This is a genomic window from Nocardioides dilutus, from assembly GCF_054779555.1.
The window spans coordinates 225,870-281,945 of record NZ_BAAGYA010000004.1 but is presented as its reverse complement, the minus strand read 5'-3'; the positions used below and the strand labels follow the sequence as shown (position 1 = coordinate 281,945).

Here is a 56,076-nt window from a genome sequence, read left to right as displayed (position 1 = left end):
TCGCGCTCGGCGCCTGGGGCGCGGTCGGCGGCTTCGGCGCCGTGGCCGGCGTGCTCCTTGGCGGGATCCTGACCGATGCGCTCAGCTGGGAGTGGATCTTCTTCGTCAACGTCCCGGTGGGCGTGGCGGCGTTCCTGATCGCACCTTTCCTCCTCGACGAGAGCCGCGACGCGGAGGTCACGAGCTTCGACCTGCCGGGCGCGGTGCTGGTGACCGGAGGCCTCTCGACGCTCGTTTACGCCGTCACGCAGGCCGGCCAGGAGGGCTGGCTGGCGGGGGAGACCCTCGTCTCGTTCGGGGTCGCCGCCGCGTTGCTGGCCGGTTTCGTCGGCTGGGAGGCGCGCCACCCCGACCCCCTGATGCGCTTCGGGATCCTGCGCATCAGCACCGTCAGTGGCGCCAACGTGGCCGGCTTCATCATGGGCACCGCGATGTTCTCCATGTTCTTGATGCTCACCCTCTACATGCAGCAGGTGCTCGGCTACTCGGCGATGCGCTCGGGTGTGGCATACCTGGCCGTCGCCGGCACGGCGATCGTCTGGTCGGCGGTGGCCGCCCAGCTGGTCACCAGGATCGGGGTGAAGCCGGTCTTGGTGGTCGGGATGACGACACTCACGGGGGGCCTCGTCTACTTCACCCAGGTGTCCGCCGGGGGCTCCTACGCGGCCGACCTGCTCCCGGGGTTCCTGCTCATCGGGGTCGGGATCGGGTTCTCCTTCGTGCCGATCTCGATCGCCGCGCTGGCCGGGGTCCAGCCGGCGGAGGCCGGACTCGCCTCGGGGCTGATCAACACCTCGCAGCAGATCGGCGGGGCCATCGGCATCGCCGCCCTGTCCACGATTGCGACCTCCCGCACCGAGGATGCGCTCGGCTCCGGGGTGGCGCTCTCCACGGCCCTCGTCGACGGCTTCTCCGGAGCGTTCCTCGTCGGTGCCGTCATCGCTGCGGTCGGCATCCTCTCCGCCCTGGTGCTCATCCGTCGTGACCAGCTCGTGGACGCAGACGTGTTCGCGCTGGAGGGCGAGCCCGCCTTCGAAGCGGCCTGACCCACCTAGGTCACCGTCGAAGACCAGCCCGCTCCGCGGCAGGCTGGTCTTCGACGTTCAGCCCTGGAACTGGGCGCCCGATGGGTCACAGGCGTCAGGGGCGCACCCCCGCCGCGGCTCGCGCTTCGGAGAACGCCTGGACGCACGTCGCGATGTCGTCCGCCGAGTGCCCCGCGGAGATCTGCACCCGGATGCGGGCCTTGCCCATGGGGACGACGGGGTAGGAGAACGCGATCACGTAGACGCCGCGCTCCAGGAGCGCGTCGGCGATCGCGACCGCGTCGTGCGCGTCGGGGAACATCACGGGGACGATGGCGTGCTCGCCCGGCAACAGGTCGAAGCCGGCGGCCTCCATCCGCTCGCGGAAGTCCCGGGAGTTGCGCCAGAGCGTGTCGCGCTGTTCCGCGCCGTCGACGACGAGGTCGAGGGCGACGAGCGATCCGGCCACGACGGCCGGCGCGACGGCGTTGGAGAACAGGTAGGGGCGCGCCCGCTGCCGCAGCAGCTCGACGATCTCCGAGTGGGCGCTGATGTAGCCGCCGGAGGCACCGCCCAGCGCCTTGCCGAGCGTGCCGGAGAGGATGTCGACGCGGTCGCGAACGCCGAAGAGGTCCGGCGTTCCCGCGCCGGAGGGGCCGACGAAGCCGACCGCGTGCGAGTCGTCGACCATCACCAGGGCGTCGTAGCGCTCGGCCAGGGTGCAGATCTCGTCGAGCGGTGCGTAGTAGCCGTCCATCGAGAAGACGCCGTCGGTGACGACCAGCCGGCGTCTGGCCCCGCTCGCGTCCCGCAGCTGCTGCTCGAGGTCGGCCATGTCCCGGTTGCGGTAGCGCAGACGTCGCGCCTTGCACAGCCGGATGCCGTCGATGATCGAGGCGTGGTTGAGCTCGTCGGAGATGACGGCGTCCTCCTCGCCGAGCAGCACCTCGAACACGCCGCCGTTGGCGTCGAAGCACGAGGGGAACAGGATCGTGGCCTCGGTCCCGAGGAACGCCGAGAGCCGGTCCTCCAGCTCGACATGCTGGGTCTGGGTGCCGCAGATGAACCGCACGCTGGCCATCCCGAAGCCCCAGGTGTCGAGGGCTGCTCCTGCCGCGGCGACGAGGCGGGGATCGTTGGCCAGCCCCAGGTAGTTGTTGGCGCAGAAGTTCAGGACGTCCTGGCCCCCCGAACGCACGTGGGCTCCCTGCGGCGAGGCCAGCCGGCGCTCGGACTTGTAGAGGCCGGCGGACCTGATCTCGGACAAGGTCGCCGCGAGCTCGCCGCGCACGTTGGTGTAGATGGTGGCTCCTCCTTCTGCGCTAGCTCCAGTCGATGATGACCTTGCCCCGGTCGCCGCTGCGCGCCGCCGCGAACGCGTCGGCCCACTGGGCGGCGGGGAAGCGGTCGGTGATGATCGGGGAGATGTCGAGGCCGGTGCTGACCATCGCGTTCATGGCATACCAGGTCTCGAACATCTCGCGGCCGTAGATGCCCTTGATCGTGATCATGTGGGTCACGACCTTCACCCAGTCGACGACGATCGGCTGGGTGGGCAGGCCGAGCAACGCGACGCGCGCACCATGGGTGAGGTTGTCGAGCATCTCGGGCAGGGCGTCGGGCGCCCCGCTCATCTCGAGACCGATGTCGAAGCCCTCCTTCATGCCGAGGCGCTGCTGGGCGGAGGCGATGCGCTCGGTGGTGACGTTGATCGCGGCGTCGACCCCCAGCTTCCTGGCGAGCTCCAGGCGCGACTCGTCGACGTCGGTGACGACGACGTAGCGGGCGCCGACGTGCCTGGCGACCGCCGCCGCCATCAGGCCGATCGGCCCGGCGCCCGTGATCAGCACGTCCTCGCCGACCAGCGGGAACGAGAGAGCGGTGTGGACGGCGTTGCCCAGCGGGTCGAACACCGCGGCGAGGTCAGGGTCCATGCCGTCTGGGTGCACCCACACGTTGGTCTCGGGGATCACGACGTACTCCGCGAAGGCACCGTCCCGGTTGACCCCGACGCTCGAGGTGTGGATGCACAGGTGCCGTCGGCCGGCGCGGCAGTTGCGGCAGTGGCCGCAGACCACGTGCCCCTCGCCGGAGACCATCGCACCGACCGCGACCGTGCTCACGGCCGCGCCCACCTCGACGACGTGACCGGAGAACTCGTGTCCCGGCACCATCGGCGCCTGGATGGTGCTCGCCGCCCAGCTGTCCCACGACTCGATGTGCAGGTCGGTGCCGCAGATGCCGGTCCGGGCGACCCGGATCTTCACCTCGTCGGGCCCCGGTGCCGGCTCCGGACGCTCGGTCAGCGTGAGACCCGGCCCCGCTGTGCCTTTGTAGAGAGCTTTCACCGCCGTCTCCTCCTAGCGGAGTCTTGCACGGCCGCGGCGCGCCAGGCGGCCTGCCACGGCCGTGTCTCGGCTGTGGCCTATTCAACAGCAAGGACTGTTGAAAACAGCATATGCTGATGGATATGGTGTGAGCATGGCTCGTGAAACCCAGACTTCTCCCGCCGTGCGCGCGCGCGAGATCGCGCCGGTGCTCAAGGCCCTGTCCGACGAGAACCGGCTGACGATCCTGCTCGCGGTGGCCGACCGCGAGTCCTCCGTGACCGAGCTGGTGGCCACCACCGGTCTCGGGCAGACCCTGGTCAGCCATCACCTGAAGACGCTGCGCGACAACGGCCTCGTGGTGGCCACGCCGGTCGGGCGTTCCAACGTCTACTCGCTGTGCTGCGACGCCATCGCCGAGCCGATCGCCCTGCTGTCGGCGCTCGCAAGCGTCGACGCCTGCGCCACCCCGTGAGGAGAACACCATGACCACCCACGACGCCGCCCAGATCCGGACCGCCGTCCAGGAGCACTACGCACAGGCCGCCCGCGACGCGTCGTGCTGCGGGTCCTCGTGCGGCCCGACGCCGGTGCTGGAGATCGACCCGTTCGGGAGCTCGCAGTACGGCGACGCCGACCGGGCGGCACTGCCCGAGGAGGCGCTCGTCGCGTCGCTGGGGTGCGGCAACCCGACCATGCTGGCCGACTTGAGGCCCGGTGACGTGGTGCTGGACCTCGGCTCGGGCGGTGGCATCGACGTCCTGCTGTCGGCGCGCCGGGTGGCGCCGCACGGGAAGGCCTACGGGCTCGACATGACGCCGGAGATGCTCGACCTCGCCAATGCCAACAAGGCCAGGGCGGGTGTGGACAACGTGGAGTTCCTGCTCGGCAGCATCGAGGACATCCCGCTCCCGGACGACTCCGTCGACGTGATCATCTCCAACTGCGTCGTCAACCTGTCCGCCGACAAGGACCGGGTGTTCTCCGAGGCGCTGCGAGTCCTTCGCCCGGGCGGGCGTCTCGCCATCTCCGACATCGTCCTCGCCCGTCCCTTGGACGCGAACCTCACCGCGATCATGGCCCTGTGGACCGGCTGCATCGCCGGCGCGCTCACCCAGGACGACTGCGCGGACCGGATGCGGGCCGCGGGCTTCGAGGGCGTCGACATCGAGCCGACCAGCGTCTTCGAGCGGGGGGAGCTCGAGAACCTCGCCAGTGGCCTGGCCCCCGGCGACCTCCCGGCGGGCCTGGACCTCGCGGCCGCGATCGACGGTCTCGACGGCGTGATCCGCAGCGCGTTCATCCGGGCCGTCAAGCCGGGCGGCGGAGCCGCCTAGTCCCCACTGGTCCGGCCAGGACCAGGAGCAGCTCGAACCGGGCGGTGGGGTCGTCGAGGTCCGCTCCCAGCAGCTCACGCAGGCGTCTCATCCGGTAGCTCACGGTCTGCGGGTGGATGAACAGTTCGTCGGCGACCTCGGCGCGCGACCCCCAGTGGCGAAGCCAGCTGTGCAGCGTCGCGAGGAGCCGGTCGCGGACGCCGTCGCCCAGGCCCTCGAACGGCGCGAGCCGTCGCGCCGACAGGACCTCCAGGGCGCCGGCCTCGCCCTGCAGCGCGAGCTGCGCCAGGTGGTCGTCGGCGAAGACCGGCGCGCCCGCATGGCCTGGGTTCTCGCCCACGAGCTTGGCGGTGAGCTCGGCGAGCCGTACCCCCTCCGGAACGCGGCGCCAGTCCAACTGCGGACCCACGACCGCAGACCGGCCGTGCAATGCCTCGCTCAGCTGGGTGCGGCCGGACCGCCGGCCCTCCTGGACCAGGAGGACCGAGTCGCGCTCGCGGTCGACGACGATGCCGTCCCCGCCATACCTGAAGCGCGCGTCGCGTGCATGCTCCGAGGGCAGCAGCACCGGAACGACCGTCCCGAGCCGAGCCCAGCCGACGTCGGCGGCCGCGCCGGCCACGACCGCCTCGGCAGCGGTGCCCCGGAGCAGCAGCTCGCCGAGGACCCTCCGTCTCCGGTCGGTCTCGCCCGCCTGTTCGCGCAGCTGCAGGGCGTAGCCGTCGGTGCTCGCGGCCACGAGCTCGTCGACGTACGCCGTCACGGCGTCGGCCAGGTCGAGCAGCTCCTCCGGCCTGGGCGCCCGCACCCCGGTGAGCGCCAGGGAGGCGGCCCGCAGCAGGCCGCGGCTCGCGGTCCGCAGCGCCGCGAGCAGCACATCGGGCGCGCGGTCCTCGCGTGCCTCCGCCGCCCCCAGTGCCACGAAGGCCTCGCGGACCTTCGCTGGCAGCGCGGGCTGGTCGGTGCCGATCAGCTCGATGAAGCGTTCCACAGCCACCTGGACGGCGGCGTGCACGTCACGCTGGAACTTGGGGTCCTCGATGGCGGCGAAGGCAGGCACCGCCTCGCTGACGTTGCGGGCGACCGCGTCGACGGTCGGCCCCAGCCTGGCGCCCAGCGCGCCGACCAGGTCGGCGGGAAGGAGCTGCCAAGGTGTCGACAGCGCACCGGTCGCGGACACGGGTCCATCTTGTCACGCGGTGATAGTTCTGGGTCGGATTCCCCATGAGAAGGGGACGGAGACGCGCGCGCAGCGAGAGGGGACCATGGCTCAATGGAGCACCGCATCTCTCGCCAGCACGTTGTCGACATGTGTCGCACGATGCTCGAACGCGGCTATCTGAAGGCCACCGAGGGCAACGTGTCCGTGCGGATCCCCGGGCACCGCCTCTACGCCGTCACGCCGAGCAACTACGACTACGACCAGATGCGCGCCGAGGACATCTGCATCGTCGACTTCGACGGCAAGCACGTGCCCGACCCGGGTGGCTCCGGGCTGCCCCCGTCGATCGAGTGCGGGATGCACGCCAACGTCTACCGCGAGCGCCCCGACGTCAACGCCATCGTGCACACCCACCAGCCCTACGCCTCCGCGCTGGCCTACCTGCGCAAGGAGATCCCCGCGCTCACCGACGAGCAGGTGCGCTTCCTCGGCAAGCGGGTGGCGATCATCGACTACGCGCCGGCCGGCACCGGGTTCCTGGCCAAGAACGTGCAGAAGAAGGTGGCCGGCGGGGACAACGCCTTCATCATCGCCAACCACGGCGTCGTCGCACTGGGCACCGACCCCGACCGGGCGGTGTTCAACATGGCCCTGCTGGAGAAGGTGTCGATCGCCTACCTGCTGGCGCTCACCACCGAGACGGGCAAGGTCTACACGATCCCGGCCGCGATCAGGGAGATCGCCTTCACCAAGCTGCGCGCGGACGAGAAGCGGATCGCCGCCCAGATCACCGAGTCCGTCCCGCCCGTCCGGGTGGACGAGCACGAGGCGCTGCCCAGCGCGGACGCGAAGGCCGCCGAGCTCGCGGCGGCCGGTGCTCCGGAGCCGGTGACCCGGGTGGTGGAGACGCCGGGCAGCGAGTCCGCGGCGCTCGGCTACGCGATCAGCGAATACCCCGACGTGGAGGACACGATGCGCCGGCTCAAGGCGCTGGTCGCCCAGCCGGTGCGCGAGCTCCGCCACGAGGCACTGCTCCGGGTCCTGGACTACTTCGACACCAAGTGCGCGGCCAGCAAGGAGATCACCGACCGCGCCAAGACCCGCATCCCCGGCGGCGTCCAGCACAACCTCGCCTTCAACTACCCGTTCCCGCTGGCGATCGAGAAGGCCGAGGGTGCCCACCTCGTCGACCGGGACGGCAACTCCTACATCGACTTCCTGCAGGCCGGCGGGCCGACGATCCTCGGCAGCAACTACGCCCCGGTCAACGAGCGGGTCGCGGAGGTGGTCCGCGAGTCCGGTCCGGTGACCGGCCTGTTCCACGAGTACGAGCTGAAGCTCGCCGAGTCGATCAACCGCTACATGCCGCACATCGAGATGTACCGCGCGCTGGGCTCCGGCACCGAGGCCGTGATGGCCGCCGTGCGTGGAGCGCGCGCCTTCACCGGCAACAAGATGGTGGTCAAGCTGGGCGGCGCCTACCACGGCTGGTCCGACTCGCTCGTCTACGGCCTGCGCGTCCCCGGCACCTTCCGGATGAACGCCAAGGGGATCCCGTTCGGCGCCACCAGCCACACCCGCGAGTCGTTCCCGCACGACCTGGGGCAGCTCAGGCGCAAGCTGATCGAGAACAGGGCCCGTGGCGGCACCGCCGCCGTGCTCGTCGAGCCGCTGGGCCCGGAGTCCGGCACCCGCCCGGCCCCGCGGGACTTCAACGCGAAGGTCCGCGACCTCTGCGACGAGTTCGGCGCACTGCTGGTCTTTGACGAGGTGGTCACCGGCTTCCGCGTCGGCATGGGCGGTGCCGCAGGCTACTTCGGGGTCACCCCCGACCTGACCGTCCTGGGCAAGGCGGTCTCGGGCGGCTACCCGATGGCGGGTGGCGTCGGTGGCCGGGCTGACGTGATGGCCACGTTCGGCTCGGGGCTCGACGGCAAGTCCGGCGCGCACATCCAGGTCGGCGGGACGCTGTCGGCGAACCCGCTGTCCAGTGCGGCCGGCTACTTCGCGATCGAGGAGATGGCCCGCACCAACGCCCCGGTGATCGCCGGGCGCGCCGGGGACCGGCTGACCCGCGGCCTGCAGCGGCTCATCGACAAGTACGGCCTGCCCTACGTCGCCTACAACCAGGGCTCGATCGTGCACCTGGAGTGCAGCGGCGTGATGCTGCTCGACATGCACAACCCCCTCAAGCTGCTCAAGGAGAACAAGGCGCGCAAGACCCTGATGGAGCACATGGGCGCGGCGTACGCCGCCCACGGCGTGATCACGCTGGCCGGGTCGAGGATGTATACCTCCATGGCCGACACCGACGAGGTCATCGACGACGCGCTGGCCCGGTTCGACCAGGTCTTCGCCCAGGTCGAAGGGGTCTGACCCGTTGGCCGGTCGTAGCCGTTGGGTGGTCCTGGCGGCGTTCGCGTCGCTGGTGGCCTCCACCCAGGTCCTCTGGCTGTCGTTCGCGCCGGTGACCCCGCAGGCCAGCGATGCCCTCGGGGTGTCGGAGGGCGCGATCGGCACCCTCGCGGTCATCAACCCGTTGACGTACGTCCTGGTGGCGATCCCGGCCGGCCGGTGGATGGACCGGCGGTTCGGCTCGGCCCTGGCGGCCGGGGCACTGCTCACCGCCTCGGGAGCGCTGCTGCGCCTCGTCGACTCGTCGTCGTACGCCTGGCTGCTCGTCGGACAGGTGGTGCTGTCCATCGGTCAGCCGCTGGTCCTCAACGCCAGCACCAAGGTGGCGTCCCGCCACTTCCCGCCCGGGGAGCGCACCGCGGCCATCTCGGTGGCGAGCGTCGGCCAGTTCGTCGGCATCCTGGTGGCCGCGCTCAGCGGCGGCCTCCTGTTCGACGAGGGCGGTCTGCGCCTGGTGCTGGTCACCCACGCGGTCATCGCGGTGGCCGCCGCCACGGCCGTGCTGGTCGCTCTCCGCGTCCCCCCGGCGTACGCCGCCGACACAGCCCGGCTGGGCTCGCTGAGCTGGCTCAATCACGACCCGCTGCTCTGGCGCCTCGCGGCGCTGCTGTTCGTCGGGGTCGGCGTGTTCAACGCCGTGGCCACCTGGCTCGAGACCATCCTCGACGACCTCGACCACCCCGGGGTAGCCGGAGCACTGATCGCCGTCATGACGGTGTCCGGGATCGCCGGTGCCGCCGTGCTGCCCGGTTGGGCCGCCCGCCGCAACCGGCGCCGCGAGCTGTTGCTGGTCACCACCTCGACCACGGTGGCGGCGTTCGTCGCGATCGCCCTCGTGGACAGCGTGGTGCTCATCGGGGTCGTCCTGGCCATCGAGGGGTTCGTCCTGCTCGCCGGGCTGCCGATCGCGCTGGACTGGTCCGAGCTCGAGGCAGGACCCGAACGGGCCGCCACCTCGACCGCGTTCCTGCTCCTGGCCGGCAACCTCGGGGGAGTCGTGCTGGTGCTCGCCGTGCAGGGACTCATCGGCAACCCCTACCTTGCTCTCGTGGCGATGTCTGCTCTGGCGGTGCCGGGAGTGCTGGTGGCCGCCCGCCTGCCCACCGGGCCCGCCGTGCGGCCGCGCCAGGACCTCGACGCGCCGCGACCGGACGGCACCCGCGCGTGAGCCGACGCCCGCGGTGCGTGGTCGGCGTCGACCTCGGCACCGGCGGACCCAAGGTCGCGCTCGCGACGACCGACGGCGTGCTGCTCGGCCACGAGGCCGAGCACGTCGAGCTGATCCTGCTCCCGGGCGGGGGAGCGGAGCAGGACCCCGACGCGTGGTGGCACGCCATCGTCACCGCCACCCGAAGGCTCCTGGCGCGGGACCTGGCGCCGGTCGGAGACGTCGCCGCGATCTGCATGAGCACCCAGTGGGGCGGCACGGTGCCGGTCGACGAGCAGGGCCACCACCTGCACAACGCGTTGATCTGGATGGACGGTCGCGGCGCCGACTACGCCCGGGCGCTGACCTCGGGCGGCGTCACGGTGCCCGGTGCCGGCTACAACGCCCGAGGCCTGCGCGAGTGGCTCACCAAGACCGGCGGCGTCCCGTCGCGCAGCGGCAAGGACCCCGTCGGTCAGGCGCAGTGGCTGCGGCACGAGCGCCCCGACGTCTACGCAGCCGCGGCTCACCTGCTCGACGTCCCGGAATACCTCACGATGCGGCTCACGGGCCGCGCCGTCGCCGGGTTCGACACCGCGGCCCTGCGCTGGTGCAGCGACAACCGCGACCCGTCCGCCGTCCGGTGGGACCCGGACCTGGTCCGGCGCTGTGGCCTGGACGTGGCCAAGCTGCCCGAGCTGGTGCCCCCGGCCAGCGTGGTCGGCACCCTGCTCCCCGACGTCGCCGCCGAGCTCGGCCTTCCCACCGACGTGCGGGTGGTCACCGGCACCGGCGACACCACGGCCGCGGCGGTGGGCGCCGGGGCGGTCGAGGACTACGCCGGGCACCTCTACATCGGCACCTCCGCCTGGCTCAGCGCGCACGTGCCGTTCAAGCGCACCGACGTGCGACGCAACATCGCCTCGCTGCCCGCCGTGGTGCCCGACCGCTATTGGGTCGCCACCGTGCAGGACGTCGCCGGCAAGGCCATCGACTGGCTCATCAGCCAGGTCGTCTATCCCGACGACGGGATGCTCGAGGCCCGACCGGCCCCCGACGACGCCCTTGAAAGACTCAACGCGCTCGCGATGACGGCGCCGCCGGGGAGCAACGGCGTGGTCTTCACGCCGTGGCTCAACGGTGAGCGCACGCCGGTCGACGACCCGTTCGTCCGAGGTGGCTGGTTCAACGTCTCACTGGCCACCACGCGGGCCGACCTCGCCCGCAGCGTGTTCGAGGGGATCGCGCTCAACGCGCGCTGGATGAAGGAAGCGGTCGAGCGGTTCCTGCGCAAGGAGCGACCGGACGGCTTCCAGGAGCTCACGTTCATCGGAGGGGGCGCCCGGTCCGACCTGTGGTGCCAGACCCTCGCCGACGTGCTCGGCTGCACCATCCTCCAGGCCGAGGACCCCGTGCTCGCCAACGCCCGCGGTGCCGGGCTGATCGCCGCGGTCGGCATCGGCGAGCTGACCTGGGCCGACATCCCCAGCCGGACGCACATCGCGGCGTCCTACCGCCCCGACCCCGAGCGTTGCGCGATCTACGACCGGCAGTACCGCACCTTCACTGCGCTCTACCGGCGCAACAAGGGCATCTACGCCCGGCACAACCGGCCGCGCTGACCGCAGGTCCGCCGTCCGGTCCTGGGCGGGTCAGGCTTCCGGCGTCCCGGGAGCGGTGAGCGGTGGAAAGACGGACCTGGCGTGGGGCGGGAAACACACGCCAGGTCCGCCGGCTCTGGGGGTGAAGTGGGCAGGGAGGACGATCGCCGACGCGCCCTGGTCGTGCCTGGCGAGGATCAGCTGCTCGACGACGGTCAGGTGCCGCAGGTCAGGGATGACGAGCCCGAACGCGGCCTTGTCGCGGGTCAGCTCGGTCAACAGCGAGTGGAGCACTCCGGGCGGGTCGCCCTGCTCGACGTAGACCGTCCCGAGGCTGAGCTCCTCGCGCTCGACGAACGAGCGGAGCTCGGCCTCCGCCTGGGCGATGTCCGAGCCGTTCGTCAGCACGTCCGCACGGATGTAGCCGAGCAGCATCGGCCGGGGGAGCTCGGTCATCGGCCGACGCCGTTCCGCCACCACCCGGGGACGTCGCGCGACCGACCACAAGGGTGGGGGAACGCGATCGGTCTGGCGGACACTCGGGGAATCCTCGGGTGGTGGGGAACAGCGTGTGTGAACGCTCACACGCCGGCCCACCTCCGGACATCGGGACAGATACGGAGATGACTACGTAGATGTCTGCGTCTACGTGGCCGGCGCTGCGTTCAACGAGTCTTCTGGTCGGCGACCCAGGTGAATCGCCGCGCCAAGCCGGTCCACGTGCGTCACGACGGACCGTGCTGATCACGTCGAGGGCATCGTCCAGGTCACACAGATGCCGCCGGGCTGTGGCCGGCAGCTCGTGATGGTCCCGCCGCCTGTGCGGACCGTCTCCACGAGCCCCGCGAGATCCTCGGGGTCGACCACGAGGGTGTGCCACGTCATGTCGCCCTCCCGATCAGCTGCACCAGTCGTCCGTTGGCGAGCTTGCCGCTGAGGGGGTGGTCCTCCCGGCCCCGGGTCACGCTGAACCACCCGTCCCAGTACGCCGAGTCGGGGCCCCGCCGGGTGCCGAACTCGAGCCGGACGTAGCCGACCTCGTGGTCGGCGTCGAGGACGCACGAACCGTCGCGCAGCGGAGAGCCGAACATGTCGCGCAGGTACTTCTCGTTGAACGGATGGACCCGGTCCAAGGTCTGCGTCATCGGTCCGTCCTCCGCGGATCGCGGAACGGTGGAAAGGCGGACCTGGCGCGAGTGGGGGACCCCACGCCAGGCCCGCCGGCGCGGGGGGTGAGACTGGCCGCGAGGACGGCCATCGAGGCGCCCTCCTCGTGCCGGGAGAGGATCAGCTGCTCGACGACGGTCAGGTGCCGAAGGTCGGGAACGACGAGCCCGAAGGCGGTCTCGTCGCGGGTCACCTCGGCCAGCAAGGCGTCGAAGGCCCCAGGTGCGTCGCCCCGCTTGACGTAGACGGTCCCGAGGCTGAAGTCCTCGCGCTCGGCGAAGGCCTCGAGCTGGGCCTGGGCCTGGGGGACCCCGGTGCCGTTGCCCAGCACGTCCGCGCGGATGTAGCCGAGCAGCACGGGCCGGGCGTGGTTCATCGGCCGACCTCCAACAGGAACCACCCGGCGCTGTCCGGCGGCAGCTTCTCGCCTACCTCGGAGTCGCTGCCGAGCAGGAGCTGTGACCCGGGGGGTGCGCAGACCGGTCGAGGGGAGCAGTTGACGATGCAGGCGAAGCCGTCGCCGCGCGAGAAGGCGAGCACTTCGGGATCGGTCGGCAACCAGCGGAACTCGCCTCCGGACAGGGCCGGGACGCGGCGGCGAAGGGCGATCGCGTCGCGGTAGAGCTGGAGCATGGACTCGCCGGACTCGCGCTGCCGGTCGACGGCGTGGTGGCCGAACCACTCGGGTTGCGGCAGCCACGTCGGGGTGTGGCTGCCGGCGGGGGAGAAGCCGAAGGCGTCCGGGGCCGCCGCCCAGGGCAGCGGGACCCGGCAGCCGTCGCGGCCGCGCCGGGCGCCGCCGGTGCGGTGGAACATCGGGTCCGTGAGGACGTGCTCGGGCAGGTCGGTGACCTCGGGCAGCCCCAGCTCCTCGCCCTGGAAGACGTACACCGACCCCGGCAGCGCGAACATCAGCATCGCGGCCGCGCGCGCGCGGGTGAGACCGAGGTCGATGTCCCCGGTGGCGATGCCGGGGGCTCCTCCGCCGTAGCGGGTCACCGCGCGGGGCATGTCGTGGTTGTTCAGCACCCACGCCACGGGGGAGTCGAAGGCGGCGACCGTGTCGAGGCCGCGATCGATCACCTGGGAGAGCGAGTCGGCCTCCCAGGGTGCGCGCAGGAACTCGAAGAAGAAGCTCTGGTGCAGCTCGTCGGGGCGCTGGTAGGCGGCCAGCTCGCCCGCGTCGAGCACGCCGACCTCGCCGACCAGCACCCGCTCCTGCCCGGTCCGGCCGGTGTAGTCCTCGGCGATCGCGCGCCACCGTCGCCACACCTCGTGGACCTCAGGCTGGTTCCAGGCGTGCGGGTTGACCGGATCGCCGGTGAGCTCGTCCTCGATGGCGAGCTCGTGGTCCGGAAGCCCGTCCAGCTTGTGCAGGCCGTGTGCCACGTCGACGCGCAGGCCGTCCACGCCGCGGTCGAGCCAGAACCTGAGGACCTCGTCGAAGTGCTCGACCACGTCCGGGTGCCGCCAGTTGAAGTCGGCCTGCTCGGGGGCGAAGGTGTGGAGGTACCACTGCCCGGGCGTGCCGTCGGGCTCGCTGACCCGCTGCCAGGCCGGACCGCCGAAGACCGAGCGCCAGTTGTTCGGCGGCAGCTCGCCGTTCAGTCCGCGGCCGTCGGCGAAGTGGAAGCGCTGCCGCTGGGGACTGCCCGGGCCGGCGGCCACGGCGGCGATGAACCACGGGTGCTCGATCGAGCCGTGGTTGGGGACGACGTCGACCATGACCTTGAGGTCCAGCCGATGGGCATCCCTGACCAGCCGGTCGAAGGCGGCCAGGTCGCCGTATTCGTGGTGCACGTTCAGGTGGTCCGAGACGTCGTAGCCGTGGTCGTGCTGGGGGGAGGCGTAGAACGGGTTGAGCCAGATCCCGTCGACCCCGAGGCTGCGCAGGTAGGGCAGCCGGGCGCGGACGCCGCCGAGGTCGCCGATCCCGTCGCCGTCGGAGTCCTGGAAGCTGCGGACATAGACCTGGTAGATGACGCCGTTCCGCCACCACCCGAGCGAGTCGCGCGACCGCGTACGGGGCGGGGAGGCAGCGGCTTCGGCGGTCAAGGTGGACATCGGGGGCCTCGGGGTGGTGGAAGAACGGCGTGTGTGAACGCTCACACGCACGGTGGTCCCCGGGCATCGGGACAGTTACGGAGATGACTACGTAGATGTCCGCGCCTGTCTAGGACGGTGCTGAGCAATCCGTCCTGCTGCGCGCCGCGCTGGACGCACGCTGGCTGCGTTGTCGTCGCTCGACAGGCGTCCAGCCTGGCTTCGCTCCGACGCCTTGCCATCGCACGCCCATCGCGACGCTCGCGACGCTCGCATTGTTCAGCACCGTCCTAGGCGGCGCTGCGTTCAGCGAGGCTGCTGGTCGGCGACCCAGCCGGCGACCTGGGCGCGGGAGGTCATGCCGAGCTTGGCGAAGACGTGGTCGACGTGGGACTCGACGGTGCGCTGGGAGATGACGAGCCGCGCCGCGATCTCCTTGTTGGTCAACCCCTCGGCGAGGAGCCCCGCGATCTCCGACTCACGCGCGGTCAGCCCACCTGGCCTGGGCGCCGTTCCTCGCCGGGTCGACCTCGACGTGTCCACGCTGGGTCCCTCAGTCGCGGCGTCCTCGCCGAGGGCGAGGGACACCGCCTGCTCGAAGGAGTACTCCGCGCCCTCGGCGAACGCCGCGTCGTACGCCGCGGAGCCCAGCGCCGCGCGCACCTGGTCGGCCGACCGCTGGTCGAAGCCGCTGTAGGCGTTGGTCTCGTCGACCTTGGCCCCGCTCGTCCTCCACACCGCCTGCGCGGCGCCGAGGAGGCGGCCCGCCCGCTCGTCGGGAGCGGTGAAGGCGGCGCTCCAGGACAGCGCCTGGACGCCGAAGCTGATGCCGGTCAGGTCGTGCATCGACAGGAACAGCCGCACGCACTCCCTCAGGCTCCGCGTCGCCTCGGCGTGGGCACCGGCCCGCCACTGGGTGATGCCGACGCTCCACAGCCCGTAGGCCTTGGAAGACATGGCCTGGTGCCTCTCCGCGAGGGCCAGCGCCTGCCGGGCGAACTCGTCAGCACGGGGGTCGTCGAGGAAGAACGTGGCGGCGGTCAGCAGGATCAGCGTGTCGAACTCGCCGAGGGGGTCGCCAACGCGCTCGAACTCCTGGCGGGCCTCCTCCAGCAGCCCTATCGCGGCCGGCAGGTCTCCCTGGTAGAGCGCGGCGTGCCCACGACACTCCTTGATGCGCGCGTCCAGCCGGTCGTCGTCCAGCCCCGCGGCGATCTCGGAGCACTCCGCCAGCAACGCAGCGTTGCGGTCGAACTCCGTGGCGAACATCGCCAGGTAGCTGGCGGCCCACAACGCGTAGGCCCTGCTCCTGGTGGGCTCCGGCGCGAGGTCCAGCGCCTGCAGGAGGTAGCGGTAGCCCTCCCTCAGGAACCCCGCGAACCAGAAGTTCCAGATGGGCGCGGCGATGTCGAACGCCGCCGCCGCCTCCGACCGGTCGGCGAGGCAGAACTCCAGGGCGGCCCGCACGTTGCCCTGCTCCCGGCGGAGCCGGAGGAACCAGTCGGCCTGGTGGGGACCGAAGCTCTCGTCGTCGTACTGCCGCGCCAGGGACCGGTAGTGGTCCCGGTGGCGGACCCGCAGGTTCCTCAGCTCGTCCGCTTCGAGCCGGGCCGCGCCGTACTGCCGGACGGTCTCGAGCATGTGGTACCAGGCCGTCGTGTGTTCCGTGGCCTGGATGCGGACCACGATCGACTTGTTGACCAGGCTCGCCACCAGGTTGAGGACCTCGTCGGGCGGGATCTCGTCGTCGCTGCAGACGCTCTCCGCCGCCTCGAGGTCGAAGCCGCCGGCGAAGACCGAGAGCCGGGCCCACAGCACCTGCTCCGCGGGGGAGCAGAGCTCATAGCTCCAGCCGACGGTCGCGTCCAGGGCCTGTTGCCTGGCCGGCCCCGCGCGTCTCCCGGTCGTGAGCAGCCGGAAGCGGTCCTCGAGCCGGTCGAGGATCTGCACCGGTGAGAGCGTGCGCAGCCAGACCGCGGCGAGCTCGATCGCTAACGGGATCCCGTCCAGCCGCCGGCAGATCTCCACCACGGCGTCGCGGTTGCCGTCCGCGAGCTCGAAGTCGGGCGCCACCGCCGCGGCCCGGTCGAGGAACAGCGTCACCGACTCGTAGTGCGCGGCATCGCCGGCCCTGACCTCCGCGTCCGGCGTCGAGAGGGGTGGGACGACCAGGATCTGCTCACCCTCGACGCCGAGCACGTGGCGGCTGGTGGCCAGGATCCGCAGGCCGGGCGCCGCGGCGAGAAGCTTGCTGGCCAGCACGGCGCAGGCGTCGGTGAGGTGCTCGCAGTTGTCGAGGACCACCAGGAGCCTCTTGTGCTCGAGGTAGGCCGCGAGGTCGGCGGCCGGGTCCGTGGACGCCTGGCGCAGCTCGAGGGTGTTGGCCACCGTGTGGGGCAGCAGCTCGGGGTCGTGGAGGGCGGCGAGCTCGACGAACCAGACGCCGTGCGGGAAGGTACGCCGGACCTCGGTGGCCATGCGCAGCGCCAACCGGGTCTTGCCCACGCCGCCGACTCCGGTCAAGGTGAGCATCCGGCTGCCGGCCAGGAGTCGCCGGGTCTCGCTCAGCTCGCGGCGTCGTCCCACGAAGCTGGTCAGCTCGGCGGGCAGGCTGCCTCGAGCCGATCCCGCCGGTTTCGTGGCTGCCATCTCCCGCACCGCCCCTGCTGTCTTCCCCCGAACAGCCATCGGTCCGCTGGGCGCTCTCCGTCCGGACGTACCGACTCGCACCCCCTTGCGGGGCCCTCAGTGTACGTCCGTCGGGCAGAATCCACCCCATGGCAGGAGTCGGCGAGGCGATGCGCCGCCCGCCGACGATGGCCGACGTGGCACAGGTAGCCGGCGTCTCCCACCAGACCGTCTCCCGGGTCCTCAACGGCCTGCCCGGCGTGCGGCCGGCGACCGCGGAGCGCGTCCAGCAGGCCATCCGGGAGCTGGGCTACCGGCGCAACCTCTCCGCGCGGCTGCTCGCCTCCTCGAGGTCGAGGATGATCGGCGTCGTCACCTACGGCACCAACCAGTTCGGCCCCCAGAGCATCATGCTCGGCCTGGAGTCCGCGGCTCGGCTCACCGGCTACCGGCTGGCGTCGCAGACCGTTGAGGAGCTCTCGCGCGCCGGGGTGCGGGCAGCCGTCGAGTCCCTGATGGAGCTCAGCGTCGAGGCGATCGTGTTCGTCGTGCCCCAGGAGACCGTGGTGCGTGACGCCGTCGACGCCGAGCTGGGCGTGCCCGCAGTGGTGGTCGAGGGCGAGCTCACGCGGATGCCGCTGACGGCCGGCGTCGACAACGTGCGCGGCGCCCAGCTGGCCACCGGTCACCTGCTCGACCTCGGGCATCCCACCGTCGTCCACGTCGCCGGACCACAGGGATGGAACGAGGCCGTCGCGCGCATCGACGGCTGGCGCCGGGAGCTCATCGCTCGTCAACGGCCCGTGCCCCCACTCAGCTGGGTTGGTGACTGGAGCGCCCGCAGTGGGTTCGAGGCCGGGGTCTCACTGGCTCGGGACCCGGATGTGACCGCGGTCTTCGTGGCCAACGACCAGATGGCGCTGGGTCTCGTCGCCGCGCTCCGGGCCGGCGGCCGCCGAGTCCCCGGGGATGTCAGCGTCGTCGGTTTCGACGACCTGCCGGAGGCTGCCTACTTCGCTCCTCCGCTGACCACCGTCAGACAGGACTTCGCCGAGCTCGGCCGCCGGGCACTGGCCCTGGTCGAGCGTGTGCTCGACGGTGAGGAGGAGGCCGTCGCCGAGCTCGTGGCCCCGGAGCTGGTGGTCCGGGAGTCGACGGCCCCACCGCGCCGCGGGCAGTAGACCTGTGTCGCGAAGTTAACTCCCAGGAAATCGGGCGCGCCTCTTGACGGCACCCTGTGTTAGCGCTCACACTCCCGCATGTGAGCGTTAACATGCCTGTCGCCGGGGAACCCTGCGTGGTCGGGATCGACTTCGGGACCCTCTCCGGCCGGGCCGTCGTCGTGCGCGTCTCCGACGGTGAGGAGCTGGGCGCAGCGACCCACGACTACCCCCACGCGGTGCTCGACCAGGCACTGCCGAGCGGACGCCGGCTCGGGCCGGACTGGGCGCTCCAGGTCCCCGACGACTACCGGGACGTGCTTCGGCACGCGGTGCCGAAGGCTCTCGAGCTCTCCGGGGTCGATCCCGCCGACGTGGTGGGCATCGGCACCGATTTCACCGCCTGCACGATGGTGCCCACGCTGGCCGACGGGACGCCGCTGTCCGAGCTGCCGGAGTGGGCCGACGAGCCCCACGCCTACGTCAAGCTCTGGAAGCACCACGCCGCGCAACCGCAGGCCGACCGGATCACCGCGCTGGCCGGCAAGCGCGGGGAGGGTTGGCTGCCGCGCTACGGCGGACTCATCTCCTCGGAGTGGGAGTTCGCCAAAGGCCTCCAGGTCCTCGAGGAGGCGCCGGAGGTCTACGCCGCCATGGCCCGCTTCGTCGAGGCCGCGGACTGGATCGTCTGGCAGCTGTGCGGCCGCTACATCCGCAATGCGTGCTCGGCCGGCTACAAGGGGATTCTCCAGGACGGCGCCTACCCGACGCCGGGCTTCCTCGCCGAGCTCAACCCCGGCTTCGCGGGCTTCGTCAGTGACAAGCTCGCCCACCAGGTGGGTCAGCTCGGTGAGGTCGCCGGTGGGCTCACCGCACAGGCAGCCGCCTGGACCGGACTCCCCGAGGGCATCGCCGTGGCGGTGGGCAACGTCGACGCCCACGTGACGGCTCCCGCGGCGCAGGCGATCCGGCCCGGCCAGATGGTCGCGATCATGGGGACGTCGACGTGCCACATCATGAACGGCGAGTCGCTGCACGAGGTCCCCGGCATGTGCGGGGTCGTCGACGGCGGCATCACCCCCGGCTTGTGGGGCTACGAGGCCGGCCAGTCCGGTGTCGGCGACATCTTCAACTGGTTCGTGACGACCTCGGTCCCGGCGTCCTACGCCGAGGAGGCGGCCGAGCGCGGACTCGACCTCCACGGCCTCCTGACCGAGAAGGCACAGGCGCAGGCGGTGGGCCAGCACGGTCTGCTGGCCCTCGACTGGCACAGCGGCAACCGCTCGGTGCTCGTGGACCACGAGCTCAGCGGGCTCGTGCTCGGCCAGACCCTGGCCACCCGGCCCGAGGATGTCTACCGCGCCCTGCTCGAGGCGACGGCGTACGGCGCCCGGGTGATCGTCGAGGCGTTCAACGACGCCGGGGTGCCCGTGACCGAGTTCGTGGTGGCAGGGGGCCTGAAGAAGAACCCGCTGCTGATGCAGATCTACGCCGACGTGCTGGGCCTGCCGCTCTCGACGATCGTCTCCGACCAGGGTCCGGCCCTGGGCTCGGCCATCCATGCCGCGGTCGCGGCCGGTCTCTACCCCGACATCGGCACCGCCGCCGAGGCGATGGGGCGGTCCGAGCCCGCGGTGTTCACCCCGATCCCGGCCAACGTCGCGGCCTATGACGTCCTCTACGCGGAGTACAAGACCCTGCACGACCACTTCGGCCGGGGCGCCAACGACGTGATGAGGCGCCTGAGGCGGCTGCGGCGCGCCGCCTTCGAGCAGCAGGAGGACCGATGACGACGGTCGTGGACGAGCTGCGCCACGAGGTGGCCCGGCTGCACGGCGAGCTCACCCGCAACGGGCTGGTCGTGTGGACCGCCGGCAACGTGTCGGCCCGGGTCCCGGGCGAGGACCTCATGGTCATCAAGCCGAGCGGGGTGTCCTACGACGAGCTGTCGGCGTCGTCGATGGTCGTCTGCGACCTGGACGGCAACCTGGTCGAGGGCGACATGTCGCCCAGCTCGGACACCGCGGCCCACGCCTACGTCTACCGGCACCTGCCCGACGTCGGCGGCGTCGTGCACACCCACTCCACCTACGCCACCGCCTGGGCGGCGCGGGGCGAGGCCATCCCGTGCGTCCTGACGATGGTCGCGGACGAGTTCGGGGGTGAGGTGCCCGTCGGGCCCTTCGCGATCATCGGCGACGACTCGATCGGCCGAGGCATCGTCGACACGCTCCAGCACAGCAGGTCCTGCGCGGTGCTGATGCAGAACCACGGTCCGTTCACCATCGGACGCGACGCGCGCGCGGCGGTCAAAGCGGCCGTGCTCCTCGAGGACGTCGCCCGGACGGTGCACATCAGCCGGCAGCTCGGCGAGCCGCTGCCGATCGCCGACGAGCACGTCAGCGCCCTGTTCGACCGATACCAGAACGTCTACGGCCAGACCGAGGTCCGGCATCCCGGAGGGGGAGTATGAGCACCCAGGAGATTTGGTTCTTCACCGGCAGCCAGCACCTCTACGGCCCCGAGGTCCTCGACCAGGTCGCGGCGCACTCCTCGGTCATCGCGGACGCCCTGGACACCTCAACGGAGGTCCCGGTGCGCATCGTGCTCAAGTCCGTCCTGACCGACACCGACTCGATCCGGCGGGCGCTGCTCGACGCCAACGGCGACGACCGGTGCCTCGGCGTGATCGCCTGGATGCACACGTTCAGCCCCGCCAAGATGTGGATCACCGGGCTCGACCTGCTGCGCAAGCCACTGCTCCACCTGCACACCCAGGCGAACGAGGCCCTGCCGTGGGCCGAGATCGACATGGACTTCATGAACCTCAACCAGGCCGCCCACGGCGACCGCGAGTTCGCCTCGGTGCAGACCCGGATGGGCGTCAGCCGCAAGACCGTGGCCGGTCACGTGTCCGACCCCGAGGTGGCCCGGCGGGTCGGTGTGTGGGCCCGGGCGGCCCTCGGTCGTGCGGCGCTCGCAACCATGAAGGTCGCCCGGTTCGGGGACAACATGCGCAACGTCGCCGTCACCGACGGTGACAAGGTCGAGGCCGAACGCCGGTTCGGGGTCTCGGTCAACACCTGGGGCGTCAACGACCTGGTGGCCCGCGTCGACGCCGTCGAGGACTCGGTCGTCGACGCCCTGACCGAGGAGTACGCCGACCTCTACGACGTCCAGCCGGAGCTGCTGCCCCATGGCGACCGGCACGACTCGCTCCGCTACGGCGCCCGGATCGAGGCCGGCCTGCGTGGCTTCCTCGAGGACGGCGGCTTCTCGGCGTTCACCACGAACTTCGAGGATCTCGGCGGTCTGCGCCAGCTCCCCGGGCTCGCGGTGCAACGCCTGATGGCCGACGGTTACGGCTTCGGGGGAGAGGGCGACTGGAAGACCGCGGTCATGCTGCGCACCCTCAAGGTCGCCGCCGGCGGACTGGCCGGCGGCACCTCGTTCATGGAGGACTACACCTACCACCTGGTTCCGGGCGAGGAGAAGATCCTCGGCGCCCACATGCTCGAGGTCTGCCCGTCGATCGCGGCCGGCAAGCCCTCGCTGGAGATCCACCCGCTCGGCATCGGTGGTCGGCAGGACCCCGTGCGGCTCGTCTTCGACGCCGCCCCCGGACCGGCCGTCGTCCTCGGGCTGGCCGACCTCGGCGAGCGCTTCAGGTTCGTCGCGAACACGGTGACGGTCGTCCCCCCGGACGCGCCGTTGCCCAACCTTCCGGTCGCCCGCGCAGTCTGGCGGCCGGACCCAGACCTCCGGACGTCCACGGAAGCCTGGCTGATGGCCGGCGGACCGCACCACACGGTGCTGTCCTCCGCGCTCTCAGCCGAGCACCTCGACGATCTGGCGGAGATGACGAGCACCGAGCTGGTGCTCATCGACGCCGACACCACGACGCGGGCGCTGGCTCGCGAGCTGAAGTGGAACGCGGCGTACCACCGGTTGGCGCAGGGCTTCTGATGAGCACCGGCGACACCCGACCCGGGTGCGGGACCTACCCGACCCGGACTGCACACCAGAGGAGAAGGTCAGTGCGCAAGCTACTCACCACGATCGCGGCAGGCAGCCTTGCGCTGAGCTTGGCGGCCTGCGGAGGCGACGACGACAGCGCCGGAGGCGGCGGCGAGGACGGCAAGGGGACCATCGGGGTCGCGATGCCGACGAAGTCGTCCGAGCGCTGGATCGCGGACGGCAACAACATCAAGGACCAGCTCGAGGCCGAGGGCTACGAGGTCGACCTCCAGTATGCCGAGGACGACATCCCGACCCAGGTCTCGCAGGTCGAGAACATGGTGACCAAGGGCGTCGACATGCTCGTGATCGCTGCCATCGACGGCACCGCCCTCGGTGAGGTCCTGCAGACCGCGGAGGACTCCGGCGTCGAGATCATCGCCTACGACCGGCTGATCCGGGACTCGGACGCGGTCGACTACTACACGACCTTCGACAACTTCCAGGTCGGGGTCCAGCAGGCCGAGTCGCTCGTCAAGGGCCTCGGCGAGCGCGGCGAGGGCCCCTACAACGTCGAGCTGTTCGCGGGTTCGCCCGACGACAACAACGCGACGTTCTTCTGGGAGGGCGCCATGTCCGTCCTGCAGCCGATGATCGACTCCGGTGAGATGGTGATCCCCTCGGGCCAGACCGACTTCGACCAGGCCGCCATCCTGCGTTGGGACCCCGCTACGGCCCAGAAGCGGATGGAGGACATCCTGACCGGCACCTACGCCAGCGAGACGGTCGAGGGCGTGCTCTCGCCCTACGACGGCCTGTCGCTCGGCATCATCGCCGCACTCCAGGGCAACGGCTACGGCGGCGGCGGCAAGGAGCTGCCGGTCGTCACCGGACAGGACGCCGAGGTGCAGTCGGTGAAGTCGATCCTCGCCGGTGAGCAGTACTCGACCATCTTCAAGGACACCCGCGAGCTGGCCCGCGTCACGGTGGACATGATCAAGGCCGTCGCCGCCGGCGACGAGCCCGAGGTCAACGACACCGAGACCTACGACAACGGTGTCAAGGTCGTCCCGTCCTACCTGCTCGAGCCGGTCCCGGTCGAGGCGGCCGACGTCCAGAGTGTGCTCGTGGACTCCGGCTACTACACCGAGGACGACCTCAAGTAGGCCAGTCGGGCAGGCCCGGACTCCCCCCACCGGGCCTGCCCGATCTGGCACCAGAGAGGACAGTGCACAGATGTCGAAAGCAATCCTGGAGATGCGGGGCATCACCAAGGAGTTCCCGGGCGTGCGCGCGCTCTCCGACGTGACGCTCTCCGTAGAGCGAGGCGCGATCCACGCGATCTGCGGTGAGAACGGCGCGGGGAAGTCCACGCTCATGAAGGTCCTGAGCGGCGTCTACCCGCACGGCTCCTACGAGGGCGAGATCCTCTTCGAGAACCAGCCGGTGCAGTTCAAGGACATCCGCCACAGCGAGGCCGCCGGGATCGTCATCATCCACCAGGAGCTCGCGCTCATCCCCGAGCTCTCGATCGCCGAGAACATCTTCCTGGGCAACGAGACCGCCACCCGCGGGGTCATCGACTGGGACGCGGCCAACCACCAGGCGATCGACCTGATGGCGCGGGTGGGGCTGCGCGAGAACCCGTTGACCCCCGTCAAGCACCTCGGGATCGGGAAGCAGCAGCTCGTCGAGATCGCCAAGGCCCTGAGCAAGGAGGTCAAGCTGCTCATCCTCGACGAGCCGACCGCCTCGCTCAACGACGACGACTCGACCCACCTGCTCGACCTGCTCAAGGGACTCCAGGCGCGGGGCATCACCTCGATCATGATCAGCCACAAGCTCAACGAGATCGAGCGCGTGGCGGACGCCATCACCATCCTGCGCGACGGTCGCACGATCGAGACCCTCGACGTGCGGGCCGGGGACGTCGACGAGGACCGCATCATCCGGGGCATGGTCGGCCGCGACCTCGAGCACCGGTTCCCCGACCACACGCCCGAGATCGGCGGCGTGCTGTTCGAGCTGCGCCACTGGACGGTCATGCACCCCCAGGACCACCACCGGCAAGTCATCCGCGACGCCAACCTCACCGTGCGGCACGGCGAGATCGTCGGCATCGCCGGGTTGATGGGCGCCGGGCGCACCGAGCTCGCCCGGAGCATCTTCGGCCGGTCCTACGGCAGCCGCCACGAGGGACAGCTGCTCCTGGAGGGCAAGGAGGTCACCTTCCGAGGGGTCCAGTCCGCCATCCGGGCCGGCATCGCCTACGTGAGCGAGGACCGCAAGGGCCTGGGTCTCAACCTGCTGGACGACGTCAAGACCTCGGTGGTCTCCGCGGCGCTGCACAAGCTGAAGCGCGGTTGGACCGTCGACGAGCGCGCCGAGGTCGTCGTCGCCGAGAGCTACCGCAAGAACCTCAACATCAAGACCCCCACCGTCACCGCCGGGGTGGCCAAGCTGTCGGGCGGCAACCAGCAGAAGGTCGTCCTGAGCAAGTGGATGTACACCGACCCCAAGCTGCTCATCCTCGACGAGCCAACCCGGGGCATCGACGTGGGCGCCAAGTACGAGATCTACGGCATCATCCAGGCCCTCGCTCGGGAGGGGCGCGGCGTCCTCGTGATCTCCTCCGAGCTCCCCGAGCTGCTGGGGCTGTGCGACCGGATCTACACCCTTGCCGAGGGTGTGATCACCCACGAGTTCGTCGCGGACACCGCCGACCAGGAGTCCCTGATGCGCCACATGACTGCGGATGCGAGATAAGGCATGAACACCTTCACCAAGACCCTGACGAGCACGCTGCGCGGCAACGTCCGCCAGTACGGCATGATCATCGCCCTTGCCGCGATCGTGCTGCTGTTCCAGCTCACGACCGAGGGCGTGCTGCTCAAGCCGATCAACGTCTCCAACCTGGTCGTCCAGAACGCCCAGATCCTGATCCTGGCCATCGGCATGGTGATCGTGATCGTGGCGCGCCACATCGACCTCTCGGTCGGGTCGGTCGCCGCCTTCGTCGGCGCCGCGGGCGCGATCATGATGACGAAGTACGACGTGCCCTGGATGCTCGCGGTGCTCCTGTGCCTCGCGCTGGGTGCGCTCATCGGTGCCTGGCACGGGTTCTGGGTCGCCTACGTCGGCATCCCGGCGTTCATCGTGACGCTGGCCAGCATGCTGCTGTTCCGGGGCCTGACGCTGGTCATCCTGGAGGGCGCGACCGTGGGCGGACTGCCCGACGGCTTCAAGAAGATCGGCAACGGGTTCCTGCCCGAGGTCGGGCCCGACACCGACCTCCACAACCTGACCATGGTGCTGGCCGTGGTGGCGGTGCTGGTGCTCGTGGCGCTCGACTTCCGCAAGCGCGCCGCGTCCAAGCGCTACAACTTCGAGGTCCTGCCCTTTCCCATCTTCCTGGTCAAGCAGGCGGTGCTCGCGGCGGTCATCCTCCAGTTCTCCTACCTGCTGGCCGACGCGCGAGGGTTGCCCGTCGTCGGGCTCATCCTGTTCGCGCTCATCGCCTTCTACAGCTTCGTGATGAGCCGCACCGTGTTCGGACGACACGTCTACGCCATCGGCGGCAACGTGGACGCGGCGACCATGTCCGGGGTCAACACCAAGCGCGTCGACTTCTTGGTGATGACCAACATGGGCCTGCTCGCCGGCCTCGCCGGGCTGGTCACCACGGCCCGCCTCACGGCCGCCAACCCGAAGGCGGGTGTGAACTTCGAGCTGGACGCCATCGCCGCGTCGTTCATCGGTGGTGCCGCGGTGACGGGCGGTGTCGGCACCGTGGTCGGCGCGATCATCGGCGGTCTGGTCATGGGTGTCCTCAACAACGGCATGTCGCTGATGGGCGTCTCCATCGACTGGCAGCAGGCGATCAAGGGACTGGTCCTGCTGGGCGCGGTGGCCTTCGACGTGTGGAACAAGCGCCGGACCACCGGGACGGGGGGCGCCGGCGCGGAGGCCGAGACCGCCACGGCACCACCCCCGGACGAGCTCGTCGAGGAGATAGAGGCTCTCGACACCGCCGGGACCACCGCCCTGTCCGATGAGCCGGACGTGACTGCGGGCAAGACCTAGTGGGTGACCACTAGTGCAGACGTTCACCATCGGGTCGTCGGACCTCCAGGCCGCCGTCCTGACCCAAGGTGCGACGCTGCACCGGCTTCGGGTGTGCATAAACGGCAGGTCGTCCCGGGAGGTCGTGCTCAGTCTCCGCACGCCGGAGCTGCGCCACGAGTCGCGGGACTACATCGGCGTCAGCGTGGGGCGATACGCCAACCGCATCGCCCGGGGTTCGTTCCGGCTCGGGGACGTCGAGTACCAGCTCCCGGTCAACGACCGCGGCAACACGCTGCATGGGGGGCCGGCAGGCTTCGACCGCCAGCTGTGGGACGTCCTCGAGGTCGGATCCGACCACGTCGAGCTGGGCCTCACCAGCCCCGACGGCGACCAGGGCTTCCCGGGCACCCTCGTCGTGCGAGCGCGCTTCGAGGTCAGCGCCGGCGTGCTCAGGACCACCTACCGCGCGACCACCGACGCGCCGACGCCGGTCAACCTCACCAACCACGCCTACTACAACCTCGACGACCTCAAGTACGCCGGTTCGATGCACGGGCAGCACCTGCGCCTGCCGGCTGACGCCTACCTCCCCGTGGATGCGACCGGCCTGCCCACCGGCGAGGTGGTGGACGTGACGGGCACGCCCTACGACGCGAGGTCGCCACGGCGGCTGGGCGACCTGCCCCCGCTGGATCACACCTTCGTCGTAGCCGGACAGGGCATGCGGGAGATGGCGACGCTGGAGTCCACCAGCGGCGACCTCCGCATGGTGCTCGCCAGCAACCAGCCGGGTCTCCAGGTCTACACCGGCACGGGCATGGGTGCGGGCGGGTCCCCGCACCCTCGGGAGGGGAGTGGTGTGGCGCTCGAGCCCCAGCACTTCCCCGACTCCGTCAACCATCCGGAGTGGCCCTCGACCATCCTGCTTCCCGGCGAGGAGTACCTGTGGGAGTCCGAGGCCCGGTTCACGGTGCTCGACGCTCCGTAGGTGCACCGAGCTAGTCCTAGGCGCACAGCCCGTTCTCGGCCGCGCTCGCATCGGCGTTGCCGCCCGGTGTTCCGGCCGGCGTTCCGGACGGCGGGGAACCCGAGGGCGGAGGTGACTCGCCGCCCACCGGGTCGCTAGCGGTGACGATCTGCCCGCTGAGCGACTTGTCGAGAGGTCTGTCGGCGATCATCCGCTCCCACAGCTCTTCGGCCTCGGGCGCCCAGATCAGCCGGTTGGGGTCGGGTTCGTAGGAAGTGAAGGGCACGGTGATGAACTCGATGTCCTCGAGGCGGGTCTCGCGGAACTGCCGCGCCAGCTTCGCCAGCCTGTCGAGCGAGGCGAGCTCGGGGTCCGGCGTGATCGACGTCGTCGCGGCCTCGACGAAGTTGTAGACGCGGTAGGGCTTCGTGAGCGTGTTCGCCGAGATCACCTTGTTGATCATCGAGGCGATGAAGACCTGCTGCCGCTTCATCCGGCCGATGTCCGCGTTGGCGGAGAGCTTCGAGCGTTCGCGGACGTAGTTGAGCGCCTGCTGCCCGTGCAGGACCTGGGTGCCGGCCTCGAAGTAGATGTCGTGCTCGGGGTCGTCGACGGCCTCCGGGATGCAGACCGTGACACCGTCGACCGCGTCGACCATGTCCTTGAACCCGTTGAAGTCGAGGGAGATGTAGTGGTCGATGTAGATCCCGGTCAGCTCCTCGACCATGGCGACCGTGCAGACCTCTCCGCCCACGCTGAAGGCGCTGTTGAACATCTGCAGGTCGCCGCCCTCGACCATCTCGCCGTCCGGGCCCTCGCAGTCGGGACGGGTGACCAGGGCGTCGCGCGGCAGGCTCACGCCGTAGACCTCGCTGCGGTCGGCGGACACGTGCACGAGGATCGTGGTGTCCGAGCGACGCCCGATGTCGTTGCCGTCGCCCTCGCGGGCGTCCGAGCCCATCACGAGGATGTTGAGTGCGTCGCCGCCGACCGGTTTGACCCGGTGCTGGATGTCCTCGCCCTCGTTGATGCCGCGGTCGAGGGTCCGGTAGGCCACCATCACGGTCGCGGCCGTGATCAGCGCCAGCGCTACCAGGGTGATGACGATGACGCGCAACACCGTGCGGCGAGGGTCCGGCGCCGGCGCCGTCGCGGTCATGTGTGAAGAGTCGCAGACAGGGTGAAGCGCCTGCCCGTCCCCGTGTCCGATTTCCGCCAGGGTTTGTCGGTTGCGTAGGTCAGGATGGGTCTCGTGAACACCGATCCTGAGTCGTGCTACCGGGCCGTGAAGTCGCGCGACCGACGCTTCGACGGCGTCTTCTACGTCGCCGTCCGCACCACCGGGATCTACTGCCGACCCTCGTGCCCGGCGCGGACACCGGCATTCGCCAACGTGTCGTTCCACCCCAGTGCCGCGGCGGCCCAGGCCGCCGGCTACCGGGCCTGCAAGCGCTGCCTCCCCGACGCCACGCCAGGCAGCCCCGAGTGGGACGTCGCCGCGACGGCGGCCGGTCGCGCGATGCGGCTGATCGCCGACGGGGTCGTCGACCGCGAGGGCGTCGAGGGCCTCTCCCGCCGGGTCGGCTACACGCCGCGGCACCTGACCCGGTTGCTGACCGGAGAGCTGGGCGCGGGGCCGCTGGCGCTCGCCCGGGCCCGGCGCGCGCAGACCGCCCGGGTGCTCATCGAGACGACCGACCTCGGCTTCGCCGACGTCGCGTTCGCCGCGGGGTTCGCGAGCGTCCGCCAGTTCAACGACACCGTGCGCGAGGTCTACGCCGCCAGCCCGTCCGAGCTGCGCGGCCGCCGCGGCCGGACGACGAGCCCGGGTGGGGTGACGATGCGGCTCGCCGTCCGGACGCCCTTCGCGGGCACCCGCCTGCTCGACTTCCTCGCCCACCACCTCGTCCCGGGCGTGGAGGTGGCCGGACCCGGGTGGTACGCCCGGACGCTCGACCTGCCCCATGGTCCGGGCACGGTGCGCCTCGAGCTGTCCGATGCGCCCGTCCCGGGCGAGACGGCGTTCGTCTCCGCTCGCTTCGTGCTCACCGACCTGCGCGACACCACGGCGGCCGTCGAGCGCGCCCGCCGGCTGGTCGACGCCGACTGCGACCCGCTGGCCGTCGACGACCAGTTCGCGGGCGACCCGGTCATCGGCCCGCTCGTCCGGGCGACGCCCGGGCTGCGGGTGCCCGGGCAGGTCGACGGCGACGAGACCGCCGCGCTCACGGTCCTCGGGCAGCAGGTGAGCGTTGCCGGCGCCCGCACGGTCGCCGGCCGGATCGTCGCCGAGCACGGCCGCCGGGTCGAGACCGACATCCCGGGCCTCACCCACCTGTTCCCCGATGCCGCCACCCTCGCCGCCCTCGACCCGGCGGTGCTGCCGATGCCGAGGGCCCGAGGCCGGGCGCTGGTCGGCATGGCCTCGGCCCTCGCCGCGGGTGAGCTCGCCCTCGACCGCGGTCCGGATCGCGACGACGTGCGACGCGCCATGGTCGACCTGCCCGGCATCGGGCCGTGGACCGCCGACTACGTCGCCATGCGGGCCCTCGCCCACCCCGATGTCTTCCTGCCTACCGACGTCGGTGTGCGCAACGCGCTCGTCGGGCTGGGCTTCGATCCTGCCGCGACGATCGCCGACAGCGACCGGTGGCGGCCCTGGCGCTCCTACGCCCTGATGCACCTCTGGAACACCCTCATGCCTGCCGCCACACCGGCCGCAGCAAGCAAGGAGAACTGACATGTGGACCGTGATCGACTCACCGATCGGCGACCTTCGACTGGTGGAGCGCGACGGCGAGGTGACCCAGATCGAGTTCTCGCCGTTCCGCGACGGCGACGGCCGGCCGCGTGGCGAGCGCGACGACTCACATCCGGTGCTCGTCGAGGCCGCGCGCCAGCTGTCGGCCTACTTCGCCGGTGACCTGACCGACTTCGACCTGCCACTCGCGCCGGTCGGCAGCGACTTCCAGCAGCGGGTGTGGAAGGAGCTGCGGACCATCGGCTATGGCGAGACCGCGTCCTACGGTGAGATCGCGTTGCGGCTCGGCATGACCAACGCCGCCTCGCGCGCCGTCGGCCTGGCCAACGGCCGCAACCCGATCCCGATCGTGATCCCGTGCCACCGGGTGATCGGGGCCGACGGCACGCTCACCGGCTACGCCGGCGGCATCGAGCGGAAGCAGAAGCTGCTCGAGATCGAGCAGGATGCCTTGTTCTGAGCCAGGCTAAGCCGCTTCCAGGCCCCTGGTCCGATAGCTGATCAGCCAGGCGAAGCCGGCACTGACGTACGCCGGCCAGAGCACGAGCTGCGCGAAGAACAGGTCGACCCCGAGCTCGGCGTTCTCACGTGAGTCGTCGACGAGCCCGGCGGCGTACTCCCACCCGACGCCGACCCCGAGCGCGGTCACGGCCCACACGACCAGCCACACCAGGGGCTGGTTGCGCAGGCCGTCGACGAAGGCCCACACCAGGCTGACACCGACGACGAGCAGGAACGCGAGCAGGCCCTTGCCGATGTCCGCGTCGCCCGGTGTCGGCGTGATCACCTGGTCGTAGCCGCGGTCATAGGCGACGAGACCCAGCGCGAGGACGGCGGTGCGGAGGAGGACCTGGAGGGCGACGCGGACGACGTGCTGGAAGACGGGCATGGTCCGAGGGTCCTCCACCTCGACCCGGACCGCGTGAGGTCGGGTGCTCAGGTGCTCGGCTACTCCGCCGCGGCGCGGCGCAGCGACTCGGAGAGCCGCTCGGCGGCGGCGAGAACTGCGGGTGCGTGCATCCGGCCGGGCTGGCGCGACAGTCGCTCGAGGGGGCCGCTCACCGAGACGGCGGCGATGATCTTGCCCCCGGGGGAGCGGACAGGAGCGGACACCGAGGCGACGCCCTGCTCGCGCTCGCCGACGGACTGGGCCCAGCCCCGTCGCCGGATGCCGGAGAGGGCGGCGGCCGAGAACGCGGCGTTCTGCAGGCCGCGGTGCATCCGCTCCGGGTCCTCCCAGGCCAGCAGGACCTGGGCGGCGGAGCCGGCCCGCATGGTCAGCTGGGAGCCGACCGGGATGGTGTCGCGGAGGCCGGAGGGGCGCTCGGCGGCCGCGACACAGACGCGGTGGTCGCCCTGGCGGCGCCAGAGCTGGGCGGACTCGCCGGTGATGTCACGCAGCCGCGCCAGCACTGGGCCGGCGGCGGCCAGCAGCCGGTCCTCGCCGGCGGCTGCGGACAGCTCGGCGAGCCGGGGCCCGAGCACGAACCTGCCCTGCATGTCCCGGGCCACCAGGCGGTGGTGCTCCAGCGCGACCGCGAGACGGTGCGCCGTGGGCCGGGCGAGTCCGGTGCCCGCGACCAGACCGGCGAGGGTGGCCGGTCCGGACTCGAGCGCGGTGAGCACGAGGGCGGCCTTGTCGAGCACGCCCACTCCACTGGTGTCCATATGCTAATACTGCCGTCTCAGATCATGGGACGCAAGGTCTATGCTCTTACCCATGGGAAAGACGCTCGCGGAGAAGGTCTGGGACGCGCACGTCGTGCGCTCGGTGCCCGGAGAGCCCGACCTGCTCTACATCGACCTCCACCTCATCCACGAGGTGACCTCGCCGCAGGCCTTCGACGGCCTCCGCCTGGCCGGACGCACCGTCCGCAGACCCGACCTCACCCTGGCGACCGAGGACCATAACGTCCCGACGGTCGACCAGGACAAGCCGATCGCCGATCCGGTGTCGCGGACCCAGATCGAGACGATGCGCCGCAACGCCGAGGAGTTCGGCATCCGGCTGCACCCGCTCGGTGACATCGAGCAGGGCATCGTCCACGTCGTCGGCCCGCAGCTGGGCCTGACCCAGCCGGGCATGACCATCGTGTGCGGCGACAGCCACACCAGCACCCACGGCGCGTTCGGTGCCATCGCGTTCGGCATCGGCACCTCCGAGGTCGAGCACGTGCTCGCCACCCAGACGCTGATGCAGGCCAAGCCGAAGACGATGGCCGTGACCATCAACGGCAGCCTGCCGCCCGGCGTCACCGCCAAGGACCTCGTGCTGACCCTGATCACCCACACCGGCACCGGCGGCGGCCAGGGATACATCGTCGAATACCGCGGCCAGGCCATCGAGGAGCTCTCGATGGAGGGCCGGATGACGGTCTGCAACATGAGCATCGAGTGGGGCGCCAAGGCCGGCCTGATCGCCCCCGACCAGACGACCTTCGACTACATCGAGGGCCGGCCCGAGGCACCCAAGGGGGCCGAGTGGGACGCCGCGGTGGCCGAGTGGAAGTCGCTCGTCACCGACGACGATGCCGAGTACGACGCGGAGATCGTGCTCGACGCGGCTGAGATGACGCCGTTCGTCACCTGGGGCACCAACCCCGGCCAGGGCGTCCCGCTCGGTGGCGAGGTCCCCAGCCCGGAGGACTTCGAGGAGGCCATCGACCGGGTCGCCGCGGAGAAGGCCCTCGCCTACATGGGGCTTGAGGCCGGCACCCCCATGCGCGACATCAAGGTCGACACCGTCTTCGTCGGGTCGTGCACCAACGGCCGGATCGAGGACCTGCGGCTCGCGGCCTCGATCGTCGAGGGCCGCCGCGTCGACAAGGACACCCGGATGCTCGTCGTCCCCGGCTCGGTGCGGGTCCGCCTGCAGGCCGAGTCCGAGGGCCTCGACGTGATCTTCAAGGAGGCCGGCGCCGAGTGGCGCGGCGCGGGCTGCTCGATGTGCCTGGGCATGAACCCCGACACCCTCGAGCCCGGCGAGCGCAGCGCGTCGACGTCCAACCGCAACTTCGAGGGTCGCCAGGGCAAGGGCGGTCGCACCCATCTGGTCTCCGTGCCGGTCGCGGCTGCCACCGCCATCCGCGGCACGCTCTCGTCGCCCGCCGATCTGCAGGAGGTCTGAGCATGGACGCGTTCACCTCGCACACCGGCGTCGGTGTCCCGCTGCGCCGCAGCAACGTCGACACCGACCAGATCATCCCGGCGGAATACCTCAAGCGGGTCACCCGCAGCGGCTTCGAGGACGGCCTGTTCGCGGCCTGGCGCAACGACCCGGCGTTCGTGCTCAACCGCGCGGAGTACGCCGCGGGCTCGGTGCTCGTCGCCGGCATCGACTTCGGCACCGGCTCCTCACGCGAGCACGCCGTCTGGGCGCTGCAGAACTACGGGTTCCGGGTGGTCATCGCGCCGCGGTTCGGTGACATCTTCCGCGGCAACTCGGGCAAGGCGGGTCTGCTCGCGGCGCAGGTGGACGAGAAGGTCGTCCAGCGGCTCTGGGACCACCTCGAGTCCAACCCCGGGGCCACGGTGACCGTCGATCTCGAGTCGCGCACGGTCCGGGCGGGCGAGGGCCACGACGCGATCGAGGACTCCTTCGACATCGACGACTACACCCGCTGGCGGCTGCTCGAGGGCCTCGACGACGTGGGCATCACGCTCTCGCATGCCGACGACATCGCGGCCTACGAGGCGACCCGCCCGAGCTGGAAGCCGGTCACCCAGCGGGCTCGAGCCTGAGCGCCAGCTGGGTGGCGTAGGACTCGAACCCCAGCCGTGCCGCCAGGCGCAGCGACGGCTCGTTGCCGGTCTGGGCCGTCCAGCGCGCCCAGCCGTGCCAGGAGATCGCGTACGACGCCGCGGCCTGCCCCAGCCGGAGGCCGACACCGCGACCGCGCGCGTCCTGCGCGACCAGCAGGCCGATGTCCCGACGCGCGCCGGCGGTCTCGGTCAGCACCGCGCCTCCCAGCAGCGCAGGCACCCACGGCCGGTCGGTCTCACCGACGGTGCCCCAGACCGCCAGGGCCTCGCCGCCCTCGTCGAGTGCCTCCGGGATCCCGGACTCCTCCCACTCCGCTGGTGTCGTGCGGCCGCGGAGCAGAGCGAGCCGGACCGGGTCCACCTGCTCGACGTCCGACGGCACACCGGGGTCCTCGTCCAGGTAGTGATGGGTCGCCGGGCCGATGACTCGCAGCGACCGTCGGGCCGCGAACGCCTGCCAGAACGCCGGTTCCTGGAGCTCGGACGGGCTCGCTGACAGCAGCCCCGCGACGTCGTCCGGATCGGCCGAGGCCGGCGCGGACACGTGCACACCGGGCCCGCGCCATGCGACGTACCAGCCCTCGTAGTCACCGAGCCTCCCATGCGGATGACGCACCGAAACCTGGCGCCACAGCTGGTCTTCGGTGACGCCGAACAGGTCGCGCCAGAACGCCTCGACCTGGCGTCGCGTGTCCTCGCGCATGGCCCGCAGGCTACGGAATCGGGCAGAACCGCCAGAAATCAGGGGTTTCGGGCGAAATATCCGCAACACGGCGTGCCGAGGTCATTGTGACGACGGCCACGTGTACCTAGCGTGCTCCGCATGGGGCGGGCGTCGGCTCGCACTCATTCCTTTCGAAAGGCAATGACGTGAACAAGTCACAACTCGTCGACGCGCTGGCCGCGCGCTTCGACGGCAACCGCAAGGCGGCCCAGCATGCGCTGGAGTCCGTGCTCGACACGATCACCCGTGAGGTGGCGAAGGGCGAGAAGGTCGCCATCACCGGCTTCGGGTCCTTCGAGAAGCGGATCCGTGAGGCCCGTTGGGTCCGCAACCCGCAGACCGGTGCGCGCATGAAGGCCAAGAAGACCGCGGTGCCGAAGTTCAGCGCCGGCCAGGACCTCAAGAACATCGTGTCCGGCGCCAAGAAGCTGCCGAAGGTGGCTGCCGCGGCTGCCGCGCCGGCCGCCAAGAAGGCCACCGCGGCCGCCAAGAAGGCCACGCCGGCGAAGAAGGCCCCGGCCAAGAAGGCCGCGCCGGCGAAGAAGGCCCCGGCCAAGAAGGCCGCGCCGGCGAAGAAGGCGCCGGCCAAGAAGGCGCCCGCGAAGAAGGCGCCGGCCAAGAAGGCCCCGGCCAAGAAGGCGCCCGCGAAGAAGGCGCCGGCCAAGAAGGCCCCGGCCAAGAAGGCGCCCGCGAAGAAGGCGCCCGCGAAGAAGGCGCCGGCCAAGAAGGCCGCCAAGAAGTCCTGACGCCCTAGCTCACTCGGACGGACCGTCTCCCGCCAGGGAGGCGGTCCGTCGGTGCGTCCGGGGGCCGACGCCGAGCTCCCACGCCTCCCGCAGGTCCGCCAGGTCGTCGACATCGCGGCGGAGCCCGGGCAGGGCGCCCTCCACCTTCCGGGCCACCGCGTCGTGGGCCACCGCCGACCCGGGGCCGAAGCGCGGGGCGAACTGGTCGTAGGCCGCGGTGTAGAGCGTCGTGCCGGACCCGTCGGCATCCGCGACGTACGCCGGCGCGCCGGGCTCGATGCCGCCGAGCGCCTCGTCCAGCTCGGCCGGACGGAGCGCGGGCAGGTCACCCAGCAGCGCGACCGGCACCAGGTCCGGCCACCGGCGACGCGCCTCCGCAGCAGCCAGTCGCAGCGTGGTGTTGAGGTCGTTGCTCGTGCCGTCGGGGATCGTGTCGCAGCCGATGGCGGCCAGCTCTGCTGAGAACCCGGCGTCGTCGGTGACGGCGAGGACCTCGCTGACCAGCGTCGCGGCCCGGCACGCCTCGACCGTGTCGAGGGCGATCGCCGCCGCGAGCTCGCGGCGCTCGAGGTCGCGGAGGCCCAGGGAGCCGCCCAGCCGGGACTTGCCGAAGGCGGGCGGCTTCACGGGCACCAGGACGACGTACATCGCCGCTGATCCTGTCAGCCAGCGGTAACGTTCGCGCGTGGCTGTCCGGCGCGTGCGACGCAACCAGCAACCCCGGGGCTGGGCGTTCGGCCTCGGCGTCGCGATCGTCAGACCCGCGCTGCTCGCCACCACGAAGCCCAACTGGATCGACGGGCACAAGATCCCCGCGAGCGGTGGGTGCCTGCTCGTGCTCAACCACATCTCCCACGTCGACCCGCTGCTCTCGGCCCACCTCGTCTGGGACCACGGGCGGGTGCCTCGCTACCTCGCCAAGTCCACGCTCTTCAAGAACAAGGTGTCCGGCGCCTACTTCAGGTCCGCCGGCCAGATCCCCGTGGAGCGGATGAGCCGCAACGCCCTGGGCGCCTACGACGCCGCGGTGGCAGCGGTCCACGAGGGCGAGCTCGTCGTGGTCTACCCGGAGGGCACGATCACCCGCGACCCCGGGTCGTGGCCGATGACCGGCAAGTCCGGTGCCGCCCGGATCGCGCTCGCGACGGGGTGCCCGGTCATCCCGGTCGGGCAGTGGGGGGCCCAGGAGCTGTTGGCGCCCTACGCCAAGCGGCCCGACCTCTTCCCGCGCAAGAAGGTGACCATGAAGGTGGGCGATCCTGTCGACCTCAGCGACCTCACCGCGCAGGAGCACACGCCGGCGGTGGTGTCAGAAGCGACCGGCCGGATCATGGATGCGATCACCGCACTCGTCGCCGAGATCCGCGGCGAGCAGCCGCCGGCCGAGCGCTTCGACCCGCGCAAGGCCGGTGTCGCGCCGATCGGGAACCCGTACAAGAAGAAGAAACCGAAGCAGCAGAAGGAGTCCTCGTGAACGCGTCGTTGGGCAAGGTCGCCGTCTTCGGCGCTGGGTCGTGGGGCACCGCGTTCTCGATCGTGCTGGCCGACGGAGGGAACGACGTCACCATGTGGGCCCGGCGGGAGGAGGTGGCACAGACCATCAACAGCGCCCGCGAGAACACCGACTACTTGCCCGGCATCGAGCTGCCGCCGTCGGTGTCGGCGACCCACGACGTCGAGAAGGCAGCCCACGACGCCGACATCGTCATCCTCGCGACTCCGTCGCAGACGTTGCGCGGCAACCTCGAGGAGTGGGCCCCGTACATCCCGCCGCAGGCGGTCATGGTCTCGCTGATGAAGGGGGTCGAGCTCGGGACGCTCAAGCGGATGAGCGAGGTCATCGCGGAGATCACCGGCGCCGGGCCGGAGAGGATCGCCGTGATCAGCGGTCCCAACCTGGCCAAGGAGATCGCCCAGCGTGAGCCGGCCGCGTCGGTGGTGGCGTGTGCGGACGAGAGCGTGGCCAAGATGCTGCAGGACCGCTGCCACTCACCGGCGTTCCGGCCCTACACGAGCACCGATGTGCTCGGCTGCGAGCTGGGCGGCGCCTACAAGAACGTCGTCGGCCTCGCGGTGGGCATGGCGGTGGGGCTGGGCTTCGGTGACAACACGACCGCCTCGGTGATCACCCGCGGGCTGGCCGAGACGGCTCGGCTGGCGATGGCCCTCGGTGCCAACCCGCTCACGCTGATGGGGCTCGCCGGGCTCGGCGACCTGGTCGCCACCTGCTCCTCGCCCCTGTCGCGCAACCGCTCCTTCGGGGAGAAGCTCGGCCAGGGCATGACCACCGAGGAGATCTACGCCTCGACCCGGCAGGTCGCAGAGGGGGCCAAGTCCTGCTCGTCGCTGCGGGCCCTCGCCGAGCAGTCCGGAGTCGACGCTCCCGTGGCGCAGTACGTCGACGACGTCGTCGCTGGTCGGATGACCGCCGGCCAGATGATGGACGACATCCTGGCGAGGGAGACGAAGTCCGAGACCGAGTAGGAGGCTGCTAGTTCCCCAGGGCCTGGGCCAGGTCCGCCCACAGGTCCTCGACGTCCTCGATGCCGACCGACAGCCGCACGAGGTTGTCGGGCACGTCGCTCGGCTCGGACACCCAGCGCCGGCGTCGTTCGAGCGTCGACTCGACCCCACCCAGGGACGTCGTGTGGACCCACAGCCTTGTCGAGGCGGACACCAGGTCCGCGGCGTCCGGCCCGCCGTCGACCAGGATCGACACCATGGCGCCGAACCCGGGGTAGCGCACCTCGGCGACCGCTGGGTTGTCCGCCAGGCGCCGGGCGAGCTCGGCGGCGTTCGCCTGGGCCCGCTCGAGTCGCACGTGCAGGGTCCGCAGGCCACGCAGGGCCAGCCACGCCTCGAGGGTTCCCGGGATGGCACCCTGCAGGTCGCGCCGGCCCTTCAGCACGTCCCACAGCCCGCCGTCGCCCACCACGACGGCGCCCATCAGCACGTCGCTGTGGCCGCTGAGGTACTTCGTCGCCGAGTGCACCACGATGTCGGCGCCCAGGGTCAGGGGCTGCTGGAGCAGCGGAGTGGCGAACGTGTTGTCGACCACCACGGAGGCCCCGGCGCGGTGCGCGGCCGCCGCGATGGTGGGGATGTCGCTGAGCTCGAGCGACGGGTTCGTCGGGGACTCGAGCCAGACCAGCGCGACGTCCTCGTCCATCGCCTTGACGAAACCGTCGGTGTCCTCGGCGTCGATGAGCCTGGTCACGACCCGACCCCGGGACTCGAGGTCGGCCAGCTGCAGGAGCGTGCCGTTGTAGGCGACGCGCGGCGCCACCACCGTCGCGCCGTTGGCCACCAGGCCGAGCACCGTGGACACCGCGGCCAGGCCCGACGAGAACGCCAGTGCCCGGCCGCCCTCCAGGTCGCCGAGCGCCGCCTCGAAGGCCTGCCAGGTGGGGTTGCCGGTGCGGCCGTACTCGCGGTCGCCGCCGGCGACGTACGTCGAGGCCATGGTGATCGGGGTGCTCAGCGGCTGGTCGGGCTCGTGGGGCGGGCGGCCCGCGTGCACGGCACGGGTCGCGGGTCGCAGCGGATCGGCCATGCTCACCACCCTAGGGTGGCCGCGTGATCGCGCTGTCGCTCGAGGTCGTCGCCGGGCTCGTCGGTGGACGGGTCGAGGGCGACGCCGACGGGGTCGTGGTGACCGGACCGGTGGTCATCGACGGCCGCGAGGCGCGTCCCGGCAGCTTGTTCGTCGCGTTCGTCGGTGAGCACGCCGACGGCCACGACCACGCACCGCAGGCCGCGGCCAACGGTGCCGTCGCCGCCATCGGCACCCGGGCGACCGAGCTGCCGACCGTGGTGGTCGACGACCCGCAGCAGGCCCTCCAGCGGCTCGCCGCGCACGTCGTCAGCGAGGTCCGAGGCGGCGGCCGGCTCACGGTGCTTGCCGTGACCGGCTCGCAGGGCAAGACGTCGACCAAGGACTTGCTGGCCGCCGTGCTCGCTGACGCCGACAAGACCGTCGCCACCGCCGGCTCCTACAACAACGAGCTCGGCATGCCGCTCACGGCGCTACGCATCGAGCCGGACACGCGGTTCCTGGTGCTCGAGATGGGCGCCCGCGGACGCGGTCACCTCGCCGAGCTGACCGACCTCGTCGCACCCGACGTCTCGGTCGTGCTCAACGTCGGCACCGCCCACCTCGGCGAGTTCGGCTCCCGGGAGGCGATCGCCGAGGCCAAGGGCGAGCTGGTGAGCGCGCTGCGCACCGACGGCGTCGCCGTGCTCAACGCCGACGACCCGCGGGTCGCCGCGATGACCACCCTGACACCGGAGCGGGTGCTCACCTTCGGGACGACCGACGCGGACGTCCTGCTCGACGACGTGGTGCTGGACCGCCTGGGCCGCCCCACGTTCACCCTCGCCGCCGATGGGGCGAGCGCGCGGGTGGCGCTGCAGCTCGTCGGCGCGCACCAGGCGACGAACGCCGCCGCCGCGGCCGCGGCCGCCCTCGCCGTCGGCCTGTCCCTGGAGCAGGTGGCCGAGTCGCTCTCCCGCGTCGTCTCGCTCTCTAAGTGGCGCATGGAGCTCCACGAGCTCCCGGGCGGCGTACTCCTGATCGACGACTCCTACAACGCCAACCCGGAGTCCATGCGCGCCGCGATCGACGCGCTCGAGGCGATCGGCGCCGACGAGTCGGTCCGGCGCACCGTCGCCGTCCTCGGCGTCATGCGCGAGCTCGGCGACGACAGCGACGCCCGGCACCACGACCTGGGCGGCTACGCCGCAGCGCGTGTCGACCGGCTGCTCGTGATCGGGCCCGACGCGCGCGGCATCCACGACGGCGCCACCGCCGCCGGCGGCACGAGCGACTTCGTCGACGACAACGCCGCGGCGATTCGCTGGCTCCGCGACGAGCTGGGCGAGGGTGACGCAGTTCTCGTCAAGGCCTCCCGGGGTGCGCGCCTCGACGAGGTCGCCGCGGCGCTTCAGTAGCGTAGGAACACATGAGCGACGCCAAGGTCCGGGTGGCACTGCTGTTCGGTGGACGCTCCGGAGAGCACGCCATCTCCGCTGCCACCGCGGCCGGGGTGCTCAAGGCGATCGACCGCGACAAGTACGACGTGATCCCGGTCGGCATCACCCGGGGTGGCCAGTGGGTCGTGGCCTCCGACGACCCCGCCGTGTGGGAGCTGCGCTCGGGCCGGCTGCCGGAGGTGACCGCCGCCTCCGGCTCGGAGGTCGTGCTCTCCACCTCCTCCGACGGACCGCACCTGCAGGTGCTCGAGGCCGGCACCGTGCCGGAGGTTCTCAGCCAGGTCGACGTCGTCTTCCCGGTCCTGCACGGACCGTTCGGTGAGGACGGCACGGTGCAGGGTCTTCTCGAGCTCGCGGACGTCCGCTACGTCGGGTCCGGCGTGCTGGCCTCCGCGGTCGGCATGGACAAGCACTACATGAAGCTGGTCTTCGCCGCGCACGACCTGCCGGTGGGGCCCTACGTCGTCGTCACGCCACGCGACTGGGCGCAGCGTCGCGAGGACGTGCTGACCCGGGTCAAGGGCCTGCGGCTGCCGGTGTTCGTCAAGCCGGCCCGGGCCGGGTCGTCGCTCGGCGTCACCCGGGTCGACGACCTCGCCGACCTCGAGCGCGCTGTCGAGGACGCGCAGGCCCACGACCCCAAGGTGCTGGTCGAGGAGGGCGTCGACGGCCGCGAGATCGAGTGCGCGGTCCTGGGCGGGCGGGGCGAGAGGGCGCCACGGGCCTCCGTGGTCGGCGAGATCGTGGTGGGCGATTCCGGGCAGTTCTACGACTTCGAGGCCAAGTACATCGAGGACGACACCGCCCGGCTCGACATCCCCGCCGACGTACCCGAGGCGGTGAGCGAACGGGTGCGCGACCTCGCGGTCCGCGCCTTCGAGGCCATCGGCGCGGAGGGCATCGCCCGCGTGGACACGTTCGTGACCCCGGACGGTCAGGTGGTCCTCAACGAGATCAACACCATGCCCGGGTTCACGCCGATCTCGATGTACCCCAAGCTCTGGGAGGCCTCCGGGGTGCCCTACCCGGAGCTCATCGACGAGCTGATCCAGCTCGCACTGGAGCGGCCCACCGGGTTGAGGTGACGTCGCGACGTCGTTGCTAGCGTCGTCCCATGGACCGACCTCGAAGTCCCGGCCGTTCACCCTCGACGTCCCCCTCGGGTGAACGGATCTGATGGACAGCCAGACCCTCGTCAACGTCGGCCTGGTGCTCGCGTTCGTGCTGGTCGGCGGCGTTTTCGCCGGGACCGAGATCGCTCTGGTCTCGCTGCGGGAAAGCCAGTTGACGGCGCTCGAGAGGGGGAGTGCCCGGGGAGCCCACGTGGCGAGGGTGGCCCGCGATCCCAACCGCTTCCTCGCGGCCGTGCAGATCGGAGTCACGGTCGCAGGCTTCCTGTCGGCGGCGTACGGCGGTGCCACGCTGGCCGACGACGTGGCGCCGTACCTCGAGCGGCTGGGACTCGGGCAGGGCGCCGCCGAGGCCGTCGCGCTGGTCCTGCTGACCTTGATGATCGCCTATCTCTCGCTGGTCCTCGGCGAGCTCGTCCCCAAGCGGATGGCGCTGCAGCGGTCGACCACCGTCGCCCTGGCTGTCACCCCCGCGCTCGACCGGTTCGCGCTCGCGATGCGCCCCGTCATCTGGCTGCTGTCACTGTCGACCAACGCCCTGGTCCGGATCTTCGGCGGTGACCCGCACGCGACGAGCGAGGAGCTCTCGGAGGAGGAGCTACGACACCTCGTCTCCACCCACGAGGCGCTGGATGAGCAGGAGCGCCGGATCCTCGCCGCCGTCTTCGCGGCGACCGAGAGGACGCTCAAGGAGGTGATGAGGCCCCGAGGCGATGTCACGTTCATCCCGGGCGACCTCCTGGTGGAGGAGGCGGCCGGCCAGGTCCGCAACCTGCCCTACTCCCGCTACCCCGTCACCGGGACGGGCTTCGACGACGTGCTGGGCTTCCTCCACGTCCGCGACCTGCTCGGCGTCGAGGCCGACGACCGCCGTACCGTCGCGGACGTCGTCCGGCCGGTCCTGATGCTGCCCGGGACGCGCCGGGTGCTGCCCTCGGTGGCGACCATGAAGGAGGACGGTGTCCACCTCGCGATCGTGGTCGACGAGTACGGCGGCACCGACGGCATCGTCACTCTCGAGGACCTGGTGGAAGAGCTCATCGGGGAGATCCGTGACGAGTACGACGCGGCCGAGCCGGCGGACGGACCCGTCACCAATGACGTCGTGGCGGGTTCGATGAACCTCGCGGACTTCGACACCCAGACCGGCGTCGTGCTCCCCGACGGTGACTACGAGACGGTCGCCGGGTTCGTGATCGCCCAACTCGGCCGGATCCCGGAGGTGGGCGACACGGTCACGCTCGACGACGTCGCCCTCCGGGTCACCGAGATGGTGGGGCCACGCGTGACAGCACTTGCGCTGCTCCGCGATCCAGGGGACTGGTCGAACGACAGCGCCGGGGCCCTGGGACACCGAGCCCGGCGTCGCAACGTGCGCGCCCCGGACGGAGGGTCATGAGTGAGGTCCTGGCGGTACGCCCGCCGGTGCCCTCCGCGGTGCGGGCGGCCGACATCGGCGGCAAGGCCGGGCTGCTACTGCTTCTCCTCCTCGCGATCGTGCACCCCGAGTCGGGTCACCTGCAGGACAAGGCCGCGGGTCTGCGGGCGGTGGGCTACCCGCTGGCATCGCTCACTGTCCCGATCGTGTGGTGGGTGTTCTGGAAGGACCGGGTCGCCTTCCCGTGGCTCGCCGACCTGCTCGTGACGATCACCTGCTTCACCGATGTGCTCGGGAACCGCATGGACCTCTACGACTCGGTCGTCTGGTTCGACGACTGGATGCACTTCATGAACACCAGCCTGCTCGTGTCCGCGCTCCTGCTGCTGACGACGGAGCGCAGCGCGTCGCGTTTGCGGCTGCTGGAACGCGGGTTGGCCTTCGGTGCGACGGCCGCGATCGCCTGGGAGCTCGCCGAGTACGCCGCATTCATCAGCAGCTCCTCGGAGAAGCGTTTCGCCTACGAGGACACCCTGGGGGACCTCTTCCTCGGCACGCTCGGGGCAGTGGTGGCCGCGTTGGCCCTGCACGGCGCCCGGCGGCGCCCGGCCGAGGCACGCTGGTCCTAAGCGTGGATCCAGGCTGAGGAGCTGCTCCTAACCGGCGCGGACGGCACGCACCAGCAGGTCGCGGGCGACCTCGCCGAGCGTGGTGCCGCTGGCGGTGCAGGCGAACGGGAAGACCGAGGTCTCGGTGGTGCCCGGGGTGATCGCCGTCTCGAGCAGCACGAACGAACCGTCTCCGCCCACGATGAAGTCGGAGCGGGAGACGTCGCGCAGCCCCAGGACCCGGTGGGCGTCGCGGGCGACCTCTCCGAGCCGGTGGAGCTGGTCCTCGGGCAGGTCTGGCCTGGTCAGGCCCACGAACTCCGCGGTGTAACGGGCGCTGAAGTCGAACTCGTGCCCCTTCTCGTACTCGATGGCGACCGGCATCAGCGACCTCAGGCCCTCGTCGGACTCGAGCACCACGACGCTCACGTCGACACCGTCGTGGAAGCGCTCGATGAGCGCGTCCTCGCAGTAGGCGTAGGTCTCCACGAGCGCGGAGGGCAGGGCGGCCAGGCCGTCGACGCCAGAGATGCCGAGAGCGCTGCCACCGCGGGTCGGCTTGACGACCACGCGCTCCCCGAGCCGGTGCATGACGTGCTCCATCAGCGCGGAGGCGCCGATGTCGCGGAAGGTCTGGGCGGAGAGCCCCACGCTGTCGGGGACGGGGATGCCGGCCCGGCGGAGCAGCTCGCGCGCGGTGCCCTTGTCGTAGGCCACCCGGCAGGCGTGGCTGTGGGTGCCGACGTAGGGCAGGCCGATGAGCTCCAGCAGCGTCTGGATCTCGCCGTCCTCGCCGAGCTGTCCGTGGAGTGCGGGGAGGGCCGCCACGACCTTGTCCCGCTCGAGGGTGCTGAGCAGCTGGCGGTCGAAGTCGTAGGCGTGCGCCTCGACACCGACCGCGCGGAGCTCGCGGACCAGGTTGCGACCGCTGGCCAGCGACACGTCGCGCTCGTGGCTCAGGCCGCCCGCGATGACCGCGACCGGGCCCAGCAGCTCTCCCTGGGGGGACAGGGCGGCGTTCAGATGTGCACCACGGGGCAGGTGAGCGTACGGGTGATCCCGTCGAGCGTCTGGACCTTGGCGACGACCAGCTTGCCCAGCTCGTCGACGTTGCGGGCCTCGGCACGGACGATCACGTCGTAGGGGCCGGTGACGTCCTCGGCCATCGTCACGCCCTTGACCTGGGCGATCGCGGTAGCCACCTCGGCCGCCTTGCCGACGTCGGTCTGGATGAGGATGTAGGCCTGGACGACCATGGATCTCTCCCTAGCTGTTCGACAACTGGTGTGGCGACTCTGTCCGATCAACTGCCGTGCCGGGTCAACCTACCCTGACCGACACCGGCCTGCATCTGCTGGGATGGAGCTATGCCATCGAACCCCGACGCAACACTGGGTGACGCAGGGGAGTTCGGGCTGATCGGCGAGCTCGCGGCTCTCTTCCCGCAGGGTGAGCAGGTCCTCGTCGGCCCAGGGGACGACGCCGCGGTGCTCCGCGTGAGGTCCGGGCATGTCGTGGTGTCCACCGACCTGATGGTGGAGGGTCGGCACTTCCGCCGCGACTGGGCCTCCGCCGAGGACGTCGGCCACCGGGCCGCCGCGCAGAACCTCTCGGACCTCAACGCGATGGGCGGGCGCGCGCACTCGCTCACCGTCGGGCTCGCCGCCCCGGCCGACCTCCCGCTGCAGTGGGCGTTGGACTTCGCCGCGGGGTTCGCGGCCGAGTGCGAGCTCGTCGGGGCCTCCGTGGTGGGAGGTGACCTCGCCGCGGCGGACCAGGTGGTGGTCGCGGTGACCGTCATCGGGGCCTGCACCTCGCCGCCCGTGCTCCGGTCGGGTGCGTCCGCCGGGGACCGGCTGGCGCTGGCCGGTCGCCAGGGCTGGGCCGCTGGAGGGCTGGCCGTGCTCGGCCGAGGCTTCCGCTCGCCCCGGGTGCTGGTCGACGCCTATCGCCGCCCGATGCCGCCGTACGACGCCGGGCCCGCGGCGGCCGAGGCGGGGGCCACGGCGATGATCGACGTCTCCGACGGGCTGCTGGCCGACGCCGGTCACCTGGCCACGGCCTCCGGGGTGGCCATCGACGTGCACACCGCGTCCCTGGAGGTCGCCGAGCCGCTGCACGCCGTCGCCGCCGCGACCGGCGCCGACCCGGTGTCGTTCGTCCTCGGTGGCGGTGACGACCACGCGCTGCTGGCGACGTTCCCGGCCGGCGCGGCGCTGCCGGAGGGATGGTCGGTCATCGGGACGGTCTCATCCGGCGAGGGCGTCACGGTCGACGGGGCGGCCTACGAGGGCGAGACCGGGTGGCGGCACTTCTGACCTGCGCGTCGACCCGGGTGTGTCGACCGCGGGCGCACCAAAAAGGCCGCCACCCCCGTGGGGCGGCGGCCTTCGCGGCGGAGGTCAGGTCAGCGAGTGACCTTGCCGGCCTTGATGCAGCCGGTGCAGACGTTGAGGCGCTTGGGCGTGCCGTTGACCGTCGCGCGGACCCGCTGGATGTTGGGGTCGAAGCGACGCTTGGTGATCTTGCGCGACCACGGCCGGTTGTTGCCGAAGCCGGGCTTCTTGGCGCAGATGTCACAGACGGCGGCCACCGGGAGCTCCTGAAGATCGATGCGTACAGATGAGGGAGCCTGCAGAGCAGGCAACCGCACGAGGATATCGGACACCCACGGTTCCCCCGAAATCGAAAGCGAGCCCCTAACGTTGCCCGCTGTGGACCCCGACTCCGGCTACGGCATCCGGCTGGGCACCGTGCTGCGGTTCATCGACATCGCGGTGGACGCCCTGGCCGGGGCGCGGGAGGAGATCGACGCGCTCAACGTCTATCCGGTCCCGGACGGCGACACGGGCACCAACCTCTACCTGACGATGGCCGCGGCCCGCGATGCGGTGCGCGAGAAGACCGGGGGAGCCCATGACGCCGACCGGGCCACGACGCTGGAGGCCTTCACGCGCGGCGCGCTCCTCGGCGCGCGGGGCAACTCCGGGGTCATCCTCAGCGAGATGCTGCGGGCGATCATCCGCAGGATCGCCGCGGCGACGCCGCAGGAGCGCAACGGCGCCGTGATGGTCGACGCGCTGCGCAAGGCGACCGAGGCCAGCTACGCCGCGGTCGGCGCGCCGGTCGAGGGGACCATGCTCACGGTCTGCCGGGCCGCGGCCGAGGCGGCCGAGGAGCTCCTGCGGGGCGACCCGGAGGTGCGGTCCCGCGACGTGCTCGCCGTCTCGGCGGCCGCGGCCCGCGAGGCGCTCGCACGCACTCCCGAGCAGCTCCAGGTCCTGCGCGACGCAGGGGTGGTCGATGCGGGCGGCCGGGGTGTGGTGGTCATCCTCGACGCCGCTGAGACCGCGCTGACGGGCAGGATCCCGCCCAAGGTGGAGGGCCCGCACCGCATCCCCCAGCCCCTGCTCCGGCCCGGCGGGGACTTCGTCGAGGGCGGTCCGGCCTACGAGGTGATGTACCTGCTCGACGCCGAGCAGGACGTGATCGGCGAGCTGCGCTCCACGCTGGGTGGGCTCGGCGACTCGCTGGTCGTGGTGGGCGGTGAGGGGCTCTGGAACGTCCACGTCCACGTCGACGACGTCGGTGCCGCCATCGAGGCCGGGATCGCCGCTGGCCGCCCCTACCGGATCCGGGTCACCCACTTCGCCGACCAGGTGGCCGCCCACGACGCCGCGGTGCGGGCCGGGCGGGCCATCGTGGCGGTCGCCGCGGGGCCCGGCTTGGCGAAGCTCTTCGAGGAGGCCGGCGCTGTGGTGGTCCGTGGTGGACCCGGCCACCGGCCGTCCACCGGGATGATCCTGGACGCCATCGAGCACACCGGGGCGCATGAGGTCCTGGTGCTCCCCAACGACCCGGACTCGGTCCGGGTCGCCCAGATCGCGGCGAGCACCGCCGAGGCCGACCTCGAGATGAGGGTCGCGGTCATCCCGACGACCGCGCAGGTCGAGGGGCTTGCCGCACTGGCGGTCCACGAGCCCGGCCGCACTTTCGACCAGGACGTCCTCGAGATGACCGCGACCGCCCGCCACGCCCGGCAGGGAGCGGTCACGATCGCCGCCAAGCAGGCGATCACGATGGCCGGCCCCTGCGAGCCCGGTGACGTGCTGGGCGCGATCGGCGGTGACTTCGTGGTCGTCGGCGACGACCTCACCGAGGTGGCCCGCGAGGTCATCGACCGGCTGCTCGGCGGCGGTGGGGAGATGGTGACCCTCGTGTCCGGGGCCGGCGACGAGGGCGGCGCGCTGACCCAGGCCTGCAGCGACTGGCTGGAGGAGCAGCACCCCACTGTCGACGTCGTCGTGTACGACGGTGGCCAGGAGCGCTACCCGCTCCTCGTCGCCGTCGAGTAGCGCAAAGGGGGAGCCCTTGTGATCGACCTCGACTCGCCCGTCGAGTCGGTGCTCGGCGTCGCCAAGGGCGCGAAGGCGCAGCGACGCAACGTCGGCATCACCGAGCGCCTCGGTCTCAAGACCGTCGGCGACCTGCTGCACCACTTCCCGCGGCGCTACCTCGAGACGGGGTCGCTGTCGGCGTTGGAGGACCTCCGCGAGGGCCAGCTGCTCACCGTGGTGGGTGAGATCTCGAGCTCCCAGAGCAGGAAGTACAACGACCGCCGCACGGGCCGCCTGGCCTTCCGCCAGGAGGTCGTTCTCCGCACCGAGGGACCGTCGCTCCAGATGACGTTCTTCGCCCAGCAGTCACGGGTGGCGGCGTGGAACGAGCTGCGGTTCAAGCGCGGCCGCAGAGGCGTGTTCATGGGCAAGGTGGGCAAGTTCCGGGGCGACTGGCAGCTCACCAACCCCCAGATGGTGCTGTTCGGCGACGACGGCGACGCCGGCGAGGACCTGGCGGCGCTCTCCCTCGAGGCGATCGGCCCGCTCTACCCGATCTACCCGCTCACCAAGGACGTCGAGTCCTGGGACCTGCAGAAGGCCATCAGCTTCGCGCGGACGATGGTCGACGACGTGCCCGAGCTGCTGCCCGAGCGGGTCCGCGCCGAGTTCAAGGTGCTCGGAGCGCGCACGGCGATCGACCAGATCCACGCCCCGGAGAGCCGCCGCGAGATCTGGGAGGCCCAGCACCGGTTCCGGTTCGAGGAGGCCCTGGTCACCCAGCTGGTGCTGGGGCGGCGCCGGCGCGCCGTACGCCGGATGGGGGCCCGGCCGAGGGACGGCGGCGACGGTGCGCTGCTCGCCGCCTTCGACGCCCGGCTCCCGTTCGAGCTCACCGCGGGGCAGGCCGAGATCGGCGCGCAGATCGAGCACGACCTGGCCAACCCCTACCCGATGAACCGGCTGCTCCAGGGGGAGGTCGGCTCCGGCAAGACCCTGGTAGCCCTACGCGCGATGCTTCGCGTCGTCGACTCGGGCGGCCAGGCCGCCCTGCTCGCCCCCACCGAGGTGCTCGCCCAGCAGCACCACCGCTCCATCACCGAGCTGCTCGGCGACCTCGCCGGCGGGGGCATGCTCGGCGGCGCCGACGAGGCGACGTCGGTCGAGCTCCTCACCGGGTCGATGACCAAGGCCCAGCGGAGCGCGCCGCTGCTGCGGCTGGCGAGCGGGGAGGCCGGGATCGTCATCGGGACCCATGCCCTGCTCGAGGAACACGTCCAGTTCGCAGACCTCGGCCTGGTCGTGGTCGACGAGCAACACCGGTTCGGCGTCGAGCAGCGGGCCGCGCTGACCGACAAGTCCCGAGGCACTCCGCCGCACCTGCTGGTGATGACCGCGACCCCCATCCCACGGACCGTCGCCATGACGGTCTTCGGCGACCTCGAGGTGTCCACCCTCACCGAGCTGCCCGCCGGGCGGGCAGCGATCCAGACCAACGTGGTGCCGCTGGCCGAGCAGCCGACCTGGCTCGACCGGGTCTGGCAGCGGGTGCGCGAGGAGGTCGACAAGGGTCACCAGGCCTACGTCGTCTGCCCGCGGATCAGCGGCGACGAGCTCGAGCCCGGCCAGATCGACCCCGACTACGACGACGACCCGGAGGATGACGGGTTGCCCGCGACCCGCGCCACGGCGCCCGGACCGCCGCTGGCCTCGGTCGAGGCGACCCTGGCCGACCTGACGACCTACCACCTCACCGGGCTGCGGGTGGCGCCCCTCCACGGGCGGATGACACCCGACGACAAGGACCGCACCATGCGGGCCTTCGCCGCCGGCGAGATCGACGTCCTGGTCTCGACGACCGTCATCGAGGTGGGCGTCGACGTCGCCAACGCGACGACGATGGTGCTCCTCGACGCCGACCGGTTCGGCATCTCCCAGCTGCACCAGCTGCGCGGCCGGGTCGGGCGAGGTGGCCTGCCCGGTCTCTGCCTGCTGGTCTCGCACGCGGCGCCCGCCAGCGACGCTCGAGTGCGCCTCGACGCGGTGGCGGCCACCACCGACGGCTTCGAGCTCAGCCGCGTCGACCTGGAGCAGCGTCGCGAGGGTGACGTGCTCGGCCGGTCGCAGTCCGGCTTCCGCTCGAGCCTCCAGAATCTCAAGGTGCTGCGCGACGAGGACACCATCGTGGCCGCCCGCCAGGCGGCTGAGGGACTCCTCGACGACGACGAGGCTCTGGCGTCCCACCCGCTCCTGGCGGAGAGTGTCCTCGTAATGGAGGCGTCCCAGGAGAGCGGATTCATGGAGAAGTCCTGACCCGATGACTCGCATCATCGGGGGCAACGCGGGCGGCCGGCGGATCCACACACCGGCCGGCCACCACACGCGACCGACCACGGACCGGGTCCGCGAGGCGCTGTTCAGCGCGGTCGAGGCGTGGTGCGGCTCCCTGCAGGGCCTCCGTTTCCTCGATCTCTACGCCGGCTCCGGGGCGGTCGGTCTCGAGGCGTGGTCCCGTGGCGCCGGCGTCGTGAGCCTGGTCGAGTCCGACCGCCGCACCGCCCGGCTGATCTACGAGAACGCCAAGTTGCTGGGGTTCTCGCGGGTCCACGTCCTCACCAACTCGGTCACGACGGTCCTCGCCCGGCCGCCGTCGGCGCCCTACGACGTCGTCTTCATGGACCCGCCCTACCACTTCGACGACGCCGTCGTGAGCGAAGAGCTCGCGCTGCTGGCCGGCCAGGACTGGCTCGTGCCAGGAGCGCTGGTCGTCGTCGAGCGGTCGACGCGGAGCCCCGAGCCGGCCTGGCCGGCCGGCTTCACCCGGACCCGCGGACGCAAGTACGGCGAGACGACGCTTTGGTACGGTCACGCGGCCGGGGAGCGGCCCGGCGAGCTCAGCAGTGACACCAGCGACCAGGAGGCCTGATGCGCCGCGCTGTCTGTCCCGGGTCCTTCGACCCGGTCACGAGCGGTCACCTCGACATCGTCCGGCGCGCGGCCGCTCTGTTCGACGAGGTCGTGGTCGCGGTCGGGGTCAACCCGTCCAAGAACCGCCTGTTCGGTCCCGAGGAGCGGATCGCGATGCTCGAGCAGGGCGTGGCCGGCCTCGGTGACGAGGGGGCCAACGTCCGGGTCGCCGGGTTCACCGGCCTGATCACGGCCTACTGCCGTGAGGTCGGGGCCGAGGCGATCATCAAGGGGCTGCGCTCCGGCACCGACTTCGACTACGAGGTCCAGATGGCTCAGATGAACGCACACCTGACCGGGGTGGAGACGCTGTTCGTGACCGCGGACCCCGAGCTCGGGTTCGTCTCCTCCAGCTTGGTCAAGGAAGTGGCGGCGTTCGGGGGCGACGTGTCCGGTCTCGTGCCCGACTTCGTGCTGGGTCCGCTCACGACGCGATTGGCCCAGTCCAGCGACTGACAGTTACGATGATCGACGGATCTGACTGACCGGACCCGGAAGTGAACATCTCAAACTTGGACCCGAGAGCGCCGCTCGTGCTCGACACTCGCGAGCTCGGCCGCCGCCCGGGGTCCATGCGCGAGATGACACAGACGGTCCCGGCTCCGCCGGATCTGGGCATCGAAGTCCTCGGTGTCGCTGAGGGTGCGCCGGTCGAGCTCGACCTGCGTCTCGAGGCGGTCATGGAGGGCGTGCTGGTCACCGGGACGGCGCGCACCACGCTCACGGGCGAGTGCGCGAGGTGCCTGGAACCTCTCACCGAGGACACCGAGGTGAGTTTCCAGGAGCTGTTCGTCTACGAGGACCACGCACACCTTGGTGAAGACACCGGGGACGACGAGGTCAGCACGCTCGAGGGAGACCTGGTCCACCTCGAGCCCCTGCTGCGGGACGCGGTGGTGCTTGCACTGCCGTTCCAGCCGCTGTGCATGGACGACTGTCCCGGCCTGTGCCCCGAGTGTGGGGCGCGACTGGCCGACGACCCCGGCCACGCACACGAGGCGGCGGTAGACCCCCGATGGGCAGCGCTGACCGAGCTGCAGACCAACGACGACTGAGCAAGACCAACCCGTAGGAGAAGACAGTGGCAGTCCCGAAGCGGAAGATGTCGCGCAGCAACACGCGTCACCGTCGCTCGGCCTGGAAGGCCGTCGCCCCGACGCTGGTCACCTGTGCGAACCCCGCATGCGGAGCCAAGCACCTCCCGCACCGCGCGTGCGGTGCGTGTGGCCAGTACGGCGCTCGCGCCGACCGTCGTCAGGTTCTCTGAGCTCCCCGAGCCAGCCCTGACCAACTACGCCGAGCTGCGTACCGCGCTCGGGGATCCGGTTCTGGACCCCGGGCTCCTCGACCGCGCCCTGACGCACCGGTCGTTCGCCTACGAGAACGGCGGGTTGCCCACCAACGAGCGGCTCGAGTTCCTCGGTGACTCGGTCCTCGGTGTCGTCGTCACCGAGACGCTCTACGTCGAGCACCCCGACCTGTCGGAGGGGCGGCTGGCCAAGCTGCGCGCTGCCGTGGTCAACGCCCGGGCGCTGGCCGAGGTCGGACGTGGCATCGGGCTCGGCAAGCACATCAAGCTCGGCCGCGGCGAGGAGAGCACCGGCGGGCGAGACAAGGCCTCGATCCTGTCTGACACCGTCGAGGCGCTCATCGGCGCGGTGCACCTCTCCGGAGGCATCGAGATGTCCTCGGTGCTCGTCCACCGGCTCTTCGACCCGCTGATCGAGGCGGCGTCGGCGCTGGGTGCGGCACTCGACTGGAAGACCTCGCTGCAGGAGCTGGCCGCCGAGCACAGCCTCGGGGTGCCGGAGTACGTCATCGACGAGGAGGGCCCCGACCACGCCAAGACCTTCACCGCCCGGGTCCGGGTCGGCAACCAGGTCTACGGCAACGGCATCGGCCACTCCAAGAAGGAGGCCGAGCAGGCGGCCGCCGAGACGGCCTACGGCGAGATCGCGCTCTCGTTCGGGGACGACCCGGCCCAGGACGCCATCGTGGATGCGGCCGAGGGCGCGGCCCACGACTCGCTCGACACCCACTAGTGGTCACCAACGGAGGTTCGCCGTGTGTCACGCACTCCGGGCACGCACCTCGCGGCGTTGCCGTCGCTCGCTGGACGGCCAAGTACGGCTTCGCTCCGGCGCCTTGCGATGCACGCACCCGGAGCACGGGCCACCCCCGACGCACCTCCGTCGGCGACCACTAGGCCCGCCGTGCCCGAGCTTCCCGAGGTCGAGGTCGTCCGCGCCGGCCTCGAGCGGCATGTCATCGGCTCCACGATCACGGGCGTGGACGTCCTGCACCCCCGGCCGGTGCGCCGCGACCCGCGCGGTCCCGCCGGGTTCTCGGCCGCGCTCACCGGTCGCCGGATCGAGGCGGCACACCGGCGTGGCAAGTACCTCTGGCTGCCTCTGGACAGTGGCGACGCGCTGCTCGCTCACCTCGGCATGTCCGGTCAGATGCTGGTCCAGCCGCCCGACAGCCCGGACGAGAGGCACCTGAGGGTGCGGCTCGCCCTGTCCGGCGCCGCCGCGGGACGCGAGCTGCGGTTCGTGGACCAGCGGATGTTCGGCGGTCTGCTGGTCTCGGCCGGCGGGGCCGACCTGCCGCCCGAGATAGCCCACATCGCCCGTGACCCCCTCGACCCCCAGTTCGACGACGACGCCTTCGTGACGAAGGTGCGCCGTCGGGCCTCGGGCATCAAGCGGCAGCTGCTCGACCAGACCCTCGTCTCCGGTGTGGGCAACATCTATGCCGACGAGGCCCTGTGGCGGGCGCGCCTGCACGGCGAACGGCCCGGCGACCGGCTGACCCGAGCCCAGGTGACAGACCTGCTCGGACACGCGCGCGACGTCATGGTCGCGGCCCTGGGGGAGGGTGGCACCTCCTTCGACGCGCTCTACGTCAACGTCAACGGCGAGTCCGGCTACTTCGACCGGTCCCTGCACGCCTACGGCCGGGAGGGCGAGCCGTGCGACCGCTGTGGCACCCCGATGCGCCGGGTCGCGTTCATGAACCGCTCGTCGTACTTCTGCCCGGTGTGCCAGCGAGCACCGCGAGCGAAGCGAGCAGGTGCGACGGTGGTCGAGGAGGGCTTTCTGCGCCCGTCTCGAGACCTCCGCAGCTGAGGCACCCAGGGTGACCCGCTGTGGATCTGTTCCAGCAACGGCTTGCGTGGTTTCGAGACGGTCGCTGCGCGACCTCCTCAACCTCCGCCGGGGCCGTCGGCTCGCTGCGCTCGCCGTACGTCCCCTGGATTGACCCGAGCCCCCGCAAGTGGGACTCTTGAAGACGGCCCCTCCTCGTTCTGCAGAGGCCGGGCTGTCCCCGCGTTACATCCAGTGACATCGGAAGGTTCATCTATGGCCAAGGCGCTGATCGGCTACATGAACAGCGACCTGCGTGACCCTCGCCTGGCGGCCGAGAACTCTCGGCTGCGCGCGCGTGTGGGCGAGCTGGAGGAGCTGGTCCTCCGACTCAGCGAGGAGAACGACCGGCTCGTCGCCGCCCAGGCCGCCGAGCTGTTCTCCCGCGACAACGAGCTGCAGCCCGTCTGACCTAAATCGCTTCACCCGTCGTACGACGGGTGCGTAGCGTCCCCTCGTGACGTCGGTGCTGGAGAGGGTCGCCCCGGCGCGCCTCGGCACCGGTTTCCGCTGGCTGCTGGCCTCGGGCTGGATGAGCAACCTCGGCGACGGCATCGCGCTCGCCGCCGGCCCGCTGCTCGTGGCTTCCCAGACCCACCAGGAGTTCCTCGTCGCGCTGGCGGCACTGCTCTACTGGCTGCCGCCGTTCGCGTTCGGGCTGTTCGCCGGCGCGCTGGCCGACCGGGTCGACCGCAAGCTGATCGTCATCACCGTCGACGTGATCCGCTCGCTCGTGCTGACCCTGCTCGCCCTGAGCGTCCTGACCGACACCGTCTCGATCTGGCTGGTCCTGGCGGCGATGTTCGTGCTCGGCACCGCCGAGCTCTTCGCGGACAACACGATGAGCACGTTCCTGCCGATGCTGGTGCACCGTGACGACCTGGCGCTCGCCAACTCCCGCCTCCAGGTCGGGTTCATCACGATCAACCAGCTCGTCGGACCGCCGCTCGGGGCAGCGATGTTCGCGGCCGGCATGGCGTGGCCCTTCGCCGGCCAGGCGCTGATCCTGCTGCTGTCGGTGGCGCTGCTGACCCGGATCGTGCTGCCTCCGCACGGACGCGACGCCGAGGCGGCGCCGACCCGCATCCGACAGGACATCGTCGAGGGGATCCGGTGGGCGTGGCACCACGCCGCCGTTCGCACGCTGATCCTGACGATCCTGATGTTCAACGTGACCTTCGGCGCCGCCTGGTCGGTCCTGGTCCTCTACGCGACGCAGAGGCTCGGGCTCGGAGAGGTCGGGTTCGGGCTGGTCACCACGGTGAGCGCCGTCGGCGGGCTGCTCGGGACCCTGTCGTACGCCTGGATCACCCAGCACGTGAGCCTCGGTGACCTGATGCGGATCGGACTAGTCATCGAGACCCTCACCCACCTGGTGCTGGCCCTCACCACCAGTCCCTACGTCGCTATGCCGGTGTTCTTCGTCTTCGGTGCGCACGCCTTCATCTGGGGCACGACCGCGATCACCATCCGGCAGCGAGCCGTGCCGAACGAGCTCCAGGGCCGGGTCGGGAGCGTCAACCTGATCGGGATCTTCGGGGGGCTGGTCGTCGGCGCCGGGATCGGTGGTGCCTTGGCTCAGCGCTGGGGCGTGACCGCACCGTTCTGGTTCGCCTTCGTCGGCTCGGCGGTCTTCGTGTGCGTGATCTGGGGCCAACTCCGGCACGTGGCCCACGACCCAATACCCTCGTGAGTTTCGGCTGAATACCCCCGCGAGCTTCGGCCCGGACCCAAGACGGACGCTCGCTCCGCTTCGCGGGCTTCGCCGTCCGTCGTGGCCGCCGGGCCGATCGCGGGGCGCGCTCGCTCCGCTCGCAACGCTCGCCTCGCTTCGCTCGCTCGCACGCCTGTACTTGCTCGGCCCTGACACGCCCGTCCACAGACGCCCTGGATGCAGGGGATAGGGGGGTGCCCCGGATAGGGTTTGGTCTGCTGGCTTCCCCCGCCGCAGCGAAGTCTTCTTGCCGACCGTCCGAGGGAGCCCCGTTGTACCTGAAGAGCCTGACCCTCAAGGGGTTCAAGTCCTTCGCCTCCTCGACGACGCTGCAGCTCGAGCCGGGCATCACCTGCATCGTCGGGCCCAACGGCTCCGGCAAGTCCAACGTGGTCGACGCGCTGGCTTGGGTCATGGGCGAGCAGGGGGCGAAGTCGCTGCGCGGCGGCAAGATGGAGGACGTCATCTTCGCCGGGACCTCCGGGCGGCCCCCGCTCGGCCGCGCCGAGGTGATCCTGACGATCGACAACTCCGACGGCGCGCTGCCGATCGACTACGCCGAGGTCACGATCAGCCGGACCATGTTCCGCAGCGGCGGCTCGGAGTACGCCATCAACGGCACGACCTGCCGGCTTCTCGACGTCCAGGAGCTGCTGTCCGACTCGGGCATCGGCCGCGAGATGCATGTGATCGTCGGGCAGGGGCAGCTCGACTCGATCCTGCACGCGACTCCCGAGGACCGGCGGGGGTTCATCGAGGAGGCCGCCGGCGTCCTCAAGCACCGCAAGCGCAAGGAGAAGGCGCTCCGCA

At 71.1% G+C, this 56,076-nt stretch carries 55 protein-coding genes (2 of these 55 running past the window's edge); 37 read left to right on the top strand and 18 right to left on the bottom strand.

Features of this window, described 5'->3' with window-relative positions:
* A protein-coding gene (locus tag ACYVC6_RS22605) for a DHA2 family efflux MFS transporter permease subunit (RefSeq protein ID WP_460716817.1) crosses the window boundary here: on the top strand, positions 1 to 1,046 show its 3' portion. 433 nt of this gene lie to the left of the window's left edge; only the last 1,046 of its 1,479 coding nucleotides appear in the window; its start codon lies off the left edge, out of view; it ends in the stop codon at positions 1,044 to 1,046.
* 94 nt (positions 1,047 to 1,140) lie between these two features.
* Here ACYVC6_RS22605 and ACYVC6_RS22600 read toward each other — a convergent pair whose 3' ends face one another.
* Both ACYVC6_RS22600 and tdh read right to left on the bottom strand, forming a co-directional pair.
* A complete protein-coding gene (locus ACYVC6_RS22600) occupies positions 1,141 to 2,316 on the bottom strand; it encodes a glycine C-acetyltransferase (RefSeq protein ID WP_460716816.1) in 1,176 nt (391 codons plus the stop codon).
* Positions 2,317 to 2,347: 31 nt separating this feature from the next.
* Positions 2,348 to 3,373 carry an L-threonine 3-dehydrogenase gene (gene tdh, locus ACYVC6_RS22595; protein WP_460716815.1) on the bottom strand — a complete coding sequence of 342 codons (1,026 nt, stop codon included), beginning with the start codon at positions 3,371 to 3,373 and terminating at the stop codon, positions 2,348 to 2,350.
* Between the two features lie 133 nt (positions 3,374 to 3,506).
* Between tdh and ACYVC6_RS22590 the strand changes: the two genes are divergently transcribed.
* On the top strand, positions 3,507 to 3,827 hold the full coding sequence (locus tag ACYVC6_RS22590) for an ArsR/SmtB family transcription factor (RefSeq protein ID WP_460716814.1): 321 nt from the start codon (positions 3,507 to 3,509) through the stop codon (positions 3,825 to 3,827).
* A 10-nt stretch (positions 3,828 to 3,837) separates the two neighbouring features.
* Complete coding sequence (arsM, locus tag ACYVC6_RS22585) at positions 3,838 to 4,689, top strand: arsenite methyltransferase (RefSeq protein WP_460716813.1); 852 nt, start codon at positions 3,838 to 3,840, stop codon at positions 4,687 to 4,689.
* On the opposite strand, the gene ACYVC6_RS22580 is transcribed toward arsM, so the two are convergent.
* Positions 4,664 to 5,869, bottom strand: coding sequence for a PucR family transcriptional regulator (locus tag ACYVC6_RS22580; RefSeq protein WP_460716812.1), 1,206 nt, complete (start codon positions 5,867 to 5,869; stop codon positions 4,664 to 4,666). The genes arsM and ACYVC6_RS22580 overlap by 26 nt on opposite strands.
* 93 nt (positions 5,870 to 5,962) lie before the next feature.
* Between ACYVC6_RS22580 and ACYVC6_RS22575 the strand changes: the two genes are divergently transcribed.
* Genes ACYVC6_RS22575 through ACYVC6_RS22565 form a run of 3 tightly spaced genes read left to right on the top strand, consistent with a single transcriptional unit; the run spans position 5,963 to position 11,035 of the window.
* On the top strand, positions 5,963 to 8,227 hold the full coding sequence (locus tag ACYVC6_RS22575) for an aminotransferase class III-fold pyridoxal phosphate-dependent enzyme (RefSeq protein ID WP_460716811.1): 2,265 nt from the start codon (positions 5,963 to 5,965) through the stop codon (positions 8,225 to 8,227).
* 4 nt (positions 8,228 to 8,231) lie between these two features.
* A complete protein-coding gene (locus tag ACYVC6_RS22570) occupies positions 8,232 to 9,434 on the top strand; it encodes an MFS transporter (protein WP_460716810.1) in 1,203 nt (400 codons plus the stop codon).
* A complete protein-coding gene (locus ACYVC6_RS22565; protein ID WP_460716809.1) occupies positions 9,431 to 11,035 on the top strand; it encodes a xylulokinase in 1,605 nt (534 codons plus the stop codon). The genes ACYVC6_RS22570 and ACYVC6_RS22565 overlap by 4 nt, the downstream gene beginning before the upstream one ends.
* A gap of 30 nt (positions 11,036 to 11,065) precedes the next feature.
* On the opposite strand, the gene ACYVC6_RS22560 is transcribed toward ACYVC6_RS22565, so the two are convergent.
* The 6 genes from ACYVC6_RS22560 to ACYVC6_RS22535 form a co-directional block, all read right to left on the bottom strand.
* The gene (locus ACYVC6_RS22560; protein WP_460716808.1) at positions 11,066 to 11,470 is read right to left on the bottom strand and encodes a hypothetical protein; all 405 of its coding nucleotides are present in this window, start codon (positions 11,468 to 11,470) and stop codon (positions 11,066 to 11,068) included.
* Positions 11,471 to 11,758: 288 nt separating this feature from the next.
* Positions 11,759 to 11,899: a hypothetical protein gene (locus ACYVC6_RS22555; protein ID WP_460716807.1), complete on the bottom strand. Its 141-nt coding sequence runs from the start codon at positions 11,897 to 11,899 to the stop codon at positions 11,759 to 11,761.
* Entirely contained in the window at positions 11,896 to 12,159 is a 264-nt protein-coding gene (locus ACYVC6_RS22550) for a hypothetical protein (protein WP_460716806.1), read from the bottom strand. Before ACYVC6_RS22550 ends, ACYVC6_RS22555 begins: the two co-directional genes overlap by 4 nt.
* Complete coding sequence (locus ACYVC6_RS22545; RefSeq protein WP_460716805.1) at positions 12,156 to 12,557, bottom strand: hypothetical protein; 402 nt, start codon at positions 12,555 to 12,557, stop codon at positions 12,156 to 12,158. Before ACYVC6_RS22545 ends, ACYVC6_RS22550 begins: the two co-directional genes overlap by 4 nt.
* Positions 12,554 to 14,245, bottom strand: a complete 1,692-nt coding sequence (locus tag ACYVC6_RS22540) for a glycoside hydrolase family 13 protein (RefSeq protein ID WP_460716804.1) — start codon at positions 14,243 to 14,245, stop codon at positions 12,554 to 12,556. The genes ACYVC6_RS22545 and ACYVC6_RS22540 overlap by 4 nt, the downstream gene beginning before the upstream one ends.
* A gap of 285 nt (positions 14,246 to 14,530) precedes the next feature.
* The gene (locus ACYVC6_RS22535) at positions 14,531 to 16,873 is read right to left on the bottom strand and encodes a helix-turn-helix transcriptional regulator (protein WP_460716803.1); all 2,343 of its coding nucleotides are present in this window, start codon (positions 16,871 to 16,873) and stop codon (positions 14,531 to 14,533) included.
* A 128-nt stretch (positions 16,874 to 17,001) separates the two neighbouring features.
* On the opposite strand from ACYVC6_RS22535, the gene ACYVC6_RS22530 reads away from it, so the two are divergent.
* The 8 genes from ACYVC6_RS22530 (at position 17,002) to ACYVC6_RS22495 (ending at position 27,022) form a co-directional block, all read left to right on the top strand.
* Positions 17,002 to 18,033, top strand: coding sequence for a LacI family DNA-binding transcriptional regulator (locus tag ACYVC6_RS22530; protein ID WP_460716802.1), 1,032 nt, complete (start codon positions 17,002 to 17,004; stop codon positions 18,031 to 18,033).
* Between the two features lie 92 nt (positions 18,034 to 18,125).
* Complete coding sequence (gene araB / locus ACYVC6_RS22525) at positions 18,126 to 19,802, top strand: ribulokinase (protein ID WP_460716800.1); 1,677 nt, start codon at positions 18,126 to 18,128, stop codon at positions 19,800 to 19,802.
* On the top strand, positions 19,799 to 20,485 hold the full coding sequence (locus ACYVC6_RS22520; RefSeq protein ID WP_460716799.1) for an L-ribulose-5-phosphate 4-epimerase: 687 nt from the start codon (positions 19,799 to 19,801) through the stop codon (positions 20,483 to 20,485). The genes araB and ACYVC6_RS22520 overlap by 4 nt, the downstream gene beginning before the upstream one ends.
* Complete coding sequence (gene araA, locus ACYVC6_RS22515) at positions 20,482 to 21,978, top strand: L-arabinose isomerase (RefSeq protein ID WP_460716798.1); 1,497 nt, start codon at positions 20,482 to 20,484, stop codon at positions 21,976 to 21,978. The genes ACYVC6_RS22520 and araA overlap by 4 nt, the downstream gene beginning before the upstream one ends.
* Before the next feature lie 71 nt (positions 21,979 to 22,049).
* Positions 22,050 to 23,135, top strand: coding sequence for a multiple monosaccharide ABC transporter substrate-binding protein (gene chvE, locus ACYVC6_RS22510; protein WP_460716797.1), 1,086 nt, complete (start codon positions 22,050 to 22,052; stop codon positions 23,133 to 23,135).
* 70 nt (positions 23,136 to 23,205) lie between these two features.
* Complete coding sequence (mmsA, locus tag ACYVC6_RS22505; RefSeq protein WP_460716796.1) at positions 23,206 to 24,735, top strand: multiple monosaccharide ABC transporter ATP-binding protein; 1,530 nt, start codon at positions 23,206 to 23,208, stop codon at positions 24,733 to 24,735.
* 3 nt (positions 24,736 to 24,738) lie between these two features.
* Positions 24,739 to 26,052, top strand: a complete 1,314-nt coding sequence (mmsB, locus tag ACYVC6_RS22500; protein ID WP_460716795.1) for a multiple monosaccharide ABC transporter permease — start codon at positions 24,739 to 24,741, stop codon at positions 26,050 to 26,052.
* Positions 26,053 to 26,065: 13 nt separating this feature from the next.
* Positions 26,066 to 27,022 (top strand): aldose epimerase family protein, encoded by a 957-nt coding sequence (locus ACYVC6_RS22495; RefSeq protein ID WP_460716794.1) that lies wholly within the window; start codon positions 26,066 to 26,068, stop codon positions 27,020 to 27,022.
* Positions 27,023 to 27,038: 16 nt separating this feature from the next.
* On the opposite strand, the gene ACYVC6_RS22490 is transcribed toward ACYVC6_RS22495, so the two are convergent.
* Positions 27,039 to 28,160 (bottom strand): LCP family protein, encoded by a 1,122-nt coding sequence (locus ACYVC6_RS22490; RefSeq protein WP_460716793.1) that lies wholly within the window; start codon positions 28,158 to 28,160, stop codon positions 27,039 to 27,041.
* A 93-nt stretch (positions 28,161 to 28,253) separates the two neighbouring features.
* Here ACYVC6_RS22490 and ACYVC6_RS22485 point away from each other — a divergent pair, with 93 nt between their 5' ends.
* Positions 28,254 to 29,741, top strand: a complete 1,488-nt coding sequence (locus ACYVC6_RS22485; protein WP_460716792.1) for an AlkA N-terminal domain-containing protein — start codon at positions 28,254 to 28,256, stop codon at positions 29,739 to 29,741.
* Between the two features lies 1 nt (position 29,742).
* On the top strand, positions 29,743 to 30,222 hold the full coding sequence (locus ACYVC6_RS22480; RefSeq protein ID WP_460716791.1) for a methylated-DNA--[protein]-cysteine S-methyltransferase: 480 nt from the start codon (positions 29,743 to 29,745) through the stop codon (positions 30,220 to 30,222).
* 6 nt (positions 30,223 to 30,228) lie between these two features.
* Here the strand turns inward: ACYVC6_RS22480 and ACYVC6_RS22475 are convergent, their stop codons facing one another.
* Positions 30,229 to 30,651 (bottom strand): hypothetical protein, encoded by a 423-nt coding sequence (locus tag ACYVC6_RS22475; RefSeq protein ID WP_460716790.1) that lies wholly within the window; start codon positions 30,649 to 30,651, stop codon positions 30,229 to 30,231.
* A gap of 59 nt (positions 30,652 to 30,710) precedes the next feature.
* Complete coding sequence (locus tag ACYVC6_RS22470; RefSeq protein WP_460716789.1) at positions 30,711 to 31,430, bottom strand: IclR family transcriptional regulator; 720 nt, start codon at positions 31,428 to 31,430, stop codon at positions 30,711 to 30,713.
* A gap of 52 nt (positions 31,431 to 31,482) precedes the next feature.
* On the opposite strand from ACYVC6_RS22470, the gene leuC reads away from it, so the two are divergent.
* Both leuC and leuD read left to right on the top strand, forming a co-directional pair.
* Positions 31,483 to 32,889: a 3-isopropylmalate dehydratase large subunit gene (leuC, locus tag ACYVC6_RS22465; protein WP_460716788.1), complete on the top strand. Its 1,407-nt coding sequence runs from the start codon at positions 31,483 to 31,485 to the stop codon at positions 32,887 to 32,889.
* 2 nt (positions 32,890 to 32,891) lie between these two features.
* The gene (leuD, locus tag ACYVC6_RS22460; protein WP_460716787.1) at positions 32,892 to 33,503 is read left to right on the top strand and encodes a 3-isopropylmalate dehydratase small subunit; all 612 of its coding nucleotides are present in this window, start codon (positions 32,892 to 32,894) and stop codon (positions 33,501 to 33,503) included.
* Here leuD and ACYVC6_RS22455 read toward each other — a convergent pair.
* Positions 33,481 to 34,227 carry a GNAT family N-acetyltransferase gene (locus ACYVC6_RS22455; protein ID WP_460716786.1) on the bottom strand — a complete coding sequence of 249 codons (747 nt, stop codon included), beginning with the start codon at positions 34,225 to 34,227 and terminating at the stop codon, positions 33,481 to 33,483. The genes leuD and ACYVC6_RS22455 overlap by 23 nt on opposite strands.
* Positions 34,228 to 34,394: 167 nt before the next feature.
* Here ACYVC6_RS22455 and ACYVC6_RS22450 point away from each other — a divergent pair, with 167 nt between their 5' ends.
* Positions 34,395 to 34,994: an HU family DNA-binding protein gene (locus tag ACYVC6_RS22450; protein WP_460716785.1), complete on the top strand. Its 600-nt coding sequence runs from the start codon at positions 34,395 to 34,397 to the stop codon at positions 34,992 to 34,994.
* Positions 34,995 to 35,003: 9 nt separating this feature from the next.
* Here the strand turns inward: ACYVC6_RS22450 and cofC are convergent, their stop codons facing one another.
* Positions 35,004 to 35,642: a 2-phospho-L-lactate guanylyltransferase gene (cofC, locus tag ACYVC6_RS22445; RefSeq protein WP_460716784.1), complete on the bottom strand. Its 639-nt coding sequence runs from the start codon at positions 35,640 to 35,642 to the stop codon at positions 35,004 to 35,006.
* 37 nt (positions 35,643 to 35,679) lie between these two features.
* Here cofC and ACYVC6_RS22440 point away from each other — a divergent pair, with 37 nt between their 5' ends.
* Positions 35,680 to 36,468 (top strand): lysophospholipid acyltransferase family protein, encoded by a 789-nt coding sequence (locus ACYVC6_RS22440; protein WP_460716783.1) that lies wholly within the window; start codon positions 35,680 to 35,682, stop codon positions 36,466 to 36,468.
* 8 nt (positions 36,469 to 36,476) lie between these two features.
* Complete coding sequence (locus tag ACYVC6_RS22435) at positions 36,477 to 37,478, top strand: NAD(P)H-dependent glycerol-3-phosphate dehydrogenase (RefSeq protein ID WP_460716836.1); 1,002 nt, start codon at positions 36,477 to 36,479, stop codon at positions 37,476 to 37,478.
* A gap of 7 nt (positions 37,479 to 37,485) precedes the next feature.
* On the opposite strand, the gene ACYVC6_RS22430 is transcribed toward ACYVC6_RS22435, so the two are convergent.
* Positions 37,486 to 38,547 carry a trans-sulfuration enzyme family protein gene (locus ACYVC6_RS22430; protein ID WP_460716782.1) on the bottom strand — a complete coding sequence of 354 codons (1,062 nt, stop codon included), beginning with the start codon at positions 38,545 to 38,547 and terminating at the stop codon, positions 37,486 to 37,488.
* 23 nt (positions 38,548 to 38,570) lie between these two features.
* Here ACYVC6_RS22430 and ACYVC6_RS22425 point away from each other — a divergent pair, with 23 nt between their 5' ends.
* The 4 genes from ACYVC6_RS22425 (at position 38,571) to ACYVC6_RS22410 (ending at position 43,123) form a co-directional block, all read left to right on the top strand.
* Entirely contained in the window at positions 38,571 to 39,944 is a 1,374-nt protein-coding gene (locus tag ACYVC6_RS22425; protein WP_460716781.1) for a UDP-N-acetylmuramoyl-tripeptide--D-alanyl-D-alanine ligase, read from the top strand.
* An 11-nt stretch (positions 39,945 to 39,955) separates the two neighbouring features.
* Positions 39,956 to 41,071, top strand: a complete 1,116-nt coding sequence (locus ACYVC6_RS22420; RefSeq protein WP_460716780.1) for a D-alanine--D-alanine ligase family protein — start codon at positions 39,956 to 39,958, stop codon at positions 41,069 to 41,071.
* Positions 41,072 to 41,162: 91 nt separating this feature from the next.
* Positions 41,163 to 42,515 carry a hemolysin family protein gene (locus tag ACYVC6_RS22415; protein WP_460716779.1) on the top strand — a complete coding sequence of 451 codons (1,353 nt, stop codon included), beginning with the start codon at positions 41,163 to 41,165 and terminating at the stop codon, positions 42,513 to 42,515.
* Entirely contained in the window at positions 42,512 to 43,123 is a 612-nt protein-coding gene (locus ACYVC6_RS22410; RefSeq protein ID WP_460716778.1) for a hypothetical protein, read from the top strand. Before ACYVC6_RS22415 ends, ACYVC6_RS22410 begins: the two co-directional genes overlap by 4 nt.
* Before the next feature lie 27 nt (positions 43,124 to 43,150).
* Here ACYVC6_RS22410 and ACYVC6_RS22405 read toward each other — a convergent pair whose 3' ends face one another.
* Entirely contained in the window at positions 43,151 to 44,044 is an 894-nt protein-coding gene (locus ACYVC6_RS22405; protein ID WP_460716777.1) for a D-alanine--D-alanine ligase family protein, read from the bottom strand.
* A gap of 77 nt (positions 44,045 to 44,121) precedes the next feature.
* Positions 44,122 to 44,358 carry an Lrp/AsnC family transcriptional regulator gene (locus ACYVC6_RS22400; RefSeq protein WP_036563840.1) on the bottom strand — a complete coding sequence of 79 codons (237 nt, stop codon included), beginning with the start codon at positions 44,356 to 44,358 and terminating at the stop codon, positions 44,122 to 44,124.
* 111 nt (positions 44,359 to 44,469) lie between these two features.
* Between ACYVC6_RS22400 and ACYVC6_RS22395 the strand changes: the two genes are divergently transcribed.
* Entirely contained in the window at positions 44,470 to 45,420 is a 951-nt protein-coding gene (locus tag ACYVC6_RS22395; RefSeq protein ID WP_460716776.1) for a thiamine-phosphate kinase, read from the top strand.
* Positions 45,421 to 45,509: 89 nt separating this feature from the next.
* Here the strand turns inward: ACYVC6_RS22395 and rpmB are convergent, their stop codons facing one another.
* Positions 45,510 to 45,695: a 50S ribosomal protein L28 gene (gene rpmB, locus ACYVC6_RS22390; RefSeq protein ID WP_121252236.1), complete on the bottom strand. Its 186-nt coding sequence runs from the start codon at positions 45,693 to 45,695 to the stop codon at positions 45,510 to 45,512.
* A 121-nt stretch (positions 45,696 to 45,816) separates the two neighbouring features.
* On the opposite strand from rpmB, the gene ACYVC6_RS22385 reads away from it, so the two are divergent.
* The 11 genes from ACYVC6_RS22385 to smc form a co-directional block, all read left to right on the top strand.
* Positions 45,817 to 47,457: a DAK2 domain-containing protein gene (locus tag ACYVC6_RS22385; RefSeq protein WP_460716775.1), complete on the top strand. Its 1,641-nt coding sequence runs from the start codon at positions 45,817 to 45,819 to the stop codon at positions 47,455 to 47,457.
* A gap of 18 nt (positions 47,458 to 47,475) precedes the next feature.
* Complete coding sequence (locus ACYVC6_RS22380) at positions 47,476 to 49,752, top strand: ATP-dependent DNA helicase RecG (RefSeq protein ID WP_460716774.1); 2,277 nt, start codon at positions 47,476 to 47,478, stop codon at positions 49,750 to 49,752.
* Between the two features lie 4 nt (positions 49,753 to 49,756).
* The gene (rsmD, locus tag ACYVC6_RS22375) at positions 49,757 to 50,365 is read left to right on the top strand and encodes a 16S rRNA (guanine(966)-N(2))-methyltransferase RsmD (protein ID WP_460716773.1); all 609 of its coding nucleotides are present in this window, start codon (positions 49,757 to 49,759) and stop codon (positions 50,363 to 50,365) included.
* On the top strand, positions 50,365 to 50,862 hold the full coding sequence (coaD, locus tag ACYVC6_RS22370; RefSeq protein WP_460716772.1) for a pantetheine-phosphate adenylyltransferase: 498 nt from the start codon (positions 50,365 to 50,367) through the stop codon (positions 50,860 to 50,862). The genes rsmD and coaD overlap by 1 nt, the downstream gene beginning before the upstream one ends.
* 77 nt (positions 50,863 to 50,939) lie before the next feature.
* Positions 50,940 to 51,461: a YceD family protein gene (locus tag ACYVC6_RS22365; RefSeq protein ID WP_460716771.1), complete on the top strand. Its 522-nt coding sequence runs from the start codon at positions 50,940 to 50,942 to the stop codon at positions 51,459 to 51,461.
* A gap of 26 nt (positions 51,462 to 51,487) precedes the next feature.
* Positions 51,488 to 51,673, top strand: coding sequence for a 50S ribosomal protein L32 (gene rpmF, locus ACYVC6_RS22360; RefSeq protein WP_372734335.1), 186 nt, complete (start codon positions 51,488 to 51,490; stop codon positions 51,671 to 51,673).
* Positions 51,624 to 52,448 (top strand): ribonuclease III, encoded by an 825-nt coding sequence (gene rnc, locus ACYVC6_RS22355; RefSeq protein ID WP_460716770.1) that lies wholly within the window; start codon positions 51,624 to 51,626, stop codon positions 52,446 to 52,448. The genes rpmF and rnc overlap by 50 nt, the downstream gene beginning before the upstream one ends.
* 171 nt (positions 52,449 to 52,619) lie before the next feature.
* Positions 52,620 to 53,534, top strand: a complete 915-nt coding sequence (mutM, locus tag ACYVC6_RS22350; RefSeq protein ID WP_460716769.1) for a bifunctional DNA-formamidopyrimidine glycosylase/DNA-(apurinic or apyrimidinic site) lyase — start codon at positions 52,620 to 52,622, stop codon at positions 53,532 to 53,534.
* A gap of 234 nt (positions 53,535 to 53,768) precedes the next feature.
* A complete protein-coding gene (locus ACYVC6_RS22345; RefSeq protein ID WP_460716768.1) occupies positions 53,769 to 53,963 on the top strand; it encodes a hypothetical protein in 195 nt (64 codons plus the stop codon).
* Positions 53,964 to 54,009: 46 nt separating this feature from the next.
* Positions 54,010 to 55,245, top strand: coding sequence for an MFS transporter (locus ACYVC6_RS22340; protein WP_460716767.1), 1,236 nt, complete (start codon positions 54,010 to 54,012; stop codon positions 55,243 to 55,245).
* Between the two features lie 293 nt (positions 55,246 to 55,538).
* Positions 55,539 to 56,076: the 5' end (the start) of a chromosome segregation protein SMC gene (smc, locus tag ACYVC6_RS22335; protein ID WP_460716766.1), read on the top strand. Its footprint extends 3,023 nt past the window's final position; 538 of the gene's 3,561 nt are visible here — the first part of the coding sequence; the start codon lies at positions 55,539 to 55,541; its stop codon lies beyond the right edge, outside the window.

Excerpts from the sequence above, each read along its gene's own strand:
- mmsA (WP_460716796.1), top strand. The coding sequence starts at position 23,206 with ATGTCGAAAGCAATCCTGGAGATGCGGGGCATCACCAAGGAGTTCCCG.
- araA (WP_460716798.1), top strand. The coding sequence starts at position 20,482 with ATGAGCACCCAGGAGATTTGGTTCTTCACCGGCAGCCAGCACCTCTAC.
- arsM (WP_460716813.1), top strand. The coding sequence starts at position 3,838 with ATGACCACCCACGACGCCGCCCAGATCCGGACCGCCGTCCAGGAGCAC.
- ACYVC6_RS22555 (WP_460716807.1), bottom strand. The coding sequence starts at position 11,899 with ATGACGTGGCACACCCTCGTGGTCGACCCCGAGGATCTCGCGGGGCTC.
- ACYVC6_RS22540 (WP_460716804.1), bottom strand. The coding sequence starts at position 14,245 with ATGTCCACCTTGACCGCCGAAGCCGCTGCCTCCCCGCCCCGTACGCGG.
- ACYVC6_RS22535 (WP_460716803.1), bottom strand. The coding sequence starts at position 16,873 with ATGGCAGCCACGAAACCGGCGGGATCGGCTCGAGGCAGCCTGCCCGCC.
- ACYVC6_RS22415 (WP_460716779.1), top strand. The coding sequence starts at position 41,163 with ATGGACAGCCAGACCCTCGTCAACGTCGGCCTGGTGCTCGCGTTCGTG.
- ACYVC6_RS22560 (WP_460716808.1), bottom strand. The coding sequence starts at position 11,470 with ATGACCGAGCTCCCCCGGCCGATGCTGCTCGGCTACATCCGTGCGGAC.
- coaD (WP_460716772.1), top strand. The coding sequence starts at position 50,365 with ATGCGCCGCGCTGTCTGTCCCGGGTCCTTCGACCCGGTCACGAGCGGT.
- ACYVC6_RS22410 (WP_460716778.1), top strand. The coding sequence starts at position 42,512 with ATGAGTGAGGTCCTGGCGGTACGCCCGCCGGTGCCCTCCGCGGTGCGG.
- ACYVC6_RS22590 (WP_460716814.1), top strand. The coding sequence starts at position 3,507 with ATGGCTCGTGAAACCCAGACTTCTCCCGCCGTGCGCGCGCGCGAGATC.
- ACYVC6_RS22545 (WP_460716805.1), bottom strand. The coding sequence starts at position 12,557 with ATGAACCACGCCCGGCCCGTGCTGCTCGGCTACATCCGCGCGGACGTG.
- ACYVC6_RS22430 (WP_460716782.1), bottom strand. The coding sequence starts at position 38,547 with ATGGCCGATCCGCTGCGACCCGCGACCCGTGCCGTGCACGCGGGCCGC.
- ACYVC6_RS22400 (WP_036563840.1), bottom strand. The coding sequence starts at position 44,358 with ATGGTCGTCCAGGCCTACATCCTCATCCAGACCGACGTCGGCAAGGCG.
- cofC (WP_460716784.1), bottom strand. The coding sequence starts at position 35,642 with ATGTACGTCGTCCTGGTGCCCGTGAAGCCGCCCGCCTTCGGCAAGTCC.
- ACYVC6_RS22470 (WP_460716789.1), bottom strand. The coding sequence starts at position 31,430 with ATGGACACCAGTGGAGTGGGCGTGCTCGACAAGGCCGCCCTCGTGCTC.
- ACYVC6_RS22395 (WP_460716776.1), top strand. The coding sequence starts at position 44,470 with ATGCCATCGAACCCCGACGCAACACTGGGTGACGCAGGGGAGTTCGGG.
- ACYVC6_RS22530 (WP_460716802.1), top strand. The coding sequence starts at position 17,002 with ATGGCAGGAGTCGGCGAGGCGATGCGCCGCCCGCCGACGATGGCCGAC.
- ACYVC6_RS22475 (WP_460716790.1), bottom strand. The coding sequence starts at position 30,651 with ATGCCCGTCTTCCAGCACGTCGTCCGCGTCGCCCTCCAGGTCCTCCTC.
- rsmD (WP_460716773.1), top strand. The coding sequence starts at position 49,757 with ATGACTCGCATCATCGGGGGCAACGCGGGCGGCCGGCGGATCCACACA.
- araB (WP_460716800.1), top strand. The coding sequence starts at position 18,126 with ATGCCTGTCGCCGGGGAACCCTGCGTGGTCGGGATCGACTTCGGGACC.
- leuC (WP_460716788.1), top strand. The coding sequence starts at position 31,483 with ATGGGAAAGACGCTCGCGGAGAAGGTCTGGGACGCGCACGTCGTGCGC.
- leuD (WP_460716787.1), top strand. The coding sequence starts at position 32,892 with ATGGACGCGTTCACCTCGCACACCGGCGTCGGTGTCCCGCTGCGCCGC.
- ACYVC6_RS22345 (WP_460716768.1), top strand. The coding sequence starts at position 53,769 with ATGGCCAAGGCGCTGATCGGCTACATGAACAGCGACCTGCGTGACCCT.
- ACYVC6_RS22490 (WP_460716793.1), bottom strand. The coding sequence starts at position 28,160 with ATGACCGCGACGGCGCCGGCGCCGGACCCTCGCCGCACGGTGTTGCGC.
- ACYVC6_RS22520 (WP_460716799.1), top strand. The coding sequence starts at position 19,799 with ATGACGACGGTCGTGGACGAGCTGCGCCACGAGGTGGCCCGGCTGCAC.
- ACYVC6_RS22455 (WP_460716786.1), bottom strand. The coding sequence starts at position 34,227 with ATGCGCGAGGACACGCGACGCCAGGTCGAGGCGTTCTGGCGCGACCTG.
- mmsB (WP_460716795.1), top strand. The coding sequence starts at position 24,739 with ATGAACACCTTCACCAAGACCCTGACGAGCACGCTGCGCGGCAACGTC.
- ACYVC6_RS22420 (WP_460716780.1), top strand. The coding sequence starts at position 39,956 with ATGAGCGACGCCAAGGTCCGGGTGGCACTGCTGTTCGGTGGACGCTCC.
- ACYVC6_RS22575 (WP_460716811.1), top strand. The coding sequence starts at position 5,963 with ATGGAGCACCGCATCTCTCGCCAGCACGTTGTCGACATGTGTCGCACG.
- ACYVC6_RS22480 (WP_460716791.1), top strand. The coding sequence starts at position 29,743 with ATGTGGACCGTGATCGACTCACCGATCGGCGACCTTCGACTGGTGGAG.
- ACYVC6_RS22550 (WP_460716806.1), bottom strand. The coding sequence starts at position 12,159 with ATGACGCAGACCTTGGACCGGGTCCATCCGTTCAACGAGAAGTACCTG.